We start from the raw sequence: 57,671 nt of genomic DNA, 5'->3' as shown, positions 1-57,671 counted from the left end.
ACCGAGACTGTCTCGGATATGTCATCGCCGCTTCACCCAGCCGTGCTCTGACCGAGGCGACACTTCAGCGTGCCGTCGACTTAATAGATTGGTCGATCACACCATTGCCGACCCTTGGCGAACAGGAACAATCCTTGGACCCGACCCTCTCTGCTCCAGCGTCGGCGGCGCCCGGTGAGAGATGATCGTTGTCAAGCTCGCTAGAGTTAGGAAACGGACAGCCCCCCGTGTCAAGTTCCCGATGCTTGCATAACCGTCAGGTCAGCGACGAGCATGCTTGCCCCTACCACGCGAAGGGCGTTGCAGCAGACCACGACATACACCCGAAGGAACTCAAGATCGTATTCGAGCCCGTGCGACCGGGACGAGGCTCGCCAGCTCGAGCTGAGTCAGCAGCGCATGCTCCCTGAAGCGAGCGCAGTCATGCAGGATAGGCGTTGGCGATCAGTTTGCGATAGAGACGCCCAAGTTGCGCCTTTTCGTCGACGTTACTGGTATGTTATGCTAACAGAATAACTACCACGCCGTGCAGCAGGCCAACATCTGGCTCAAGGCCGCTGCACAAGGTTGCTGTGTTGCGCGACCGCCCGGTTCCGGGAAGCGCGGTCTTCGGCGCGAATACACATGCTAGTCCGCGGGATTGCTTCGAGGACTGGAAACTCGCGAGAAGCAGTACGCGATCATCCGGCATTATGTCAGCTTTGTCGGGTCTGCGACGCAGGATTGTTTGGCCAATTTCTTATTTCGCCTCAAGCCAAATTGCTGAAACAGCCACGAAAAATGTCTCTTCGCCTCGATCGGCCCAATTGGCACGAGTTTTGACACCGTAGCTGCGAGACGGCAGCAGGAAGCGACCCGCGCGCCGCCGATGACCATCTGCCCTATACGGAGGAATTGGCATGAACACCCTCGATCAACGGACGGCACTGGAGCAAGCCGCGCGAGAGCGCATTAAGGATTCCCACGCTCTCGACGGCGACGTCGGTCGCTTGACCCACTTCTATCGCGAATGGGCCAGTTCCTACGAGTTGGATGTCGGCCGCGACGGGTACTGCGGGCCGATGATCGTGGCGGAATTGGCGGGCGCCGTGCAGACAGCCTATTTGGCCAGGCAGCGAGCGACCATCGCAATCCTGGACGCTGGCTGCGGAACAGGCCTCGTGGGCGTGGAACTGGAACGCCTCGGCTTCCGGTTGATCGACGGGATCGACCTCTCCGCGGAGATGGCCGAACAGGCACGGCAAACCCGCGTCTACCGCCATGTCCAAGGCAATGTCGATCTCAACGGGCCACTCTCCGACTATCCCAGCGCGAGCTATGACCTCACGGTCTGCTGCGGCGTCTTCACGCTCGGGCATGTCCGACCGGATGGGCTGCGCGAACTGGCTCGCGTCACGCGCCCGAACGGATTCATCATCGCAAGCACCCGCAAGAGCTATGCGGAGACCACATCCTTTGAAAACGAGGTGCGGCGGCTGCAGGATGCGGGCGTCCTTGTGCCGGCACTGCGTCTAAACGACGGCAGATACGTCGCCGAGGAGGACGCGCACTACTGGGTTTTCCAGGTGGCGGAGAAGGCCAACGCACCAACGGAGGAGCGGCCATGACGACGCTACCGCAAAACAAGCTGGCGAAGCTGGCAGCCGATCTAACGCGTGTTTGTACAAGGGAGTGTATTGCAGCATGATGGCACGATCGAGCGCAGAACTCCACGCGAGACGTGAGCGCGCGCTGCCGCGCGGCGTTGCATGTGCGTTTCCGGTATGCGCGGAGCGCGCCCAAGGCGCGGAGATTTGGGACACGGAGGGGCGCCGGTATATCGATTTCATCGGCGGCATGGGCGCGCTTGCGGTCGGACATTCGCATCCGCAGGTGGTTGATGCAGTCAGAACGCAGTTGCAGCGCTTCACCCATACCTTCTTCGGCAGCATTCCCTATGACGGCTACGTGCGTCTCGCGGAGCGCCTCAACGCGAAAGCTCCGTTCCCCACGCCGGCGAAAACCCTTCTTGTCACCACTGGCGCAGAAGCGGTGGAGAATGCGGTGAAGATCGCTCGCGTCCACTCGGGCCGAAGGGGTGTCGTAGTCTTCAGAGGAGGCTTTCACGGACGCACGTTACTGACCCTTGCGATGACTTCACAGCTCGATCCATACAAACGCGGTTTCGGCCCCTTCCCCACCGATATTTACCACGCGCCCTTTCCTTCGGCTTATCGAGGCCCGAGCGCAGACGAGGCCCTTCAAGCGCTTCGAGACCTGTTCGAGACGCAGATCGAGCCCGACCAAGTTGCAGCCATGGTGATCGAACCGGTCCAGGGTGAAGGTGGTTTCCTGCCGGCGCCGCCGGAGTTCATACGCGGTCTGCGCGCTTTGTGCGACGCCCACGGCATCGTCCTGATCGCGGATGAGGTCCAGTCCGGCTTCGCTCGCACCGGCCGGGTTTTCGCCATCGAGCATTCAGGAGTGGAGCCGGATCTTGTAGCGCTGGGAAAGAGTTTCGGCGGCGGGCTCCCAATCGCCGCTGTCATCGGCAAGGCGGTGATCATGGACGCCGTGCCGCCGGGCGGACTCGGAGGCACCTACGCGGGGAATCCCCTTGCATGCGCAGCGGCACTTGCCGCCCTGAACGTGCTTGAGGAGAAGAACCTGGCTGCCCGCAGCATGGAAATCGGCGAGCGCCTTACCTCCGGCTTCCGCTCCCTCAATCTGGGGACCAATTGCCCCATTATCGGCGAGGTGCGCGGTTTGGGCGCGATGATCGGCATTGAACTCGTCGATGATGCAATGTCACAGCGCCCGGCGACAGCGCTGACGGCGAGGCTCGTGGAAGACGCCGCGATGCATGGTCTTCTGCTCGCCTCGGCCGGACTTGCGCATAACGTCATACGCGTGCTTGCTCCGCTTACAGTATCGAACGAGATCATCGACGAAGCCTTGGCGATTTTCGAGGATTCGCTTGCGCGGGTGGCCACGCTTCCCACGCTTGATTCATATGATCCCGACGAGATGGCCATGCTGCGCTCAGAAACAGAGCCGCAGATCTGATGGGTGAGCTTTTCCCGCTCCGCATCCAGGCGATGGGGGGAGACGATGGACCGCGTGCACGCTATCTCATCGGCGGATTTGGACGGCATGAGGGCATGGAGCGCCGGCCGGCTGCTTTGCAGATGGCTCCCGTTTCAGGGTTGTCGTTTTGATTGGACTTGACGTGAGGCGTAGCGAAGTGCGGCTGATCAGTCACACTTCGTATTGAATGCTCACCGGCTCCGCAGCATTCGAGCGCGCGTCGTCATCCTCAATGATAGCCTCAGGGCCGCAAAAAGTAGCCTGCCAGGTTGTTTCGGCTGCTGCCGCCGCGGGCTGCATCTAGACTAAGGGAGGACAAACCAGCTCCACGCGGCCCGTGACTATCGCCCAGATTGACCTGTTCTGCGGCATGGATGTTGCCGCTAAATATACGAGAAGCAGCCGGTTGGCCCGTCCGCTTTATCGGAATTGTCGAGGACAAAGGCTTGAGTTGAGGTTGCAACGGCCCATGAGAGCGGGTTCGTGATTTCTTTTCGCAGCACGCGAAGTCGCCCTTCCGACTGCAGAAGACGCGTTGTCCGTGCAGTATCTCGATCATGGTCTGATCGATTCCTACGCATTGGCGTGCCCTGAACATTGCACCCGTCCGAAATCCGTCGAGACGCTTTATATCACAGCGCCGGTATCAAGACGGTTGCAACAGATCCTTCAAATAAGCTTGCAGAACTTTCACGTCTCCCAACCGCTAACTAGGGTACAACGTCCGAGGTAAGGCACGGCTTCAAGAGCTTAGCCTGATTTTACGCTTAGATCCCCCACAGCACGCAATCTCGGAGTTTACAATGGCAAGAAGAGCGCTAATCCTGCTTGAAGGCACAAGCGCGAATGGCCAGCTATACGTCCAAGCCGCCCAGCGTCTTGGTCTTCATCCAATTACCCTGTCCGCTAACCCAGCGCAGTACGACTATCTTGCGGCGGAAAGCATTGAGGCAGTCGCGATCGACACAACCAACCTCGGCGCGCTGATCCACGAATGTTCCCGGTTGAGTGCGACCTATGACATTGCAGGGATTACGAGCGCCGAGGAGGCGGTCTATGCAACAGTTGGCGAGCTCTGTCGGTATTTCGAGCTACCGGGACCGAACCCCACAGCGATTGCACAATGCTGCGACAAATTCACTCAACGTCAGCTCCTCGCGGAGGGCGGCGTTCCAATCCCAGCTTATCGCTTGGCAGCGAATGCCGCGGAGGTAAAGAGCGCTGCTGAGGAGATTGGGCTGCCGGTGGTTCTTAAGCCGGCCGTGGGCGCGGGCAGCAGCGGCGTCCGATTATGCCGCGACTTCGATGAGCTAGCCGAACACACGACCTATCTGTTGGGCGGGAAGCACTTCTGGCGGTCTTCGCCAAGGATACTTGTCGAAGAACTCGCGCAAGGCCCCCATTATTGGGCGCACATAATGGGAAATGAGGCTATTGGTATTGAGGCCGCTGAGTTCGGCTCCCCACCTCATTTCGTCTTTCGTGAAGGTATCTTTCCGGCCCCGCTGACTGATGACGAGTATAAACGTATAGCCGAACTTTCGCTGAGCTGCTTGCGAGCTCTCGACCTCGGCTGGGGGCCAACGAACATCGAATTCCGTTTGACGAAGCGTGGCCCAGTCATCATTGAAGTCAATCCGCGCCTCGCTGGTGGTCCTCAAGCGGTTCAGTTGGCTTACGGTGTCGATCTTATCACTGAGCACATCAAGCTTGTCATCGGCGAAGAATGGAATTTTCGCAGAAGGCATTCGTATATTGCGGGCTGGCAGTCCCTGCTTCCTGATCGCGATGGCATCCTCAATTGGATAGACGGCGACAGCCGGGCGGCTGCCCTGTCAGGTGTCGCGGAGGTCAAATTGTATGTTAAACCCAAGACACCGATCTTCAGGAAAGGCGATTACCGAGACTCTATGGGATGTGTCTTCGCTGTTTCGCCCAACCTTGCTCACACGAAAGCGATCCTTCAGCGTGCCGTTGGCTTGATCAAGTGGTCGATCACACCATTTCCGACCATTGGCGAATAGAAAAAAGTCTGAACCCCAACCCTTTTTGCTCCAGCGCCGGGGCGCCAGGTAACAAATGATGGGCCATTCGTCGCTCACGACGAATCGCCCTGAAAGGGCCAGACCATTTCGGGCCGCGACGATGGCAAGGTTTTTCGGCTTACGCTTGGCGACGGGGTTCCCTGGAGGAATGGGATTGTGCCGGGAAGCAACCAGAGCGCCCGTGAGGAGGGCGGCGCCCTGCCAGCGGAAATGTCGGTGATGCTAGGCACCTTCAACGCAGAGCAGCATGGGCGCGGCCGATCACCTTCCTAGCAACGGCCGCGTCGAACTCGCACACGTCGCCGATAGTGAGAACCAGTTCGTGCTCAGGAGGACGCAATGTTGTCGGGCCAGAAAGAGCCGGCCATGATCGGCGCCGGTAATGCCCCACAGAAGCTATGAATTTGAGATTAATTCACGCATTTGTTGGCGATCAGCTGATCAGCTTGGGGCAACCCTTAGCGCTATTTACATCCCCGGATCAGATTGTTTCCTTTTTCGATCTGCTCGACCAAAGGTGCGAGATTGCACGCGCCGGGATTCTGACACGGCATCAGGCCGACCAGCCGCGCGCAGCACATGCCGCGCGTCCACGAGCGCCCCGGGCTTCTCCCTCAACGCTTCGAAGTCGGATCCTTCCTGTCTGGTCGCAATGTGTCGCCCGGAAACGTCCGAAAAATGGCGTCTTGCGGACTTTCATCGCAGCGAGAGTCTCTCGCCTGCCTGCCGAACTTCTGTCATTTTCGGCGGTCCCGCCAAGGCATGGAGCGACGGCACTTAGCATTGATCGGATTTCTTCCTCATCCCGTCCTGGAATGCGGAGCGGCCACGAAGCTCCCATTGTAGATCGAGGATTCCGGAAGAATCCATGCCCAGTAAACGTCGTCCCGAACCCGTGATGCCGATCACCCCACCGCTATGCCTCCGGGCCATGCAAAGGTGCGCCGGCGCGAGTTCTAACCTCAAGCGTTCCGCTCTTCGGCCGAGATCTTCCGCAACCACTCGCGCAGCCGCTCGGCCCCCGGCGACAGGGTCCGGTTGTCGTTCCACGTCAGATAGTATCCTCCCGGGGCGTCCAGCTCGAGGTCGGTAATCCTGACGAGCTTGCCCTCTTCGACCGATGTTCGCACCAACCGGTGCCAGCCCACGGCAACGCCCTGATCAGCCTGGGCGGCTTGCAAAGCTACGAAGAACTTGCTGAACCTGCGGCCACGAAGCGGTCCGCGGGGAATCCTGGCGCGGCGCAGGACCTCGTCCCAGCCGGCCCACTCCGGCTCCATCCATTCGACGTGCAGGAGTGGCAGTTCGGGCAAGCACTTGGCGGTCGCATCCCTGTGCTCCTGGGCGAAGCCGGGACCGCAGACCGGGTAGATGACATCGCCAAACAACAGTTCCGATCTCTCTTCAGGCCATGAACCGAAGCCATAGCGGATGCGCAGCTCGACTTCAGCGCGCCGATAGTCGCGCGAACTGTCGGAAATCAGATGATCGACTGTGATATCACCATGCTGCGACCAAAAGCTCGGCATGCGCGGCATCAACCACATCGACGCGAACGCGTCGGTAGAGGCAATCGTGACATTCCGGGTACGATCGCCGCGTTTAATGGTCCTGACGACATCGGACGCCTTTGAAAGGGTGCTTGCCAGCACGCTGTAGAGGTCTTTGCCAGCCCTGGAAAGCATCACACCGGTTCCTGGCCTCACAAACAGCGGAACACCAAGCTCGTCCTCAATGGCTTTGATCTGCCGACTGATCTCTCCCGATGTCACGTTCAGCTCGGAAGCCGCAAGCTTGAACGAGAGATGGCGTGCCGACGCCTCGAATACCTCGAGAGCAGTCGGGGACGGGAGTTCATAATAACGATGAAGCATTGAAGGCTCCAATCAGATCGACAGTCGCTGTCTAAGTAGCCGCGATATCCATGTCGACCTCTGGTTCAAAGGAGCGCCGCCAGCTCACACGCTAAAGTTGAGATAGTGATAAATCACCATTGGCCTTCGTGACGCACTGCGGTCGCCCACGACGACCAAATCATCGATGCAAGTTGCGTGCCGATAGGCTCACCGTTATGAGTGCACCACACGTCCATACCGACGGACCGGCTCACTCGACCGTTCGTCGAGTTTCCGACATTTCTTGCCAGCATCAGACACAACGTTTGTGGATACACATGCGCGGGATCGTCACATTAACGAGGCGGGACCCGGCCACCGTATGAGGAGGTATAACGACCCCGTCACCCGCGCTATATCCGCGCCGTTTCCCTACCGAGGTGGTCAGCGCGAGAGGTCAGCCACGAAACGGTTCGCCGTTGCGAGAAGTTCGGATATCGGCTATCCGCGACCGCCATCGGTCTTGCCGCTTGCCAGGATCGGCACGGGGTGCCCGCACAATGCGGACGCTTGGCAGCAAGCACATGCGCCAGCGCGTGCACCGACTTCAGCACCACAGCACAGGCGCCGACCTGGTCCGCCAGCGTGGAGAGGCGCAGATCGATGCCCTCGCTCTGCCGGTTCAACGGCGAATGCTGGGCACACTTCTCAAACAAGATCATCGTTCGCCAGTCAGGCCGAACCGCAACACGAGCAGTTCGACGGGGCGGCAATGACGACGCGTTCGCGCGGCAGATGCTCGGGACACGGCTTCCTTGACGGTCGCTTGCGCTCGAAGGCTCTGAGCGTTGTCGACGACCGCCGTCGCCGCTGTGCCTGACAGTATTCCTTCACCCATGACGTTTTATCTGAAATCCATCCGCGGGGCGACTTGGAAAGCCCGCCTGTTTCGGACCGGTTCGCCAAGGACCTGTGGATGGTTGTAACTCTCCGGAATTAAGCGGGCAGGCAGTGTCACGTGAGTAAGTGCCTATCCGCTCTCATCAAACATTGGCCAAGTGAGCGTAACTTGCTGCGAAACGCCTGAATTTGTGCTCGCCGCACGTCACCGGCTTGTAGCGAAGCGGGTTGCTGTCGGTGACACATGAAGGCAATGGTTCGATGACCGCATTGAAATCAGCGTCGATAAAGAAGGGGATCGAGTATCGCTCGCGGCCCGAGGTATTCACCACGCGGTGCATGTTCGCCAAGTAGACATCATTGGTCAGCCGCTGAATCAGATCGCCAATGTTGATTACGAATGTGCCATGGATCGGAATGCCCTGGACCCAGTCGCCATCTCGGTTCATGACCTGCAGACCGCCCACGTCGTCCTGCGCCAGGATGGTCAGATTGCCGTAATCCGTGTGGGCGCCAATACCTATGATCTCTTCGTGAATATAGCCACTCTGCGGCGGATAATGAAGCAGGCGCTGAATGCTGATCGGGTTGCGCATGAAGTTCTCGAAATAGCTTTCCGACTGGTCCAGACTGAGCGCGATTCCCTTCAAGAGTATTTTCGCGAGGTCCACCATTTTTTGATGGTACCCGTACGTCAGTTCCCGAAACTCAGTCAGATTTGAGGGCCACTGGTTGGGGCCCAAAAACGGACCTTGCAACGTCGAGCGTTCAGGACCGATGTCAAAGCACTCCTTGAGGTCTCTCGTCTTGCCCGGATCGGTGTTCTCCCCGAACGGCTCAATGTATCCGCGCAGGGCCACATCGGATTTGCTTACATGCAATTCCATCTTCTGCGACATGGGCAGATCAAAGAACCGACGGCTCACATCGAATACCGAATCCACAAAATCCTGCGGAATACCGTGGTTCTTCACATATATGAACCCAGTGTTGGACAATGCCCAACGTATCTCCTTCGCCACCCTATGCTTATCGCTGCCATCGAGAAGCGGCGCGATGTCAACCACCGGGATCTTGTCGAAGCTTTCGCGTTTCGCGCGAAGCTTGTCGTCCAGTTTGGCAACGAGATCTTTGCGCATTGGTCACCTTTGTTGACGATTGAGCAGGAACATTGGTGTTTTTTGACTGGCAGTATAAAGAATCGTCGAGAAGGATGGCACCTTCGCGATGCGTTCTTTCGCGCCTCGAATAGGCTGCAAGTCCTCAACTATGTAGAAGAGCCCGACGTCCTGGCAGGGCAGGCCCTCGCGCTCTTCGTGTCGCATCGTCATGGCCGCTCCTCCGTTGGTGCGTTGGCCTTCTCCGCCACCTGGAAAACCCAGTAGTGCGCGTCCTCCTCGGCGACGTATCTGCCGTCGTTTAGACGCAGTGCCGGCACAAGGACGCCCGCATCCTGCAGCCGCCGCACCTCGTTTTCAAAGGATGTGGTCTCCGCATAGCTCTTGCGGGTGCTTGCGATGATGAATCCGTTCGGGCGCGTGACGCGAGCCAGTTCGCGCAGCCCATCCGGTCGGACATGCCCGAACGTGAAGACGCCGCAGCAGACCGTGAGGTCATAGCTCGCGCTGGGATAGTCGGAGAGTGGCCCGTTGAGATCGACATTGCCTTGTACGTGGCGGTAGACACGGGTTTGCCGAGCCTGTTCGGCCATCTCCGCGGAGAGGTCGATCCCGTCGATCAACCGGAAGCCGAGGCGTTCCAGTTCCACGCCCACGAGGCCTGTTCCGCAGCCAGCGTCCAGGATTGCGATGGTCGCTCGCTGCCTGGCCAAATAGGCTGTCTGCACGGCGCCCGCCAATTCCGCCACGATCATCGGCCCGCAGTACCCGTCGCGGCCGACATCCAACTCGTAGGAACTGGCCCATTCGCGATAGAAGTGGGTCAAGCGACCGACGTCGCCGTCGAGAGCGTGGGAATCCTTAATGCGCTCTCGCGCGGCTTGCTCCAGTGCCGTCCGTTGATCGAGGGTATTCATGCCAATCCCTCCGTATAGGGGCAGGCTCGATGCAGTAGAGTCCTCATCGGCGGCAATGGCCGCGGCTCAACCCATGAGCTGTTCGTCGTATATTGCTGAGCATGGCTGCCCCAGGCGCTTCCAGCGAAATGCACGCGAACTGCTGCCGCCGGACGGGGGATCTCAAACCTATTCCGGGAATCAATGGGGATGTTTCGTCTTGAACGGTCCGGCATTCCGGCCAAGGCGCCCTGTTCGCCTATCAACTTGTCGAAGACATCGCGTGGCAGTGGCAAGCAGGTGACGACAAATGCCGCAATCGCGGGCCGCGTCGCGGTGCGTCTTGTCACCGGGGGGTGTCCTTCGAGCAAGTCGTTCGCGGCCGCGGAATTGGGTTCTTGTTTGCCAAGACCGCCGGCGTCCAGGAGCTTGGCGAACGGTCGGCCTATCGCTCCCGGTAGCCATGCATCCGAATCATTGTGGAAACGAGTGGCGCGCACGGCGTCTTCTCCAGCCTCTACAGCAGACATAGGACTTCCTTTCACAACTCATTCGGTGCGGCTTTTAGCGAAGTTCAAGCATCGCAAATCGATATCACCGGTCTTTTAGCAGGAAAAATTCGGTTTTATTTTAAAAGTATATTTTATAATATGAACCTACATTGAGTTTTTGTTTAATGTTTGTGTCATAGGCGAAAAATATTCGTCAACATAATACGGTGATCTAGAGGAGATTTGCCCTGAGGGTGTGACGAAATCCTCTTCGACAGCCCGTGAGAGGTCGGGATCGGCCGCGGCCCATCCGACACCACCTGCTGGGGTGGTATCGCTGGAGACCTGGCTCAAGCTTGCCCGCCTCGCGCATGATCCGCTTTCCGGTCTGGCACCGCTAAGGCAGGGCCGGCGGCGCCGAGCGGGCATGATCAAGCGCATGGGTGCTTGGCGCTGGCGCCGAGATGACGCAAATACCAGCGCCATGACGACGTCGATGAAGTTAGTCGCCGTCCAGACGCTCTGTGCCACACCCCCGGGAAACCAAGCGTTGCAACAGGTCCTTCAACAAAATTTACAGAATCTTTGCGACCGCAAGCCGCTGGCGTTGATACGTTCAGTACGAATCTGAGATTCCGGCACCGCTAAAAAGCTGATGCCTTTTCACGCTCAGATCGCGGCACAGCACGCATCGGAGGGTCAACCCCAATGGTAAGTAAAGTTGTATGCGTCAAGTTCTGCAATTGGGCGGCCATGAGGCTGGTCATACGGCTTGGCGCGGCCAAGCCCGACCTCGCCGCATGGCTGTCCAAATGGTCGGCCCGCTATTCGCGGCTGACGCCGGCCGGCAAGGGCCAAACTGGAACGGGCTCTTGCCTGTGCTGGGCGACGGGCGTCTTCGGCTTTCCAGCACGACGGACAAGTGTCGCTAAGGGGATTTCCGAAGCATCTATCACCGGTATCAACGCCTACGCGCACCGCGTGAAGCGCGGGCAGGAAAAGCTTCCGCCCGAGTTCGAGAAGCTCGGCCGTCTGCCAACCGATTGTGCCGGTTACGTCGGCAGTCTGTCGGGCGAATTGAGAAACTGACCCCCTGACGAAATGAAGAACTGACCCCCTCGGTTATGAGAGGAGGCATGGATGACGGTTGGGATTTCGGCGATTCCTGCATTGTCGAGAACGATGCAGGGAGAGGAGATGCTTCAGCCTGAAGAGGTGGCAGCGATGCTGCGGCTGCATGAGCTTGGCTGGGGAGCGAAGCGGCTGGCGAAGGAATTCGGGTGCGCGCGCAACACGGTGCGTCGCTGGGTTACTCGCGTCGGCTGCATATCCGTCCCTCGCTTCGGGAGCGCCAGGCGGACTGGTTGGAGGGGATGGAAGGAGCCTTCCTTCGCTTCGGCGGGCTTCCAACGGAAGTGCTGTTCGATAATCCGAAGGCGCTGGTCGAACATCACGATGCGGCGACGCGGGAGGTGCGCTTCAATGTGCGGCTGCACGCCTTTGCCCGCTACTGGGGATTTACGCCACGGGCTTGTGCGCCCTACCGGGCGCGAACGAAGGGAAAGGACGAACGCGGGGTCGGCTACGTCAAGCACAATGCGATTGCCGGCCGCCGGTTCGAGAACTGGGCGGCGTTCGAGGCGCATCTGGACCGGTGGACGCGCGAGATTGCCGATCAGCGTGTGCATGGCACGACCGGCGTGGCTCCTGCGGAACGCTTTGCCGAAGAGGCCGTGGCGCTTCGCCCTCTGGGCGGACGGGCGCCGTTCGGGCAGCTGCGGGATCTCGTGCGCAAGGTCCAGGCAGATTGCGCAATCGACCTGGACACGAACAGTTACTCGGTTCCCTGCCGGCTGATCGGGGAGAGCGTCCAGGTCGTGGTGCTGGGCGGCCGCGTTATCGTGCGTCATGCGGGCGAGGTGGTGGCGGATCATGCCTTGTGCCGCGGACGTCGCCAACGGATTGTCGAGCGCGCATCTTGCCGGCGTGGTCGGCGCTGCTGCGCCGGTGCAATCGGCGCCGGCGGATATTGTTGCGCCTTCCGCTCTGTTGCGGCCGCTGGCCGAATATGAGGCACTGGTGGGAGGCAGCTGGCGATGACGACGGTCATCACCGAGATGCTGGTGGCTCAGCTCGACCGGCTGAAGCTGACCGCGATCCGGGACCAGCTCGATACGCTCCTGGACGAAGCGGCGCGTTCGCAAATGACCTTGCGCGAGGCTTTGGCCTTCCTCGTGACGCGCGAGATCGCGCGGCGCGACGAGCGGCGCATCTCCATGGCAGGCAAGATCGCGCAGTTCCCGTTTGTGCGCGAACTCGATGGCTTCGACTTCGACGCGCAGCCGTCGCTGGATCAGCGCCAAGTCCGGGAACTGGCGACCTGCCGCTGGATTGCCCATGGCGACACGGTCCTGTTTCTTGGACCTCCGGGTACGGGCAAGACACATCTGGCGGTGGCTCTCGGGCGCGAGGCGATCCGGCAAAACCATAGCGTCCAGTTCGTCACGGCGGCCACGCTCGTGGCGATGCTGGCCAAGGCCCATGACGACGGTTCACTCGAAAAGCAACTGACGACCCTCTCGCGGCCGAAACTGCTGATCATCGACGAGCTCGGCTATCTCCCGTTCGAAGCCAATGCCGCACATCTGTTCTTCCAGCTGGTGTCGCGGCGTTATGAGCGGGGATCGATCCTGATCACCTCAAACCGCTCGGTGGGCGAATGGGCAGCGTGTTTGGCGATCCCGTGGTGGCAACGGCGATCCTTGATCGCCTGCTTCATCATTCGACAGTGATAACCATCCGTGGCGACAGCTACCGGCTTCGCGAAAAGCGTCGTTCCGGCCTATTGCAGAAGGCCGGAACGACACTCAGCACCATCGAAACCGCGAAACAATGAGGGGGTCAAATCTTCAGTTCGCCCTGGGGGTCAAATCCTCACTTCGCTCGACAGGCAGTCCCAAGAACAAGTTGTCATTTGTCATTCTACGTTCTGTTCGGCCGTGTCCAGTTAAAGACACCTATGTTGGGGAGCCGACACACGGCTGCCGAAAATATTCCGCGAGCGCAGTGCGAAACGTATGATTTACCCCCTCTTGCTCACACAATCTCTTCGGTGGCACGCCGATTGCTTCTCTGTGCCTGCCAGTGGATGGCATGACGGACAACGTCACCGTGTCGCTATTTGCAGGTCCGTACGGGAGGTTGATTGATGCGGCATACTGGCTGGCGCTCTCATGCGGGCGCCACCTTCTCTTGTGAGAAACAACCGGCAACCGGTTCGTGTGGCATGGTGGTGACCAATCACCCGCTCGCTTCCACGGCGGGGGCGGAAATGCTCGCTGCCGGCGGAAACGCGATCGACGCTGCCGTCGCGGCCTTATTCACCCTTTCGGTCGTCGAGGCGATGATGGTGGGGGTGCTGGGTGGCGGCATAGCGCATATCCACCTCGCAAACGGCACGCATCACGTGCTCGACGGCATGAGCACCGCACCACTCGCGACCGGCGCAGCCGTCTACACGCCTGATCCGAAGGCCATGCCCGGCACGCTGGCCACTATCGGCCGCCGCAACGCCATTGGCCCCACCGCGGTCGCCGCCCCCGGCAATCTGCTGGGCTGGTGCGAGGCGCTGCGCCGGTTCGGCACGTTCTCTTTGGCCGACGTTACTGAGCCCGCGATCCGTCACGCCTCGCGTGGCTTTCGCGTGACTCCCTATCTACAGGAATGCGTCTCCAAGTCGGCGGCCGATCTCGCGCGCGATGCGGAAATCGCCAAATTGTATCTGCCCGGCGGCATGCCGATCCAGCCCGGGACCCCCCTGGTCACCGGCGATTATGCCGAGACGCTGCGATCAATCGCGCGCCAGGGGCCGGACATCCTGTATGGCGGCGAACTGGGACGTCACTATGCGGAGCACATGGCGCAGGAGGAGGGCTTTCTGACACTCGAGGACCTGACGAGCTATCGAACCGTCGATCACGAGCCGTTGCGAGGGCGTTATCGCGGCTATGAGGTTGTCGGCCCGCCGCCGCCGTCGTTCGGTCCACTGCACATCATTCAGATATTGAACATCGTGGAGGGTTACGACATCGGCGCGCTCGGTTTCGCAACGCCGGACACGCTACACCTGCTGGCCGAAGTGCTGAAGATCGCTTTCGCCGACCGGGCAGCGGCGTCCGCCGATCCGGCGTTTGTCCAGGAGCCGATCGGAAAGCTGCTGTCCAAGGACTATGCAGCGGAGCGCCGGGCTCGCATCACGATGGACCGCGCCCAGTCATGGAACGCAGGGGTGGCACCTAGCGAAGGTGCGCATACCACCCACCTGACAGTTGCGGACGGGTTCGGCAACGTCGTTGCCAGCACCCAGACGATCAACTCCCTTTTCGGCGCGGGCTACATCGTGCCGGGCACCGGCATGATCCCGAACAACTACATGTCCTCGTTCGATCCGCATCCGGGCCGCGCCAACTCGATCGCGCCTGGCAAGCGCGTGACGTCGTCGATGTCTCCGGTCATGGTGCTGCGCGACGACAGGCTACGCTACGCGATCGGGCTGCCTGGCGGGCTGCGCATGTTCCCCTCAGTTATGCAAGCGCTGTCGAACCTTATCGATCATGGCATGAGCTTGCAGGAGGCGGTGGAGGCGCCGCGGCTTTGGACGCGGGGCTATGGAGTGAAGGTCGAGGTTTCGGTGCCGGAAGGCGTGCTCGCGGCATTGCGCGACCGCGGCCACGATGTGGCGACGGTTAACAGCGTTGGCTGCGGCATGAGTGCGATTCAGTTTGATGCAGACGGCACGATGACTGGCGCCGCGTGCTGGCGTGCCGATGGCATGCCAATCGGGCTCGGCGGCGGGTTGGCGCGGCGCGGCGTATGGTTCACGCCGGACCAGGCGCAGAGCTGAGCGCAGCCGGCGTCTGGCTGCTCCGGCGCGCCGACGATCGGGTGATCTTCTTGCAAAGTGGCGACATCATCGAAGAGGCGCCTCCTGAACAGTTCTTCACGTCTGCGCAGAACGATCGCACGAAGCAGGCTTCGCACAGGCTCTGGGGCACTGACCCGTCATCGGATCCGCCATTGCCGTGCATCGATGGAAGGAATGAGCAACCTCACCACAGCGCTGGCCAACACACTTGGGCCGAAAGGCTGGCTGACCGGTGCGATCTGGACCCGTTCAAACGCGACTGGCTGGGACAGGGCGGCATGGCCGTCTTCAGGCAGTCGCGGCCAGATCACGGCTGCTGCCGTCAGGCTGGCGCATGGTCAGGTTACTTCGTCGCCACGGCGATTGCGCCCCCTGACAATGACCGTATGGCCGCAGCGGGGACGAAATTTGTAAAGTATGATCGCCTCACCCGACTGATAGTAGCCATTATGAAACTGCTTCGCCCACACCGGGCACGGTCATCAGACCAGATGCACTTGGAAAGCGCGGAGGTCTTCAAGGCCAAGCCGGTCCGGAGAGCGGCCGAACTGGCGGGAAAACTTCGCCACCGCGTGTACGTAGGATCGTTGCGTGGCCGGCGACAGATTGCGGATCGTCATGTCCTCGATCATGCGCCGGACGAAGTGGGCTCAACTCAAGCATCTCATTGCTCCTGTTCTCGAAATTGCGCTTCAACAGCCGCAACCCTTCAAAACAGCAGGGTCTCCCGCCAACCGATCGCCAAATGCCGCGTTAGCGGCTTCGTTCAATCCTGAATCCCTTAAAACGCGACACGCATTTGGTGTTAACCGCGAAGAGAACCACAGAGCCGGCAGGGAACATGGATACGCCGGAAAGGAGCTTGCAATCAGCTCAGCGGACAGAAAACCCCATCTAAACAGCTAGGTCGATCCAGCCTCGTCGTTTCTTCGTCAACGGCCTCGTCAAAGACCGAGCGGCCGTGAGCGCAGCGATTATATCTCCCCGGTCCAATAGCCAAACCGAGGGGCAGATTACCAAACCGGAGCACTCACGGCGCCAAGATGGTTTCGACGAGTTTCACCCACCAACCGATGCCGTAAGGCAATGCCTCGTCGTCAAAATCAAAAGCTGGGTTGTGACATACAGCGGTCGGTCCGTTGCCAACAAAGATGTAGGCTCCTGGCCGCTCCTGGAGCATATACGCGAAGTCCTCCGCGCCCATGTTTATTCTTGTTGCAGCGTCTACGGAGGACGCGCCGACGAGATCTCGTGCCGCCTTGATGGCCAGCGTGGTCTCCTCCGAGTTGTTGGATGTAGCCGGCACAGAACGCATGTACTTGAATTCTATATCCCCGCCGAACGCCTGAGCGATGCCCCGGGCGACGGCCGGAATCTCTCGCTCGGCGAAGTCTCGCAGGGTGGACGCCAGAGCCCTGACCGTTCCGGAGATGGCAACTTGGTCGGGAATGACATTGTAGGCCTGGGCGGCACTCAGCTTGGTGACGGATATCACCAGCGACTCCAAAGGGTCGGTCCTGCGCGAAACCAAAACTTGCAGACCCAGAATGATCTGAGCTGCGATAACAACGGGATCCACGGTTCGATGTGGGTTGGCCGCATGGCCGCCAGTGCCCTTAACGAGGATATCGAAGTCATCCTGCGAGCCCATGATTGGACCAGGGCGGATGCCGAACTTGCCGATGTCAATGCCCGGCATAATGTGCATGCCATAAACCTGAGATATGCCAAAGCGATCCATGATCCCTTCTTCAACCATCCGCAGGGCGCCCGACGGGAGTTCCACTTCTTCGGCCGGTTGAAAGATTAAGGCGACAGTGCCTTTGAAGTTGCGGCTTTTGGCCAGGTGTTTCGCTGCACCCAAAAGCATGGCCGTGTGACCGTCGTGGCCGCACGCATGCATAATGCCCGGTATTTTCGACGACCAGGGTTTGTTTGAAGTTTCAATGATCGGAAGAGCATCCATATCCGCCCTCAGTCCGATCGTCGGCCCGTCTCCACCCTCGCCTTGAATCAACGCGACGATGCCAGTTTCAGCAATACCCATCTCGATGTGATTGATGCCGAACGAAGCCAGTTTTTCCGCCACAAACTTCGCTGTGTACTCCAACCGATAATCCAACTCCGGATTTTCATGTAGATAGCGGCGCCACTCGGTCGCCTCGCGCTGTAGTTCCCGGAAAGTTTCAATGCTTGTCATGCCGCATTAGCCTTTTGAATGAATTCTGCCGACCCACTTGCCAGCAACGTCCTGTCGGGAAATGGATGGCCGATATTTGTCCTTCTTGAGCGCGGTATGGCAATCCCGCTCAATAGGATGAGAATGTGCCCGAGAAGATTGGAGCAAAAGCGCGTCGGTTTGGTGCCAAACTGCACCGATTGCCGAAACAATACGCCAGAAAGCGTTACGTTTTGAAATGAACGCCAGCTTTTCAGTTAGCTCCGCAAGTGAGGCAATGGGAGGTGGTCGGCTTGAAAGCAAGAACTGCCGTGGAGGACCGCAAGGCTTAATGGCTTGAGGCACCTCTCCTGCGCTGCGTAAAGCGCACTCGCGATGATCATGTTGCAGCCGCGAGATTGAATGCACTCATGTAGCCCCGCAGCACGTTCGCAAACGGTCCTTCTTCAGCTGCAGCCGCCTGGCATGCAGCACCGGCTCGCTGTAGCCGTTGGGCAGGACTGTGCCCTTGAACACCAGGTCGCAGGCGGCCTGAATGGCGATCGACTTGTCGAAATCCGGCCATCGGCCGGTAGAGCGGATCGCCGACGTTCTGGCGGTCGCCGATCGCCGCCATGCGCTGTAGCGACTCCCTGACCTGGATTTCCGAGCACACCTTGTGGCGCAGCCAGTTGGCGATGTGCTGCGAGGAGATGCGCAAGGTGGCGCGGTCCTCCATCAGGCCGACATCGTTGATCGGGCACTTTCGAGCAGCCGACACCCTGGTCGATCCGGCGCACGACATAGCCGAGAATGCCTTGCGCGTTGTTGTCGAGTTCGCGCTGGATCTCGTCCGGCGTCCAGTTCGGCCGCTTGGCCACCGGCACTGACAATATGTCGTCGAGCTTTTGTTGGATGTCGTCGCGGATGGCGAGCAGCTCGCAGTTGCGGGGCGCGAGATCGCGTACGATCGAGGAGAACGAAGCCAAAGGCCGAGTTGCTGATGCTCGTGCCCGCAAGGCTTCGTCGCGGATGAAGGTTGTGCAATTCCCGCGCGATCTTCAGTCCCGCAATCTCAACCCACGTCGCATGGACAGCTTCACGGCTCATTGCTCCGGCCCTCCTACGCTGCCAACCGATCGACGGGAAGCTCCGCCGCAACGGCCTGGACCAGAATGGCGGAGGTCGCAGCCGACAGGGTCCAGCCGAGGTGGCCGTGGCCGGTATTGTAGAACACACCCGGCGCACGTCCCTTCCCGACGCGGGGCATCATGTTCGGCATCATCGGGCGCAACCCGGCCCAGGGCACGACCCGGTTGGTCGTGACACCGGGGAAGAGTGTCCGAGTCCACTCGATCAGCGGCCTGACCCTGTCATCCCGAATGTCTCGGTTGAGGCCATTGAACTCAGCGGTGCCCGCCACCCTGAAGCGTCCAGCGCCAAGGCGGCTAGTCACGATTTTTGCTCGGTCATCCAGGATGCTCACCCAGGGCGCGGCCGCCTGTGCCGAGGCATCATTGAGGTCGACAGTGATCGAGTATCCTTTAACCGGATAGATGTTAAGACGATCGCCGAGCATGGCCGCAATGTCACGGCTGTGCGAACCTGCACACACTACGATTGCATCAGCTTCTATGGCCAGTTCGGCGCTTTGTCCGCCCGCGCAAGGGGCTGAATAGGTCAGTCGGAATCGATCACGCTGCTCGATTCGGGTGACCTTCGCGTCGTAGAGGAAGGCGCCGCCACGCCTTGTGCAGGCTTGGGCCAGCCTCGTGGTATACTTGTGGATGTCACCGGTCGAGTCGGATGGCGTGTAGAAGCCACCATGGAAGTTACCGTTCAGGGCCGGTTCGATTGCAGCGATCTCGGCCGCGGTCACTGGTCGCCGGTCCAGCCCGCCTTCAACCAACATATCGTTCACCTTTGTGGCGTGGTCGAAACCCGTCTTGTCCCAGCAGACATGAAGGATGCCGCGGCAGACATGATCAAAATCGATATGCTCCCGCTCCGCAATCTCGAACATGTACTTGCGAGCAGCGATCGCCAGCCGTGTGGTCGCAACTGTGTTCTCGCGATACCGGGAGATGTTAGACACGAACTCCGCGAGCCAGCTATACTTGTGCCACGAGGGCGCCGGGTTCATTAGCAGCGGCGCGTCGCGCCTGAGCATCCATTTGACCCCCTTAAGGATAGTGGACCAATGGTTCCAGACTTCGGCATTGCTGGCCGAGAGCTGGCCGCCGTTGGCGAATGAGGTCTCCATCGCGGCATAGCGCTGCTGCTCAAGCACGGTCACATCGTAGCCATGCTCCAAAAGGGCATACGCCGTCGACACGCCGATGATACCGGCACCAATCACAGCAATCGTGGGCAATTCACTCTCCAGACAGAATAGCGGTTGCAGGGCGGTTGCCCGCGGCTTATCCTCAAATCTGTCTCTGTACCTGAGAGCTTAACCGGACAGCGGCCCGGCTTTCCCCTTCGGTGGACGCTAGGGCGCCGCTCTCCAGAGCGTTCCGCGGCACGGTCATTTCTGCCTGAGAGTTTCCTTGGGGGGTTGGTCCGTCGGCGTCAGCACTTGCTGATCTCTCCCGTCTCGCGCGTTGAACGGCACCTTTATAGGATGACCCGCTGCACTTGCGCAGCCAATCAGTTTGTTCCAGTGAAACGTTTGAGCCAATCTCAGCGCGTCTCTGCAACAGGCCAAGCAGGATCACTTCGAGCCAAGCTCCTCGAGGATGACAGCGACCGTCTGCGCCTAGCGACTTGCCCGCGATGCGCCCTACTCGCACACCCTTCATCTCATCCAGCGCCACCCGCTGTCGATATCGCACCCTTGTTGCCGTCCTATCAGCTGATTCTGCCGTGCTGACAACCATACCGGACCGGAGCGGCCGGATCGGGACCTTCGGCCATGGCTTCGCCGCGCCGATAGCCGCCCGATGGGCCCGTCTTATTCGGAGCGTCTGAATCGTCGTATTCACTCGCGCACGGGTGAGCGGATGCGGAAAGCTGGTTTTAGTCGGCGTGCAGCGGCGTAGACGCTGGCCGACTGAGAGATTTTGGATCCTTTCGGCAGTTGGCGTCAACCGAGCGACGGGCGCCGATGTGGCGATGCGCGACCTAGCTAGAGCACGTCCTGTTTAATCCGATCATATCCTGCGGCTTTGAAGCAGTTTGTCAATGACCGTGGAATCCGGACCCCGCATTTTCGAGTAAAAGGTGGACGAAAAGCACCCCTCAAATGGAGTGCGCCCCTCGTGGATCCATGGGCCGGCGCGGCAATCGCTACGATAATGCGAAAGCGGAAAGCTTCATGAAGACGATGAAGGTCGAAGCCGTCTATCCGATGGCCTACGAAACCTTCGCCGACGTCGCTGAGGACCTTCCCCGCTTGATTGATGAGGTTTACAACACCCGCCGATTGCACTCAGCGCTCGGCTATCTCAGCCCGCAACAGTTCGAGGACCAACACGCCCGGCAGATGGTCAAAACTGCGGCTTGACCCTGTCCGGTCCGAGGGGCGCACTCCACAACGGGGTCCTCATTCCATGAAAAATCACACCGAACAATACATGCTCGGTTCGATCCGCGCCCGGGCCGCGCCAGCTCGGTCGCATCCGGCAAACGCCTTGCCCGTCGATGTCCGCGACGGCAGGTTACGCTAGGCGATCGGCCTGCCTAGCTGACTGCATATCTTCCCGCGGTGACGCTGTCGAACCTGATCGATCATGCCATGAGCGTGCCGCAGGTGGTGCAGGCGCCGCGCCTTTGGACGCGGGGCCATGCGGTGAAGGTCAAGGCTTCGGTGCTGGAAGGCGCTCTCGCGACATTGCGCGACCGCGGTCACGGTTGGTCGGGAGGTCGAGGGACTGTTCCATGAGTGTGTCATAACCCTTAATGTGATGGCTGGTGCCTGTCAGTGAGCTGACCTGCACTTCGCCGGGTCCGAGGCATTAAGGTCGGCACCGTTATGACGATGCGCGAATACCATTATACCCGTCTCGCATCCGGCAATTAAATCACTTAGTCGGGCGACATCGACCGCACACCAGCTTGCCGCAGGGCGCATGGCTATTCGGGTCAGGTTCGAGTTTTCCGAGAGAGCGGCTGTCCAGCTATTCGTCCGAGGGATATGCGGACCACGAGCGCTAATCGCCTACGTACTGGTACTTACCGATAGTTGCCCTGGCAAAGAGACTCCGCGGTAATTTTGTCGCCAGCCAGTTCAGCCTTAGCGAAACCGTACGACGACAGCTTCTCCCAGACTGTGCCGTCGGACTTTCTGGCGGCAAGGCTTTCGTTGAATAGGTCACGGAAATCCGCGTCCTCTGGCCGGAAAGCAATTGCCGAATAGCCGAGCTCTTCTTGGCCATCTTCCATGATGCGTCCAGTGAACGGAGCCGCGCGCTCGATGCCCTTAACGTTGGGGTCGTTGAGAATGCCAAGAGCCGTGCCGCTGGTCATCAGGATCGCATCGACCCGATCCGCCAGAAGCGCAGAGACCAGTTCGTTGTAATCTTGGAAGAGTTCGATCTGATCTCGCGACACACCCGAGGCGATCGCGCTCTCCGTCGTGGATGCACCGCGCGCATCACCTATGCGAACTTCAGAGTTCTTTGCCATGTCGGCATAGTTGTGAATGTTCAGAGGGTTTCCCGCTTTCACGATTGCAGCATCGCCTGTGGCCATGAAGGGCTCGGAGAAACTGACCTGTTTGCAGCGTTCCGGAGTGATGTTCATACCAGAGGCGACTGCGTCTATCCGGCGGGACATGAGGCTGGGGATCAGCGCACCCCATTCCATCACAACGAAATCGACTTCCTTAACGCCGAGCGGCTCGACCACCGCCTTCAGAACGTCGGGATGGACGCCCGAGACGGTGCCTTCCTCATTCTTGACGCCCCAAGGCCAACGGTTGTGAATTCCAATAGTCAGTTTTCCTTCCTTTGCAATCTTCTCCGTGAGCGTTTCCGCTTTGATCGCCTCCGACGAGACACTGACCAGGAGAAGTGCTGCCGTAATTAGCATAGCGGCTCTGCGAATGACGCCGAGGATTCTCACCTGAAGCCCCCGTTGAAGAGTTTCTAACTGTGTAGCACCGTATATTGGGTATACCTGCTCTGTCAACATGATGGAGGCTCATAAAGGAGACGCCGACGGAGACCAAATGGTTGCCCTTGCCTCGCGGGAGGTGGGCCATCCCGTTCAAGCTGGTTCCGTCGAATAACGCGGGTGGTACCGTCCATCAGGGCGTTGATCGTTTCGGTGCGGATCGCGCGGTGACGCGCTGCGCAGAAGAACAACGAAGGGCCGGAGTTCTTACATCTTGACGTAAAATTATACCCGGTATACAAGCCGTTGCGTTGCTCATTCAAGGGTACATTATGTACGATAACCTACTGGTGCGTGCGGACGAGTATCGGGAGCGTATCGACACCCTCCGCAGGTGCATGGCAGAACAATCTGTCGATGCGTTTCTGATCTCGGATCAGGATAATTTTGAATACTTCAGCGGCTACAAGTCCTTGTTCTGGGCTTCCAAAGCCCGGCCCTTTTTTTTAGTCGTCCCAAAAGACAGCGACGCGGTGGTCGTGGCCGCCGCTGCCGAAGCGAGGACGTTCTATCAAACCTCGGAACTGCCTCCCGGTCTGGCATACCAGCAGTATTCCGGCTTCATCGAGGGTGCGGTCGACAAAGTCATCGAGGTTCTCGGACAGTCCGACCGTCGCACTATTGCGCTTGATTATGGATTCGAGAGTTTTGGCGTGGGTTCATTCAGTCTGATCGACAAGCTGAAGACCCGATTCCCTGCAGCACAGCTTGTTGAAGGTGCAGATTCCATTTGGCCCATCCGAATGATCAAGACGCCGGTCGAGATCGCCCAGAAGCGGCGTGCCCTCGAGATCGCGCACGACTCGTTCCACCACTGCCTGAAGAACTTGGCACTGGGGACGACGGAAAAACAGTTTGCCAAGGCATTGACGCTGGACCTGATCGAGCGTGGCGCTGAATCGGTTCCCTGGTTGCCGGTGCGCTTCGGACGCAAGGATTTCGCCTATAGTCTGCCGCCGACCGATCGGGCGCTGGCAAAGAATGATTTCATTTGGGTCGATGTCGGCTGCCGGTTGTTTGGTTCAATTTCCGACGTTAACCGGATCGCCAAGTCAGGGCGCGTCACCAACGAAGAACAAAGCATCTACACGCAGGTCCGAAACGTGACGATCGCGACGTTGTCTGCAATTAAGCCTGGCATGACCGGTGCCGATGTCTATGGCACGTTCGAAGTGTATGCCCAGGAGACGGAGTTGGGGCTTCCGAGTGCAACCGCATCGCGGATCGGCCATGGATCTGGTCGCAACCTGACGGAGCCGCCTTCGATCGCGGCGACCTCAAAGGAAATACTTCAGGAGGGAATGATCATTCACGTCGAGCCGAAATACGAACTGGAGATTGGTGTGTTCCAGTTGGAAGAGGTGGCGGTGGTGACGAAGGACGGCGCCGAACTCATCACCAAGCTTTCCGAAGAAAAATTCCCTGAAGCGCTGGGCTAGTTTCTCAGAATTTGCCTAGGCCATAGCCTGCGTCCCTCCCCTCAGCGGATCATGGATGTTGCCGGGGCGGATCGATCTCGCCCCGGCTTCGTAACGACGAGGTGCCGGGAAACCGGGATTCGGTTACTTGTCGAACCGCGGCTGGCGACATCTCGTAAGCAGAATAGAGGACGACATCCGCGGCCGATCGGCCGATGAACGCCATGCGATTCGTCAGGAAATAGCCGCGCTATTGTGGCCGATCTCGAACCCTGGCTGCGCGAGAAGCTCGGCCTGGATTAGCCAGAAGACAAAGCTCGCCGAGGCGATCCGCTACACGCTCTCGCGCTGGCAAGACCTCTCGCGCTTCCTTGACGACGGCCGCATCGAGATCGACAGGCAACACCGTCGAGCGCTCAATCCTTCCAATCGCCATCTCGGGGTCATTCTGCCCATGTTGGGCAGGAGGTCGAGGTCCATTACCGTTGGCACCCGTATTTCGGACGTCGGCTTCGCTGCGAGAACAGCGAAGCCGACGTCCGGATCATTCATCTCGTCATCGCGCCCGGGCATGTCATTACCGCTCCGGCCTGGATGATCGATCCCGTGGCTTGCGCGGCGATGGACCTAGGCCCCCCGGCACGTATCGCTTGCCGCGCTGCTTGAGCTGCACAAGCTCTTGATCGAACGCCGTTTCCGGCGAGGCTCTTCGGATGGTTTCACCATCGCGGAGGCGCAACATGAGAACCCTGCCACCCCCGACACGATCTCTCGTGGTCGTTCGCCAACTCAGCTTGCCGCTCGACTCGGAGAAGCTGAACGGGCTTAGTTCAGCGCAACGGACCATAGTGACGTGGTCCGTAGGCCGGAGCCTCGAGCCCGCGCGCTATGTATTTGCGCACCGTCTTGCGGCGATCTCGGCGGCGTTTCCACCTATTTGCGTATTCCGATTAAGCCGGCCACCGACTCCGATTTGAAGCCGGCCAGTCATTAGGTGTCGTAGAGCTTAGCGATTGGGTCAGGGGGAAGACATGTTCGTCCCGATCGTTGCCCAGCAGTGCAGCGGGAACCGTCTCGACGCACAGCATCAAGATCGAGCGCACCTTGCCCATTCTTCGTAACCGCTGTTCTCAGGCCACGGCCTTGAGCGGCGCGGGGGCATAGGCCCAGGGCAGCAGGTCGTCGAGCTGGCTTTGCGGATGGCCTGCGACGATGCGGGCGATGACGTCGGCGAGCTAGGCGTACGGGTCGACGCCGTTGAGTTTCGCGGTTTCTACGAGCGAGGCGATGGTCGCCCAGTGCTCGCCACCGCCGTCGGAACCGGCGAAGAGCGCATTCTTCCGATTGAGGGCGATTGGCCTGATCGAGCGTTCGACGACGTTGGAGTCGATCTCGACGCGGCCGTCGTCGAGGAAGCGACCAAGTCCGGCCCAGCGCGAGAGCGGGTAGCGGATTGCTTCTGCGAGCTTGCTCTTCTGGCTGACCAAGGTGAGCTTCTCGCGCAGCCATGGCTGGAGGGTATCGATGACGGGGCGGCTCTCTCCTGGCGGGCGGTTCGCCGCTCTTCGGGCGAGCGTCCCCGTATCTCGCTCTCAATCCTGTAGAGCTCGGCGATGCGCTGGAGCGCCTCGGCGCGGGTCCGGACTGGGCCAGTTCGTAGAACCGGCGACGGACATGCGCCCAGCAGAACGCTAGGCTCACGGCATTGCGCTCGGCCAACGCCCGGTATCCGGCGTAGCCGCCGACTTGCAGGATTCCGACGAAGCCCTGAAGGTGCCGGAGTGACTGTTCGGCCTTGCGGTCGGGCGCATAGAGATAGGCGACACCGGGCGGATCGATCCCGCCCCAGGGGCGATCGTCGCGCGCATAGGCGAACAGCTGGCCCGTCTTGGTGCGGCCGCGCCCGGGATCGAGCACCGGCGCCGTGGTCTCGTCGGCGAAGAGCTTGCCGGACGCCTTCAGCCGCTCGAACAGCCGCTCGTGGATCGGCTGTAGCAGGAAGGCTGCCTTGCCGACCCAGTCGGCGAGCGTGGACCGATCCAGGTTCACGCCCTGCCGGGCATAGATCTGCGCCTGGCGATACAGGGGAAGATGGTCGGCATACTTCGACACCAGCACGTGGGCGACGGTCGCTTCGGTCGGGATGCCCCCCTCGACGAGGCGCTCCGCTGCGGGCGCCTGCACCACGACCTCCTCGCAGCTCCGGCAGGCATACTTCGGTCGGCGCGTGACGATGACACGGAATTGGGCCGGCACGATGTCGAGGCGCTCGGAGCGATCCTCGCCCATGACGTGCAGCATTCCCTTGCAGCACGGGCAGATCTTGTCGGGAATGTCGATGACCTGCTCGATACGCAGCAGGTGCGCGGGCAGTGCACCGCGGTTGGTGCGGCGCTTGCTGGCGCGAGCCTCGCGCTTGGCAGGGTCGGCGGTGTCCTCTGCGGCGAAGCCCTCCGCCTCGACCTGCTCGGCCTCTTCCAGGCCCAGCAGCAGCTGGTCGACTGGCAGGCTCTCTGCCCTGCGGCCGAAGCGGTGGCGCTGCAGTTCCTTGATGATCTGGCGCAGCCGCTCGTTCTCGGCGCGCTCCGCCGCGAGCATCGCCTGAAGCGCGATCGGATCGTTGGTCTGAGGCTCGGCCGGATTGCTCACAAGGCCGATTCAATCATGCATTCCAATGCTTTGCCAGCGTCTCTGGCCTACCATGGAATCAACTTGCCGCGACCGGCGCGCGCGTCTCGCGGGTGTCATGCACGCGCCGCCAATCCAACCCTTCCAGGAGCGCCTGCAATTGCGCCGCCGACAACCTCACCACGCCATCGGTGATGGCAGGCCAGCAGAACTTCCCGTCCTTCAGACGCTTCGCCAGCAGGCACACGCCGGTGCCGTCGAAGTACACCAGCTTGACCCGGTCGGCGCGCTTGGCCCTGAAGACGTAGACCGCGCCGGAGAACGGATCGGCGCCCATCGTCTCACGCACCAGCGCCGCCAGGCCCTCGGCCCCCTTGCGGAAGTCCACCGGCTTCGTCGCGACCATCACCTTGACCATACCCGTCGGCCCGATCACGACGGCGTCTTCAGCGCACGGATCACCGCCGCCACCGTCCTGGCGTCGGCGCCACGACCGACCCGCATGGCGACGCCGTCAATCTCCAGCTCGATCACGCCGGCTTCTCGCGCGGCCTTCCGCTTCCGTGTCGATCTCGCGCGCTTCCCCGCCGGTTCGGGTTCCTGTGCCGCGACCACTGCTGGAACAAACAACGGCTCCGGTGCCGGCGCATTCGCCAACGGCACCCGCGCGGACCGGCGCCAGGCGAACAGCTGCTGCCGGGACAATGCATGTCGCCGAGCCACCGCGCTCACGGTCTCGCCAGCATCGTAGCTTTCCGCCACGATCCGCGCCTTCTCCTCCGGCAACCATTCGCGCCGCCGTCCAGAACCCGTGAATATCTCAAGCCGTCGAACCGGCTCCTCGTCCCTGGAATTAAGCGTAAGCTCTGAAATCGTCATCTGTCGAAGCCCTCAAAGGCTCCGAGCATCGTGGCTCACGACCACGCGCGAAAGGTGGCGCCGGGACAGCGCTCACCCATTATCGGCCCTGCAGACCCGATTGCTTCTCGAGGCAACCGGATGCTGCCCTCCCGAGGACATCGGCGGTCCGTGGAGCTATCCGGAGTTCCGTGAGGCTTGCGTCGATCCGACCCACGAGGGGCATGCCGAGCTCATCGAATGGTGGGGCAGCAAAATTACGATCCGTAACAGGCCAACTTCGCCGAGCTCAACAAAGCTGTCGACGACCTGGCCGCAAAGTGAGCTCGCAAATCACGCCGAAATCCGAAAGTATATTCGTTATCGATCACTCACCGCATGATCTCTTGTCGGACCTTTTCGTGCAGCGCACCAACAACTGGTCCTCAGCATAGAGCACGCTCCCAGAAGGTATAGGAAGCGCGACCTTAAGGCGTGCTCATCGTGACAACCCGACTTTATATTCAAGAATGTTCTGAGGGCCAATTGGGCCGCAGAAAGTAACGCCTGTGTCCCAAAAACCCGACTTCAGATAAGTTTCTCTGGCTGTCACATTGCGTACGTTGACGCCTAACATGAGACGGGTGACGTATGGACGGTTTGTTAATATCCATCCAGCAGCACGTCTAATTGCCGTCTTGCCATATCCATTGCCCTGGTATGCTTGGCCCACGCGAAAGCTGTGCAAGGTAATTGCATCAGGCGGTGACCATTCCGGCACCGCCGCCTTTTCACGCAGGACAAAAAAGCCAACTACATGATGACGGACGATGATCGAGAACGGGTGCTCCAGTTCGCGGCGCGAGCTATTCTGAAGCTCAGAGAACACTAAATCTAACGGGTCCACAAACTGTTCTTGCTCTGGCTCAAGGTTTAAATGGGCGACCTTGGCGTGGTCAACGTGAGACAAAGCTTCCAGCATCGCGCCACATCCCTGCTTAATAGGCTCGACAGTCTCAAGGTGTCCCAGCGCATGGGGTTGAAGAGAATTTGGATTGGGGGCGGGGCTCATAAACAGTCCATTGTCCCGGTGCAACTGACGAGTTGCATCAAATGCAGGGGTGAGCCAATCAACCTTGTCGAAGTGTGGGTGGTTGATATTCGAGTGAAGGAGATTACCTCCCAGCTTGCTAAGGCTTGGACTGCAACATGCTTGCCCAAACAGACTGGACTTTACGCTATCGACGCCAACGGCATCCAATTCGGGGAACACTATCCCTACGTATTTGGAAGTGCCGCACATGGAGCCCCCTGATCCCACCATGCCAAACAGGCAGTCGATCTTTCCCGCCTTCTTGATAAGCAGCTCAGCCAATTTTGCGCAGGCGAGCGGATTATCCGCATTGGAGTACAGCGAGTGCCAATAGCTGTCGGCTATCCCTTTCAGATATCCGGCCAGCCTGTCCAATCGCGCGTGCTGATAGCCGCCATTGGATGCGGGCTTGTCGACAATCTCCACGTGTGCGCCAAGCTCAAGAAGGCGCATATGAAGGTGTCGAATCATCGCGACAGTCCCATAGGCGATCTCCGTGATCAGTGTGTCTCTGGAACAAGATAGGGGTCTGCGGTATAGACCTCCGGGAGATCCGAGTACATTTCGCAAGCATGCTCTCCCAAAACGGACGCAATTATGACAAACGTTACGTCAGATTTGTTTCTGACGAGAATAATATTCCTTCTTGATCAATAGCTTCATGTTCTACCGATCACGTTGTGGTGCGGCAGTTCTGAAGTTTTTCCAAGCATGCGTGATCAAAGTGCGCTTCCAACAGCACCTCACGGATTGTATCCAGCCTGGCGGGGCATCGGATCGCTTCCAGTAACATCTCGATATTTGCGTCGACCCCATTTGAATCGACACCATTCCTCCGATACCGTTTCTAATGAAACGATATCCCTTGGCCCTCCCCAATCCCGAATGAGGTCTTTGCTCCAGTTGTTCAACCATCCGGGATTAAATATCGTCTCCGCATAACGGACGCCATGATCCGGTAGAATGGTGAGAACGTTCTGCAAGGGGGCCCGAGTTGCACGCCACTCCGCAACAGCCAGAGCTGCACCGCTCGATGGCCCGACGAGCATTCCGGTACGTCGATGAAAGTCGTGGACTTTCTGAATCATCTTCGGTACCGGCACCCAATGGACTTCGTCGCAGATCTCGAAATTTACGTTGCCCATGGGAATTCCTGCGCCCATCGCCAAAATTTGTTCGAACGTTTCCCTGCACATCTTGCTGATCCGCTTGGCTCGGGCGCCAAAAATCACGCTTCTATTGTGATCGACTGCGATCACCTCTAGGGCTGTGTTCTCGCGCTGCAAAACAGACGCAATTCCAAACAGCGAGCCCCCGCTGCCAACTGCACCAACGATCGCATCAATCTTTGGCTGTGCCATGAGGGCTCGCTCGGCAACCGGCCGGTAAGACGAACGATTCAGTGGGTTTGAGTATTGTTGCGGCCAAAAGCTATCAGGAACTGAGGAGCATAACTCGGCCAGCACGTTAAGGCGCGCCTGCTGAATTCCACCTTCGCAGTTGTTACTGGCGTGGACCGTATGCAGGACTGCGCCCAAATTCTCCAGTCGCCAGCGCACGATTTCAGAGGTTGGACCCGTGACCAGCGTAAGGTGCAGGTCATATAATGAACACAGGATAGCTAAGGCTAAGGCGAACGTGCCAGAACTGCTTTCAATCACATGTCCCCCGGCCCGCAATTGACCGCTTGCCAGTGCGGCGTCGAGAATGTGCTTTGCCGGAGTAAACTTCATTAGGTCGAATTTCGCGGCGACGAGATTGTGCGAGACCTGTACGAAGGTCGGGAAGGAAAGCGCCTCGGTGACATTTGCGCCGAACGGTTTTGGAAGTGCATCCATGCTTCTACTCACCCTCGCTATCGTGAAAGCGCCAAGCGGTTGAGGTCCTGCTCGCGAGCTAGCTAGTTCGTTTAACTCCACTTGGAGGCTTACGGTTTTTCAGTTGCCCAAGAACGCAATCTGGCAGATCTGACATGTTGCGTGCTCCCTTGTCTCGATTCGATTGCGGTTAGCCACGACTTGAATGTCAGCGGAAAGCTCCTTCCGACCCGCGACAAGGAAACTTCAAAAGTTGTGCCAATTGGCGGTCGAACTGAAGAAAAATTTTGTGGTTTCACTTCAGACATTTACCCTGAAGCGTGACAAGAGATTGGCCAAGTCAGGCTGTGTCGCTCGCCCGACAAACCCGACAGGAGGTGTCGGATAGCAGCTGCGCCGCCTATACGGCGAAGTCGCCGAGTGGCCTGCTGCCGGTTGAGTGGACAGGCACCAACGTCCTATTCCTGGAAATCAACTGAGCTGAGATAGCCCAGCGTGCGTCGAGTGGCGCCGCTTGGGATTGTAGAAGCGCTCGTAGTCGAACACATCCGCCCCGGCTGCGTCCGTCGTCTGTAGACTTTGCGAGCCGTGCTCTCGGTTTTGAGCGACGAGAAGAAGCTCTCCACGCTAGGCCGCGAAAGACGGCTCGGCCGGAGAACGCCAGTGCCGTTGCCCCTTTGGCTTAATCCGGTTTGAAGTTCGCTCTGGTCCAACGCGAGGACCAGAGAATGAAGCGCAGCCGTTTCAGTGAAGAGCAGATCATCGGGATTTGGAGCAGCACGAGGCCGGAGTTTCGGTGGCCGATCTGTGCCGCAAGCACAAGGTCAGCGACGCCAGCATCTACAAATGGAAGGCGAAGTATGGCGGCATGGACGTGTCGGAAGCGAAGCGGCTGAAGACGCTGGAAGATGAGAACGCTCGTCAGAAGCGGCTCCTGGCGGACGCCATGCTCGACAATGCCGCTTTGAAAGATCTTCTCGGAAAAAATGTATGGTCCGCCCCGTCCGTGCAAGGTGTCGCGACATCACGAATGACGATTTCAGTTGCATAAATGTATCCGGCCTCTCGCGAGTGAACTGCTGTTGCAGCCAGGCCATGATGAGATCCGCACATGCCGTTCCGAATAAACGGTTCGGGCACGAAGCCCGCTTTTTTGCACAGGGCTTACGGCATGCTGATCCACCACGGGGCGGACCATCCCATTAATGTTGACGCCCCCGGCCAAGCGGAAAGCTGTCGCTCGCCTGAAGGAAGGCTTCGGGATGAGCGAACGGCGGGCGTGTAAGGCCATCGGCTGTTGCCCGCATGACGGTTCGCTACGAGACCAGCAGGCCGGACGACCGCGAGCTTCGTGAGCGGATGAAGGCGATCGCGCATGAGCGCCGGCGCTTCAGCTATCGCCGCCTGCACGTGCTATGTGGTCAATCACAAGCGTCTGTTCCGGCTCTATCGCGAGCAGAAGCTTGCCGTTCGGCGCCGTGGCGGCCGCAAGCCGGCGATTGGAACGCGGGCACCGATGATGGTCCCCGTTGCATCCAACGACCGTTGGTCACTGGACTTCGTGTCGGATCAGCTGACCGATGGGCCGTCGCTTCCGGAATTTGACCATCGTCGACGACTGCACGCGCGAGTGTCTGGGGTTGGTCGCGGATACGTCTCTGTCCGGCGTGAAGGTTGCCCGCGAACTCGATCGGCTCATGATCGGACGCGGCAAGCCGAAGATGGTGGTTAGTGACAATGGCAGCGAACTGACCAGCAATGCGATCCTTGTCTGGGCCGATGCAAGCCGCGTGGACTGGCATTTTATCGCGCCGGGCAAGCCAATGCAGACGGATGTTATAGAATAGCCCCTTCTTTTCTCATTTGGCAGCTTTTTCCACAGCATTCTGCCTCTTCGGCCTCGTTCGCCATCGGGAAGTCGCTGCTGCGTAGGCAGCTTCCGCCTTCTCGACCCGGGATCGTTCTTCGGCGCGCTTGGCCGGGATGTTGTAGTCGAAGGCGGTGCAGCGTCTGGCATGGCTGGTCGGAAGGCCGGCACGCAGCTCGACCGATCTGAACTTGCGGCCGAGCAAGGCCGGCCGGGCCCAGATGTAGTCGGTATCCTTGCTCAGCATGTGTCAGATGATCATTGCAAGCTTGCGCGCAGTGGCGACGGCCGCGATGTGCTTCCCGCGGTGCGAGGCGATCCGCTTGTGGAAGGCGCGAAGAGGTCCTGGCGGTCGCTCAGCCGCCCATGCCGCCTCGACCAGCATCCCCCGCGCATGGCCGCGGCCCTGCTTCGTGATGCGCCCGTGATAGGCTGGCCCCTCACCGGACTGCCGCACGCTCGGATTGAGGCCAAGATAGGCAACGAGCTTCTGTGATCGCTGAAGCGCCGTATGTCGCCGATTGCCGCGGCAACGCTCGCAGCCACGGTGACGTCGAGGCCGGGCAACGTCATCAGGCGGCGGATTGTCGGGTCCTGGAGGGCATGGACGGCGATATCCGCCTCGACCACCGTCAACGCCTCGTTATCTGGTTAATCAAGCCGAGGTTGCGCTCGATGGCGGCGCGCTCATCCGCAGGCAATATTTGCCTCGTCAGCCATTTGCGCCCGCTGATCCGACGAGGTTCCCATGCGGGCACGGCGGGATCAGGTGGGCGTGGAGGATTGACTGGATCAGGTTCTTCAGCCGCGAACGCTGGCGAACCAGCTGTGTCCGCCTGGTGACCTGTCTTCGGAGGGCAAGGGTCCCCGGATCCGGAACCCAGACCTCCGGCAGAAAGCCCGAGGCGTAGAGCTTCGCAAGGACAGTGGCGTCGATCGTGTCAGTCTTCACCTTCGCGTGCGCGATCATGTGCACCTGCTTGGGATTGGCGATCACGATCCGATCGACGTAGGGCGACAGCACTTCAGCGACGGCAGCAGCATTGCCCGTGGCCTCGATCCAGATGATCATCGTGGGTGAGTTCCTTCCTGGCGAACTCCTCGAGCTTGTTGCGCAGCATTTGAAGCGGCCGAGCTTGACGATCTCGCCATCAAGCAACGACACGACCTCGGCGGCTACGCCGTGTATGTCCATGCCGATAATACGCAACGGTTCCCTCCATCGTTGGTCACGAACAGGGAGCGAGCGGTCAACACGACTAATACGGATCCGCGCTCGCAGCGCATCCGGGCCAGTCGTAGGGGCGGCCAGATAATGTGCTCGAACTCGCAGTTCATCTCATACGACGGCCTGCCCGCACTTGCGTGCTCCCGGTGCCCCGTGGCCCGGATGCGCCAAGCTTAACGAACCTGACGTACCGAACAAACGATGGCACCAAGAACATCATGCCGGATAATGGCTTCATCGAGAGCTTCAACGGCCGACTACGCGATGAACTGCTCAACGAGACGCTGTTTACTTCGCTGGCTCAGGCACGCGTCGCCATCGCCCTGTGGCGCCGACTACAACACCGCCCGGCCGCAATCCCAAATCGCCTGGCAGACACCGGCCGAGTTCGCCACCACCTTCAATCTGCGACGGGCGCTGCGCGATGCCAAAGGCTCCGCGCCAAGCGCCCGTCCACCCGCCCAGTAGGGCACAACCCACGCCGGAAACGAACTCAAAACTGGATAGAATGGGGGCAACGTCAAGTGCACTCGCCGGAACGAAACAAATCGGGCGAAAACCTATGACCTGATGGGATGGACGGCACTCCCTCATGTGACTTGCGACAGCCACACTATGGCACCTCGATGCCGGGAGCGGAGGCCGTCCATCCCATCAGGTCACGTAGGCTACAACTACGAAGCCGGCACAGCCGATGTGGCCGACATTCTAGTCTAATTGCCTGGCTCGAAACTCGTTTACGTGCGAGGTGGAGCTGCGGCGGCGGAGCATGAGGCGGATGGAGGCGATGCACATCCATGCCTCGGCGCTGACTATAGTCGCCTCGAGCGAGCCGGCGACAACGTCCGAGCCAGGCGAAAGTTCACTCGACGACCCATCGTCGCGGCAGGACCTAGAGCCCTTGGCCGCGTCGGAGCGCTTGATGATTTCGATGATCCATGTGCCCACGTCGAGCCTGCGACGGTATTTCTCCGGCATAGCGGCCGTCGGCGAATAGATTGCGTGTTTCAGATGATATGGGCGAGCGGCTAGGTGTGACATCGCGCTTAAAGATCACCCGTCAGAAGGAGCGCCCCCATGTCACATCTTTGACGCAAGCCAGTCTCTTACCGCGAACAGGACAAAACGATCATGGCCGTCATCGAAATGAGCAAGGCGAAGTGGCTGCTCGCCGCCTTGGTTCCGGGCTTCAAGCGTCAGCCGCTCAAGAAGCTTGATGCCGATGCGCCAGCCCTGTTGAACTGCTGCAGCGCTGGCGCGATTCGGGCCGCGTCACCGAGTTGACGAGCGAGGGCTTCGGAAATGCGCATTCTGGTGACGGCAAGCAAGCCGAAGAATGTCGTACATCAGCGGCCTGATCGAGGTTGATGGCTTGAGGCAGCCGCCGCACGCGTCCGACGGCTCGAAATGAGAACGGCGCCAAAGTATCGTGGGTCATGACGGGTGTGGCTCGCGAGATTTGGTGGAAGGGTTAGCCTCGCAACCGAATCCTACGCCAAATCAATCGCTTAAGCTACATCTGCCAGCCTCTCCAGCACGCTGTATCTTAAGGCGGGCTAGGCAGACCATCCTGGAGGACGAAGACGGATCACCTCATAGGCCGGCGGGTCAAATCGTCGATACGGTCAAGCTAAACAAGAATCGCAGCAAGCATTTCAGCGTGAGTTGATTTATGCGGCCCGCATTTCAGTAGCAGCCGCATTTTGGTGCGGGACTTCATCCCCGACGTACTAACTTCTCACATTAAAGAGCTAGGTGATCGGAGCGTGCTCCGCCGCAGATAGGTCGTGGTCGAGCTAAACCGAACAACGATTCACAAACAAAGTTATTGACGTGATTCTCTAATATCATCAAGCAGGAGTATATATGATACATCGTCATATCAAAACGGAAATCATGCACCGGGTAGTAGAATACAACGGGGTCCTTTACTTTGGAGGCCTCGTCGCCGGGGACTGCTCGCAGGACATGAAGGGGCAGACCGAGCAAATCTGTAAAAACATCGACAACATTCTCGCGCATTTCGGGTCTTCCAAGGATAAACTTATCACTGCCATGATCTACATCTCCGACTTTTCGCAGAAAAGTGCCATGAACGATGGCTGGCTCAGATGGCTGCACGCAGAGCATCTGCCCACCCGGGCGACTATTGGGGTCGCGAATCTAGGTGAGAATGTATTGGTTGAAGTCGTCATTTCCGCCGCGAAATGACAACTTACGCTGGCGCACCCGCCTAGTCCCTTCACCGTCTGGCCCGTCGGTGTGCTTCTCGTAAATCGCGCACGAGGCGTCGCCAGCGGGTCATACATACAAAGTTGCGCTCGGCCCCCCGCGGGCAGGACCTGGAAGCCTTTCTGGTCCTCGCTGCGGCGGAGGACATCGGTTACGAAGTCAAGGTATGCGGCGTAGAGCTTCGTAGCTCATAGTCGCCGTCGGCGAATCGGTGCGTTACCCAGGCCGAGCGCTTACGAATCGCGTCCAGGATCGCCTGCGCGCCTGCTCTCGGAGTGTGCGCCGGCGTGAGGTTGACCCTTGAGCAGCTGCCCGTCGGTATCGAGGGCGTTATGGCGCTTGCGGCCGACGGGCCTTCTTGCCGGCGTCGTGCCCCTTAATTCAACGCGCTTCTCTATTCGGCGCTTTGAAGTCAAGCGCCTTCTAGCTCTTTTCGCTTCGCCGACATTGGACGTCTTTCGCGGGGCCTTGCTTCTCTCCGGGATCGGCGCTCTGGTCCTGCGCTCTATGGGATTCAGAAGAATGGGGGGAACAATCTGTCGAGCGTCTTGATTGCCGATGATGGGCAATCCAGCCAAGCCAATCTACGAACTCACCTCATCCTCGTCCCGCGAAGAACAGCTTTTCCACCCGTAGGTGGAACTGGTCGTCCCCGTCTGTCGGAGAGCGATGTTATCAATTTTTCAGCCGGCGACCGGCATGATTTCCGTACTGGTCCAACGGAACTGTGTGCCGCCGCTCCAGATGAGATGCATGATCACCGCCAGCCGGCGGGCGAGCGCAAGGATAGGTTTCCGCTAGCCGCGCCGCCTGGCGACGTCCATCGCCCTGGCATTTCAGCCAGGACCATTTCGTCAGCAGGGTCTGCGCGGCCTCGTAGAGTAACATTCGGATCATGCCGTCGCTGCATAACGAGATCCCGCCCATCCGGCGGCTTTCGCCCGATTCATGGAGCTCCGGCGTCAGGCCCAAAATCGGACCGACCGCCTTGGAGTTGCGGAAGCGGGCTGGGATAGCGATCGTCGCGGTCTAGGCCAACGACGCGACGGCGCCTATACCGGGGGTCGACATAAGCCGGCGGCAAACCTCATCATCCCGGACGATCGCCAGAAGCTTGCGGTGTACGGCGGCAAAATTCTGGCGCTGCTTGCGGCGCGCGTCGTGCAGCTGTTCGACGATCTCGGCCTGATCGGGCATTGACTTCGGTGAGCTCGCGAATCCGCTCCTCAAACTTGACCGCACCGACCTTGCCCACCTTGAGCCCGAAGTCGCGCAACAGCCCGCGGATGTCGTTCTCGACGGCAATCGCCTTTCCTTTAAGAGCTGGCGCCCGGCGCTTCTGGCTCGTCAGGGTCTTGACATGCACCCGGCGGAACAGTTGACCCGCATCATCTGCGCGATCCGCGCGCATCATTGCGATCGGTCTTGTTCGGCTGGCCTTCAGGAAGGCGTTGACGTGGCGCGTCTCAATGCAAACCACTGGCAAGCCGGCTTTGGCAAGCCCCTCGAACGGCCATTGCGACAAAGGTCGGGCTTCAAGCCCGACGTATTCCAACCGCCGGGCGGGATCCTTGAGCACCGGCGCAAGATCCTCGGGATGGGTCGGCACCTTCACGTCGCGGCACATCGTGCCTATCGTCGAGGATGCAAATTGTGGTCTCTTTCACCGAGACGTCCAATCCTACATAATGTTTTATGCTGCGCCTCTCTGTCCTGATGACTTGTGGCTGTTCCAGGGAACCGACCACGTTTTATCATCAGCTCGAAGCGCAGCAACTTGATGGCATCTCCGCCAAAAGATGAGGCTCAAGCCCATTACATGGCGTGATCGCGGAGCATCCAGCACTCAGCTAAACTGCTGACGTTTGATCTCGCCATGTGGAGAAATTGGAATGATGAAGCACTTTGTTGGTCTGGATGTTTCCCTCGACCTGACATCGGTGTGCGTTTTTGACGAAGAGGGCGCCGTGGTGTGGCGTGGCAAGGTTGCCTCAACACCTGAAGCCTTGACTGAACTCATTCGCAAGCATGCACCATGAGTTGTGAAGATTGGCCTGGAAACAGGGACCGTTGTGCACGTGGCATTGGCACGCCCTCCGGGAGAACGGCCTTCCTGTCGTCTGCCTTGATGCCAGGCATGCGAAGGCGGCATTGTCGGTTCAACTGAACAAGACTGATGACAATGCGCCTATGGCTTAGCTCAGATTATTCGGAGCGGCTGGTATAAAGAAGTGGCGGTCAAGAGCCTCGACAGCCATCGCGTGCGGACCTTGCTTTCCTCCCGTGCCCAGATGGTCAACATGCGCCGCGATCTCGGTACAAAGATACGTGGGCTTTTGAAGACATTCGGCAGGATTGTAGGGAAAGTCAGTGGAAGGAAATATGAGGAGTTCTGCGCGGGTGCCTGGACTTGAAGAGGCTGTTTCAGCGTTGCTGGCTGTCCGCGCACGCATTGAGCAAGAAATCAGAACGTTGGAGGAGCACCTTCTCGGGTTCGCCAAACATAGCGATCCTTGCCGCAGGTTGATGACGGTGCCTGGCATTGGTGTCTTGACGGCCGTCAGCTTCGTCACGGCGGTGGATGATCCTGCGCGCTTTGTCCGCTCATTTGGTGTTGGTGCCGACTTCGATTTGACGCCGAGATGGTATCAATCGGGAGAAGTCGATCTTGACGGGTCTGTGTCAAATGCGGTGATGCCCTCCCACCCAGCTACCTCTTCGAGGCTGGAGGCACTCCCTTGGCTCGGTCGGCAGATGGTCTGCGCTCAAACGTGGGGTGCGCGCCTGGCGCGGCGGATAGGCAGCAAGAAGCCCGTGTGGCCGTCGCCCGCAAACTGGCAGTGATAATGCATCGGATCTGGATCGACGGCAGTGAATTCCACTGGTCGAAGGAGGGGCGACCGCGTGATCACCAGCTAAGCCCATAGCAACATCCGCCCTTTTTGGCGGTGTTATGTCCCTGCCGGGACGATGGCGTTGGTGACCTCGCAGCCCTGATAAGGTACTGCGTCGATTACATCGAGGCACCCACGTCCCGAACGCTGACATGCGGCGACCCAGTGTTAACCGGGAAGAGAACCACAGAGCCGGCAGGGAACATGGATACGCCGAGAAGGAGCTTGCAATCAGCTCCACAGAGAACCCCATCTGTTGATCACCACCGCAGAGGGGCCGCGCCCAAGGGTCCAGCATCAGCGGCACGTAGTGGAATACATAAACCGCCGCGCCATCTCCGGTCCAGCCGTAGACCATATGGCTATTCGTGCGGCTCAACTGCGGTTGGCGGGTGCTGCCAGCCACTCAGGCGCCTGGCACACCGCATTAACCTGTGCGGTGGCGGAGTTGGCGATGCATTTCAAACCAACCCACTTTTTGCTGCTCGCATTTCAGCACTTCGGCATTTTGAGGCAGGCTCTCCTCTGACCGGTGCTAGCCTTCCTGGACTGCCTACCAGCCTTATGAGAAACAGTAGGCGAATCTTTGGGATAGACAAGGCCGAACGCGCGCGGGTAACTGTGCCAGGGCTCACAAAAAGGGAAGTTGACGACTACTCGACGCAATCTACTCAATGCGTGCATCGCCGCCGGAACGATAGCGAATCTGGTGGGGTATGTGCCCGAGGTTCTGGTGGGCAACAATTTCTGCCGCCGGCAGCCGCAAGGCGCTCACAGGTCTCATGGGGGGTGCCGTCTGCGGCGGGCGGCGTGGCAGAGCAACATGGTTCGGTCCTCAGGCATCGGAAAACGCAAGCACGATGAATTTGAATTTGGCGCCATGCAACTGAGGGATCATATGGAAAGAGATCTACGTGAAAATAGCACTCATATGGCTATTCAGGACGATGGTTTTGATGAAGTTGGATCCATCGCTACGAATATCGCTGATGGATTCACAGTGGCGGCAGTTGGCGATCTTCTTTACGGACGGCCTGTAACAAAAGGCTATTACCCAGGTCTGGAAGAAGTCCTCAAGATTTTACATGGCAACGACGTGGTTTTCGGAAACCTTGAGACCAATATCTTGGCCGTTCACTCTAAAGGTTGCCCTCAGGCAGAGTATGGCGGAGCATATCTGATCAGTGTAGCGGAAGTGGGGCCTGATCTGAGCGCGATGGGCTTCAACATCGTCAGCCGCGCGAATAATCATACACTGGACTGGGGAGTTGAAGGTTTGCGCGAGACAAGTCGCGCGTTAGATGAAAGCAGGATCGTCCATGCGGGCGCTGGTGAAAACCTGGCTCAAGCCGGCGCCGCCCGATACTTGGAAACTCCACGTGGTAGAGCGGCGTTGGTCTCCTTTGCGGCCACGTTCGAGCCTATGGCTCGCGCGTGTAATCCTGCCGGCGAGGCACCAGGCAGACCAGGTCTTAATGCCCTTCGTTTGGCGAAAAGTGTCGTGGTCTCGAAAGATATGCTGGAGAACCTAAGGCAGGTGCGAGAAGCGCTCCCCTGGTATGCACCTCCCCCGAAAGACGCGTCGCGTGTGGCCATTGAAGGGGTAATATTCAAAGCTGGCGAAAAGCCGGGATATAGCTTTGAACCAAATCCACGAGACGTCGACAATATTCTGCGCAACGTGCGTCAGGGAAAGCAGTTCGGGGATTTTTGCATAGCAACAAACCACGGACACGAGCCTGGGGGGTTTAGCCGTGAACCGGCTGACTACGAACAAGCATTTGCACGCAAACTGATCGATGCTGGAGCAGACGTATACATAAACCACGGACCGCATCATGTCAGGGGCATCGAAATCTACAAAGCCCGACCAATCTTTTACGCTTTGGGGAATTTCTTCAATCAGGACCTAAGGTCCCCGGTCGGTGCTGACATGTTCGACGCACACGGTAAGGACCCTCGGACTGATACCGATGCCGAAGTAAGCGTGCATGAGATGGCAGTAGGATATCCAACGGCAGAGGGGTTTATACCGCTGCGCGACGCAGAGTTTTATGAAAGCGTCGTCAGCGTGAGCTGTTTCGAGGATAACCAGTTGGCCGAAATAAGGCTCTATCCGATTGAGCTCGGTCGTTTGAATAGGTTTGCCAACCGCGGGGTGCCACGCTTAGCTCCTGCGGCGCAAGGGCACGCCATTTTGAACAGAATTCAGGAACTCTCCGAGACGTTTGGCACTAAAATCGAGATCGATAACGGCGTCGGGGTAATCCGACTGCGTTCCCAGCGGCTCGGAGCAGACGACTAAGCGGACTTTAAACAGATTGTCTTCAATTAGCCTGTCAATCGGTGACTGTGGCGACGGCTCACGGTGCAAGGGTTCCGCGGCAGCGTTCGGGTCGTCACCGAGTGAACCACGCGCCGTCGGAAGGCGGCAAACAGCGAGGAGAAATGCCAACTGGCGACTTCAGGCACCGGACTGTGGTACCGCCCCGGCAGCAAAATCGTGCCGTTGAGACGGGTTCTCGTCCGTGATCCGAGTGGCCAGCGTCCGGTGCAGGCCTTCTTCAGCAGGGGTTGCGATCTCTTGCTGTAGGACATCCTTGCCTTCTTTGTCCGACGCTAGCAGGTCGAGGTCACCTTTGCCGAAGTGCGCGCCATCGCGGGGTGAAGACCAGCCTCAATGGTCCGACTTGGCATCGAGCCACCCCTGCATCGCTCAGCCTCAATTCCCTCGTCACGACTTGGGCCGACAACCTGCTCAGCTATGACGCTGTACCCAATGCCGCGGCATAGGGTACACCAAACCGCTTCACATTCAGCGACGCCATCGCAGCCGTCCGCCTGCAATTGTGGACCGCAGACATTTATCCGGGCAATGTCTGACGATGTCGGACATGCGACATAGTGGTATGAGCGCCATCAGGTTGTTTCAACACGTCTTCTCCTTTGGCACGGCGCATGCAAGCAACGTATCACGGACCGAGAATCTAGTCGGAGGTCAGAATGCCTGATGCCTATTTACCTCGGCCCGCCGCACAGCACGCAACGGAGGTCAACGCCAATGACAAAAAGGGCGCTCATCCTGGTTGAAGGCCACAGTGGTATTGGTTTGCTATACGTGAAAGCGGCCCGGCGTCTTGGTCTGCATCCAATTACTCTGTCGGCTAATCCAACTCAGTACGACTATCTTATGGCGGAAGGAATTGAGGCAATCCGTGTCGATACAGACAATCTCGATGCGCTAATCCACGAATGTGCCCGGGTACGTGCGACCTTTGATATTTCGGGCATTACCGGCTTTTCGGGCGCCGACGAGTTGGCCTGTGTGATGGCTTCCGAACTCTGCCGGCGTTTCGATCTACCGGGACCGAACCCCGCATCGATTGAACGATGCTGCAACAAATTCACTCAACGTCAGCTTCTCGCCAAGGCCGGGGTTCCAGTACCTGCTTATCGCTTGGCGAGGAATGCGACGGATGTAGAACGCGCCGCCGAGGAGATCGGCTTGCCAGTAGTTCTTAAGCCAGTCGTGGGCAGCGGCAGCAGCGGTGTCCAATTGTGCCGCAACGCCGACGAGTTGGCTGAACATACGGCCTATCTCTTGGGCGGCGATCACATATGGCGGTCTTCGCCGAGCTTACTGGTCGAGGAATTCGCACAAGGCCCGCATTATGGCGCTCAGATGATGGGAACTGCGGTTATCGGAATTTCCGCCACAGGCTTTGGCCCCCCACCGCAGTTCGTCTATCGTGAGTCGATCTTCCCGGTCGCGCTTACTGATGAAGAGTATGAACGTCTCGCCGATGTTTCGCTGAGCTGTTTGCGAGCTCTGGACCTTGGCTGGGGACCCTCGAATGTTGAACTCCGGTGGACGAAGCTGGGCCCAATCGTCATTGAAGTCAATCCGCGTGTTGGCGGCGCGCCCACTCCTCGGTTGGTTCAGGTGGCTTACGGTGTCGATCTCGTCACCGAGCACATCAAGGCCGTGATAGGCGACGAATGGGATTTGCGCAGAAGGCATTCGTACACTGCGGCCGCGCGGCTTCTAATTGCTGATCGCGATGGCACCCTCGAGTGGATAAGTGGCGACAGTCAGGCGGCTGCTGTAGAAGGCATAATCGAGGCCAAATTCTATGTTGAACCCAAGATGCCGATCGTCAGAAAAGGCGACTACCGAGACTGGATCGGACATCTCATCGCCGTTTCACCCAGCTTTGCTCAGACCACGACGATACTTCAGGATGCCATAGACTTAATCGATTGGTCCATCGCACCATTTCCGACTCCGTCCGATTAAGAACAATCCGGCCCCTACCTGGCAGGCCATTGAAGAGAAAGTGGTTCACGCAAGAGCAGATCATCGCAGCATTGCGCGGGCATAAGGCGGGATCAGGCGTCCGCATGGGTGACATAGCGACGACGAAATGAAGAAGTGGTCAGGTTTGCCTCAGATATCCGCGTTCCGAGCGGCGGTTGCATCCAGGGAGTTACCATTTCAGCTTTCAGCTTTCTTCAAACCGAGCCCCTTGGTGCGCCCGTATGAGGCGGATCAGACCGCACGGCGTTCAGAAGCGAACGCCCCCGAGTGCAGATCACGATCAGCTGCCATCGGCAGAAGAATGGTGAGCGCTGTCCCGGCGCCACCTTTCGCGCGTGGTCGTGAGCCACGATGCTCGGAGCCTTTGAGGGCTTCGACAGATGACGATTTCAGAGCTTACGCTTAATTCCAGGGACGAGGAGCCGGTTCGACGGCTTGAGATATTCACGGGTTCTGGACGGCGGCGCGAATGGTTGCCGGAGGAGAAGGCGCGGATCGTGGCGGAAAGCTACGATGCTGGCGAGACCGTGAGCGCGGTGGCTCGGCGACATGCATTGTCCCGGCAGCAGCTGTTCGCCTGGCGCCGGTCCGCGCGGGTGCCGTTGGCGAATGCGCCGGCACCGGAGCCGTTGTTTGTTCCAGCAGTGGTCGCGGCACAGGAACCCGAACCGGCGGGGAAGCGCGCGAGATCGACACGGAAGCGGAAGGCCGCGCGAGAAGCCGGCGTGATCGAGCTGGAGATTGACGGCGTCGCCATGCGGGTCGGTCGTGGCGCCGACGCCAGGACGGTGGCGGCGGTGATCCGTGCGCTGAAGACGCCGTCGTGATCGGGCCGACGGGTATGGTCAAGGTGATGGTCGCGACGAAGCCGGTGGACTTCCGCAAGGGGGCCGAGGGCCTGGCGGCGCTGGTGCGTGAGACGATGGGCGCCGATCCGTTCTCCGGCGCGGTCTACGTCTTCAGGGCCAAGCGCGCCGACCGGGTCAAGCTGGTGTACTTCGACGGCACCGGCGTGTGCCTGCTGGCGAAGCGTCTGAAGGACGGGAAGTTCTGCTGGCCTGCCATCACCGATGGCGTGGTGAGGTTGTCGGCGGCGCAATTGCAGGCGCTCCTGGAAGGGTTGGATTGGCGGCGCGTGCATGACACCCGCGAGACGCGCGCGCCGGTCGCGGCAAGTTGATTCCATGGTAGGCCAGAGACGCTGGCAAAGCATTGGAATGCATGATTGAATCGGCCTTGTGAGCAATCCGGCCGAGCCTCAGACCAACGATCCGATCGCGCTTCAGGCGATGCTCGCGGCGGAGCGCGCCGAGAACGAGCGGCTGCGCCAGATCATCAAGGAACTGCAGCGCCACCGCTTCGGCCGCAGGGCAGAGAGCCTGCCAGTCGACCAGCTGCTGCTGGGCCTGGAAGAGGCCGAGCAGGTCGAGGCGGAGGGCTTCGCCGCAGAGGACACCGCCGACCCTGCCAAGCGCGAGGCTCGCGCCAGCAAGCGCCGCACCAACCGCGGTGCACTGCCCGCGCACCTGCTGCGTATCGAGCAGGTCATCGACATTCCCGACAAGATCTGCCCGTGCTGCAAGGGAATGCTGCACGTCATGGGCGAGGATCGCTCCGAGCGCCTCGACATCGTGCCGGCCCAATTCCGTGTCATCGTCACGCGCCGACCGAAGTATGCCTGCCGGAGCTGCGAGGAGGTCGTGGTGCAGGCGCCCGCAGCGGAGCGCCTCGTCGAGGGGGGCATCCCGACCGAAGCGACCGTCGCCCACGTGCTGGTGTCGAAGTATGCCGACCATCTTCCCCTGTATCGCCAGGCGCAGATCTATGCCCGGCAGGGCGTGAACCTGGATCGGTCCACGCTCGCCGACTGGGTCGGCAAGGCAGCCTTCCTGCTACGGCCGATCCACGAGCGGCTGTTCGAGCGGCTGAAGGCGTCCGGCAAGCTCTTCGCCGACGAGACCACGGCGCCGGTGCTCGATCCCGGGCGCGGCCGCACCAAGACGGGCCAGCTGTTCGCCTATGCGCGCGACGATCGCCCCTGGGGCGGGATCGATCCGCCCGGTGTCGCCTATCTCTATGCGCCCGACCGCAAGGCCGAACAGCCACTCCGGCACCTTCAGGGCTTCGTCGGAATCCTGCAAGTCGGCGGCTACGCCGGATACCGGGCGTTGGCCGAGCGCAATGCCGTGAGCCTAGCGTTCTGCTGGGCGCATGTCCGTCGCCGGTTCTACGAACTGGCCCAGTCCGGACCCGCGCCGAGGCGCTCCAGCGCATCGCCGAGCTCTACAGGATTGAGAGCGAGATACGGGGACGCTCGCCCGAAGAGCGGCGAACCGCCCGCCAGGAGAGAGCCGCCCCGTCATCGATACCCTCCAGCCATGGCTGCGCGAGAAGCTCACCTTGGTCAGCCAGAAGAGCAAGCTCGCAGAAGCAATCCGCTACCCGCTCTCGCGCTGGGCCGGACTTGGTCGCTTCCTCGACGACGGCCGCGTCGAGATCGACTCCAACGTCGTCGAACGCTCGATCAGGCCAATCGCCCTCAATCGGAAGAATGCGCTCTTCGCCGGTTCCGACGGCGGTGGCGAGCACTGGGCGACCATCGCCTCGCTCGTAGAAACCGCGAAACTCAACGGCGTCGACCCGTACGCCTAGCTCGCCGACGTCATCGCCCGCATCGTCGCAGGCCATCCGCAAAGCCAGCTCGACGACCTGCTGCCCTGGGCCTATGCCCCCGCGCCGCTCAAGGCCGTGGCCTGAGAACAGCGGTTACGAAGAATGGACGTGACGCGATACTGCTCGGTGTCGGGTTCCTGACCGCAACAATCGCGACGGCGAAAGTCTGAACGTGGAGAATCTTGCGTAGCTAAGCCCTTCCGGCCCTCACTTCACAAACTCGGACAGTTGGGCCTTTCGCGGCACGGAAGGGAAATTGAACACGCAACCCAGCCTGTCGAACGGGGATTCCGTGATGCCATATAGGGTCATTTCTGGTTTATCCGTGGTGATGTGATAAAGCCGCCGAAGCATGGGGTATCCGCTGGGGATCCCAAAAACCTCGGCGGGTTCTCCCGAAGCCGGCGCCGCATCAATAATTATTCTGATATTTGTAATATTGATATTATGCCGATTAAGCACGCTTGTTACGAAACCGGCGCCGAACTCATCAACAATATGGCCATCGACATCTGACGACAGGTAAGCCGCATCGTACATGATGGGAGAATTATCCCCAGAGAAGACAATCTTGCGGACGCACAGCATCGCAGCTTCCGGCGGCTCGAATGTCTGCATCGCAGGTTCCGCAATCTTCTCTCGGGCGACCGACAAGAGGCGCAGTTTGGCATTCACAAGCCAGGACATCGAGGCATCTAGCTCAAGAAGAAAGCGCTTGTTGTGCTTTACGAACGTCCCCTTTCCGGTAATAGACGTCAGCATACCCAAGGACTGCAAATCACGCAGCGCCCGCTTTACGGTAATGGCGCTGACGCCGAATTCTTTGCTCAACATTGTCGTGGACGGGATGAGCGAACCAGCCCGATAGGCCCCACCCTTTATTCGCTCCAGAAGTTTTTCCCGGATCGCCTCGTGAAGTGACGTCGCGCTTCCCAACAGAGAAATGCTCACAGGCCCCACATACCGTTGTTCCGACTTCCCACCAAACCGAACATTGCCAAGATTCGTGCGGACCTCAAGATAGACGCTCCGAGCGGTATACCTAGTATAAACCAGAAGTCAACCGGGTGCGCGCAACTCGCGGCGGGTTGACCACCAAACCATGGCGCTCCTCGATGCCCTCGGCCAACTCGTCCGCTTCCTCCTTCCGCCTGCCAGCGTCATGACGGCATCGGGGTCGAGCCGCTCATCACGGGTCCCAATCTTGAGGCCCTCATCGGCAACAAAGCCTTCGACGACAAATGGCTGCGCGCCAATCTGAACGAGCACGGCGGCGTCGCAGTTGTCCCCTCCAAAGCCGACCGCGCCGGACGCATCCCTCACGAAGCCGAAATGTACAAGTGGCGCCATTTCGTCGAGAAGCTCAAGGCGTTCCGACGCATCGCAACGGGCCTACGAAAAGACGGACGCCTGCTTGCAGGTCGCATCAACCTCGTTTCAGCATTGCTATGGACGTTCTGATTGTAAACGGCCCTTAATGCAATATCTGCTCAAGGAACACCCGGATGCGTTCATTGGAGGGATTGCTGAAGAATTCCTCTGGCTCGCTTTGCTCGACGATTTTTGCCTGCATCCATGAAGACCACTCGATCCGCGATGTTGCGCGCAAAACCCATTTCATGGGTCACACAAACCATCGTCATCCCGTCATTCGCCAATAGCTTCAGGACATCGAGAACTTCCTTGATCATCTCAGGATCAAGTGCGGAGGTCGGTTCATCAAAAAGCAGCACCTTAGGCTTCATGCAAAGCGCGCGGGCAATCGCCACGCGCTGTTGCTGCCCGCCCGACAATTGGCTTGGATACTTATGTGCCTGTTCCGCGATACGCACTCGCGCGAGATTTTCGAGTGCTGTGGCTTCTGCCTCTGCCTTGGTGATTTTTGGTACACGGCGCAAGGCAAGCGTACAGTTCTTGAGCACGGTCAGATGCGGAAACAGATTGAACTGTTGAAACACCATTCCGACATTGCTCCGCACCTCGGCTAGCCCTTTCACTCCGGGCGGAGCTCTTCTCCATTCACGACTACACGGCCCTTCTGATGCACCTCCAACTGATTGATGCACCGGATGAGTGTCGATTTGCCGGAACCCGAGGGGCCGCAAATGACTATGCGTTCGCCATGTGCGACCTCGAGATAGATGTCAGTCAACACTGGGAAATCGCTGTACCATTTGGACAGGTTCTCGATCCGAATGGCCACATCCGCTTGGGCTGCTTGACCGCTACGAATCAGCATGTCTTGACGATTGATCGCGATCATGATGCACCTCGTTACCTGTGCTGTTGTAGGTCAACCCGAGTCGACGTTCCAACTGACTGACCAGCGCAACGGCGATCAGAGCCAGAGCGAGAAACAGTACCCCGGCGACAGCCATTGGCTCGGCGTAGCGATAAGTTGCTGAGGACACATCGAATGCACTTCCCAACATTTCAGGGACCGCAATGACCGCAAGGTACGGCGTCGCCTTTAGAACCGACACGGAGTACGCGCCTAGGGGCGCCGCCACATTTCGCAGCATCTGCGGTGCAATGACGAAAATTAACCCGTCGAACCAACTCAATCCGAGACTGAAAGCGGCTTCGCTCTGCCCCGCCGGAACGGCGTCGATCCCCGCCTTGAACACCTCGGACAGATATCCGGAGTAGTAGATGCTCAGCCCCAGAACCCCGGTAAAGAAAGCAGGCAGGGTGATCCCGTAATAGGGCAGAACGAAATAGATAAAATAGAGCTGGACCAGAACAGGTGTGGAGCGGATTGCATCAATTAGCAGCTGCGCCAAAGGACGGACTATCCAGTGAGACCGGCGAAGCGTCTCCAGGATGATTCCCCCAAACGACGCGCCGATGAAGCTCAGTATCGCCACAAGGATCGTGTTGCCGATTCCCTTCAGTACCAGCGGAATGATCTCGATCGCAAAATCTAGGTCAAAACTCATTGATACGCGTCCGACCTTTGCTGAGTTTTTTCTCTAGATAACGGCCGAGGATCGTCACCGGGTAGCAGACGATGAAATAAGCCAAAAGCAATCCAGAGTAGATGCGCACCGGATTGTAGCTGAGTTGCGAGATTTCCTTCGCGCGAAACGTCATGTCGGTGAGCGACAGCAGCGAAACTAGAGCAGTGCCCTTGATAAGCTGGATTGCCAAATTGATGAATGTCGGCATCATTGCGGCGATCGCCTGTGGCAGCTCGATGAGCCGCAACACATCCAACCGACTTAGCCCGAGAGCCAGTCCCGCCTCTTTCTGCCCCCGATCGAGCGCCTGTAGCGCCGCACGGACTGATTGGCTGCCATACCCGCCAATGTTGAGCCCCAAAACCAGTGCCCCCACGGCGATTCCCGACAGGTAGATCTCGAAAGCCGGCAACGAGTAATAGAAGGCATACAGCAGCACGATAACGGGCGAACTGCGCCAGAATTCGATAATAGCAGTAATTCCGAGGTATGCCCAACCACGCAGAAAATGCTGCAGAACTCCGGCAACCAAGGCAAAGGGGATCGCATAGCACAAACCCAGTCCGGTGATGACTGCGGTGATATTGAAGCCCTCGAATATCCCTCGCATGATGCTGATGAAACTCATTGGCTCTCGCTATTTTCGCGTCATGGCTTCGGGCGGATTGTTCTGCACTAGATCCCATTTTCCGGAAACTTTTCTTCGGAGAGCCCGCTGATCGGGTCGGCGCCATCCTTCGTCACGACGGCGACCTCCTCGATCTGAAACACCCCACCATCCAGTTCGTATTTCGGTTTGACGTGAATAATCATTGCTTTCTGAAGCACCTCCTTCGAGGTGGCCGCGATCGACGGCGGGTCCGTCAGGTTACGACCGGAGCCATGGCCGATTCGGGATGCAGTTACACTTGAACCCGAACTCCCACTCCGTCGCGAAAGCCCTCGAACACCCCATACACATCGACCCCGGCATACCGGGCTTGATTGCGGACAAGGTCGCAATCGTCATGTCTCGAACCTGGCGATGTCTTGCTCTTCATTGGTGACGCGGCCCGCCTTGGCGATCGGGTTGACTTGGGCAATCAAGGCCGAAAAACGGCACCAATATCAACGCCGATGAAATCGTCCTCTGCCAGCGCGGATCGGTCGGCGGTAGACTGTAAGTCATATCCTTGCGTCCGAACCGCACTGTAAGCCGGGGAACCGATTCAGCGCCGCGCTCAATGAGGTTCAGCGTAAGCGCCTTGGCGAACTGCCTCTCCGTCATTCCCAGGATCAGACAGCCAATGGTGAAATGCGTCATGCGCGATCTCAAGCGCAAGTCGTTCTGGGCGATCTCTGCCGGCGTTTTGATCATCGATAGGCCAAATGAAATCTGCACTCTGTAGGCTGCGCAGCAGGAAACCGGCTCTCAAGCTTGTCTATCAGGCTGAAGGAGCCGATGCCGAACACTCGAACCCGTACGCATTCCACGAACGTCGGTCGGCTCTAGAACGTCGACCACCTGCTCAATCGGCGACTGCATAGTAAGGCCGACCGGACATCTGGCGACTTGCCGCCGTTTGACGAAACGAGTATACCTATTATACGTTGCGGGCAAGCGAATTCCCCAGGTGACTTGTATGGCACAGCTCAAGACCTTCCCGACCAAACGCAGATGGACAGATCTAGATTTTGAGCTGGACGCGGGCTTTGGTTCGCGTGCTCATATCGGAATGGTGGTCATTTCAAATGATCAGACATTGTCCCGCGAGGCGCGCGCCATGCTCGATCTGCCCGGCGTCGCCCTCTATGAAAGCCGTGTGCTAGCGGCCCGGCAGAAAAATAAGGCGGTCACTATGGAGGTTCTTCGCAAACAAGCCGATGATATCGATCTAGCAGTGCGACAGATCAACAACCTGCGGCCTTCCGACGTGGTTGCCCTCGGATGCACCTCTGCCGCAATGATCATCGGCCCCGACGAGCTGCGCCGCCACATCCAGAACGTTCATCCAAACGCATTGGTGACTGACCCATTCACCGGCATTGTGGCCGCTCTTCGCGCACTTGGCTCGCAACGCATCGCATATGTCTCGCCCTACCCGCGTGATATCGCCGAGAGGATGATCACGGGCATTGAAGCAACCGGTGGTGAGGTCGTGGTGGCAGGAGCCTTTCACAACGCCAACGGCAATATCGGAGACGAAGCTCCTTTCATCTCACCCGCAAGTATCGAACTTGCGGCTACGCGCGTGATCAACGGAGCGGACGTCGACACCCTGGTAATCGCCTGTACGCAAATGCGCGCCGCCTCGGTGATCGACAGTATCGAGAAACAGACGGCCAAGCACCTCATCACGTCTAATCAGGCGCTGTGCTGGCACGCCCTGCGTCTTGCGGGATGCAGCGATGCCGTGCCCGGCTGGGGACAGCTGTTCCAAACCGGCCTCGCGCCATAGGTTGGCTGAACAATGCGGGGTCTATCGGCAATATATTCAAGATGGCCACTTTGCGAACCCAGCGTTTTGCCAAGCGTTCTTGCCGCCAGGGATCGGCGTGCGTCCTGCAGCTTCTGCCGGAAAGCTAATGCCAATCAGGCACGGCGGCAAGGATGCAAGAATATGGGCAAGGGACACTCAGCACTCAGCGAGGGTCTTGGTCCCAGGTCTTGAAAGTTTGCGACGAGGGAATGTCGACGCGGCAGGCGACGGCGCGGTCCGGGGGTCGGAGTATCGAGTGCGATTCGCTGCTTCGCGCGCGCAGATCGGCGAGCGAACGCCTCGACCGCAGGGTTGGCGGCTGGGTTTAAAACTGTTCGTGCGTCGGGCTGGTCGCGCCCCTACTCTGGGTAGCGACCACACACGTTGGGCAGAAAAGTCTCATTCTCCCCCGGTCGAGCAGTCAAAGTACCGCAGCTAATGAAGAGCGTTCATTCACAGACAAATAGGAACTGCAACTCGTGCAAATCTGGTCCGGCTTCGAGCATTGATGACTGCCGGACGCCATTTTTCTCATGGAAGAACACAGCCTTCGGTTGTACTCACTCTCAATTCTCCAGCGGTGAACGGAATGCTCCATTGCCTGTCTGCGCGCATGATCTAAGGAACGAGCCCGCATCTAAGATGCTGGGTGTCAGCCCGGCGAGCACGAGTGCATGCCAAACGGTGACTTGATTGGCGGTGATGACCGGCCGTCCCGAAATCTTCTCAAAAGCTTCCACGCGTTTCAAGGAGCTGATTGCAGTACAGGGAATTAGAATTGGATCCGTGGAAAATGGCCTTGACGACACAAACTTCGCCAGTTCAGCTTCGCAGTCTATTTCAAAAAAACCTCCGCTCGTGGGAGCCTCCATGTGCCACACGCGTCCAACGCCGATATCGACCTCAGAGAGGAATGAGACCATCATTTTCGCAATTTCAGGTGAATAGGGCAACACGACATCAACCCTCTTTGCTCTGAGAGCGTCGAGCGCTGCCAAAAACGCCATTGACGTATTGGTAGCCGGCGCCGCGGCACTTTCTGAGAGCAGTTGTATCTGTCGGCGTGCATACTGCACTCCTCTAAAGAAACTAGCAGATGTGCAAGCCCACACGACTGAATCGCACCCCTTCTTCCTCGCCTCGAATGCAGCCGCCGACAGTACGTCTTCATTCGCCAGCCGCTCGCAATAGTCAAAGCCACCAGTTGCCGCTTCATGCTCGTCGGGCGTGTGAAATGAGATATAATCCACACCCGCCAACTTTTGCTCAGCCAGCCAATTAGAGATAAACCTGTCATCAATTATCTCAAACGGGATTTTTTTATTTCTGGCGATCGGCACAATCGTGCCGATCATTTTTGTTTTCTTGCGAGCGCGTGGCGCCATTATCTTACTTCCTATTTTTGCTTCAGCCGCTCACAAAGAGAGGGATTTTAGCGTCGTGAGCGAAACAGTAGCTTGGTTAGACTCATTTTCCCGCCTTAGTCGAGGAGTCCCCATGAAACTTGATACATTGTCCTCAAACTGTTGTTGGTGCAGGCTGGCTGCATATTGTTGATCAAGTATCCCGATTTGCGACTATTGGAGGGAGCAAACCCGGGGAACCCGGCTCGATACGACTTGTTCCGCTCGACAATCAGATCCGGGTTAAAGCTCATCCGCGTCGCGGCGTGCCGACGCGAACTTTCGCGTGATGCGTTGCGGCAACGAAGGAACCGATAGCCTTGAACGGGATGGCGTCGCCTTCGTTGGAATGGAGGTCATCATATATGTACTTCGTCAGGTGGCTTGATGCTTGTCAATGAGTTCTTTAATCCTCTGTTTGCGGTGCATCTCGGCGCGCGCCCAGTGTTCCCGTATGCCCGTGCATTTCAGCTGCGCGTCCCGAAAGAGCATCTTTGCCATAGAAAGCTGGGCATCGGTCGATGCTTTGCCGGGCCCGCCACCGAAGCGCAGAGCATCTCTGCACTCCTCAAGGCTTGCCGGCAATACATCACCCAGCTCGCTGGCCAGCTCGCTCCGGCGCTTGTCGGCGCAGCTCACCTGCGAGAGGCGCGTCGCGATCTCGCCAATTTGTGTGTGGGCGTTCCTGAAAGGAATGCCTCGCGACGCCATTCGTTCGGCGGCAACGGTCGTCATGGCCAAGCCGTCTTCCAGATGTTCCCGCATCGATGTCGCGTTGAACGACATGAACTTAACGATGATCGATGTAAGCGTTATGGCCCGAGTAAGTGCGTCTACCGCAAGCCGCAGGGGAGAGCAGCCGTAGTTGCTCGATTCGATCGAGTTGCTGAACGGCGATTTGCAGGTTGCCGTGGCCGCAGACACATATGCGCCTATCACGGTGCTTGCCGCGCCCTTGATGTGTTCTAGAAGATATGGGTTCTTCTTTTGTGGCAGCATGGAAGAGCCCCCCGCAAGATTGCGAGGAACTTCGATGAGCGCGAACTCGCGCGTCGTCCAAACCTGCAGATCCTGGGCCACACGACTGAGCAAAATCGAGACACCGGTAAAGAGTGAAAGCCCATGTAGATGGAAGTCTCGGCTTGCGACTGCGTCAAGGGAGTTTAACGACGGCTGTTCAAATCCCAGGAGGCTCGCAGTTTTCGAGGGGTCTATCGGCATGCTGGTCCCGCCGCCGGCACCGGCCCCCATGGGACAACTCCTGACGTCTTCCAGCAGGGAATGAAGCCGCTGGCGCTCGCGTCCGAGGGCGAAGAAAACGCCGAGCAGGTAGTGTCCCGGCGACCCTGGAAGCGCGATTTGGTACTGACTGTAAAGTGGGGCTAGAAGGCTCGATGCCTGTTCCGCTCGTTCAAGAAGGGCATCTTGCGCAATTCCTATCTCTAGCGAGGTCGAGCACACGGCTTCGCGGAGAGCCAGAAGAGAAATCGTCGCGTTCAAGTCGTTGCGGGACCTTGCCAGGTGGAGCCAACCGGCCCTTTCCGGACCTGCTCTTGCGGCAAGCTCGGCCTCATAAGCCAAATAAATGCCACGCGGAGCATCACGACCGTTCAAAGATCGGAAGCCTTCGCCCTGGAGGTCCGAAATGTGCGTGAGCAGGTCTGCAGCTGTAGCTTGGCTGACTAAGGCTTGGTCGGCGAGCATCACCAGATGTGCTTCGTCTATAGCAGCTTGGAATTGCAGGAGGCGACCGTCCCGCGGGATGTCGATGGGCGGAGCGAGCAGCTTCATCGCTTCGGGATGCAAGGACCACCCGTCTTCCCCCGGCTCGGCAACGCGCTTGCTTTCCGACCTACCAGGCGTCGCCTCGATTTCAATGGAAATCGAATCGATCGTCCGTTCAGCTGCTTCGACAGCGGCGTCGAGTTCATCAGCGACGCCAACTGCATAGGCCACGCGATCCCTGAAGTCGCCCATGATCTGTATTTGCTGGCCCTCAAATTTCAGAAGACCCGCTTCGGGCACGGCTGGCTCAGGATTCCGAGAAAAGGCCAGGCTTTTGAGCTTCCCGGACTTGTCAGCAAGTCGGAAACGGATCGCTCCCGCCCGCTTGCTCGAATGTGGAGGTGCGAATTCTTCACCCGCATAGAGCTTGATCACCATGTCGAGGATCGACGTGCCCAAGACGTGCGAGAGCATGACCGGGATCATCCCGCCGGCCATCCGGGGATTGACCTCAATGACGACTGGGCCGGATTCCGCCATGACGAATTCCACATGAGCCGGCCCGAACTCCAGACCCAAAGCCGATACTGCGCCTGCTGCGAAGGAAGCCAGTTCCTCTAGCGATGGCTCCGGAAGCGGGGCTGGGAAGTCGTGTCCAACCTCGACGAAGCAGGGACGCGGCCCCTTGTGCTTGGCGATAATTCCGAGGCAATGCGGCACACCGTTGGATGCAATGATCTCAGCAGAGTATTCCTTACCCCGAATGTATTCCTGGACCAGAATCTCGGGACTGCGCAAGTCGACTTGGTCGAGCAGCGCGTCCTTTGCATCCTCAAAAGCCTTGACGGCCGCTGCGGCGTCTTCGCAAAGCCGTACTCCGCTACTGCCACTCCCAGAGACCGGCTTCACGACCACCGGGAAAATAGATTGGGCAAGAACTCTCTTTAGCTCTTCGACGGAAGCGACCAGCCGAGTCTCAGGCACCGAGACCGATTGTCGCTGCAATTGGCCCACCTGCATCCATTTGTTCCGGCACGTCGCGATGGCTTCCGGACTGGCCGCTGGTAGCCCGATCCCCTTCGCGGCCCTTGACGCTGCTTCGACAAAATAATCCGACGACGAATATATTCCCGCCAGCCTTGGTAACTTGGCGGCGGTCACTATGAGTTCATCCGGATTACGCGTTTCAGCTTCGATCACTTGAGCGACGGACGCCCTAAGAAACGGATAGCGGGCAGGATTACGGGTAACGAGGTAAGGCTCAAAGCCTAGGACTCGGGCCCGCTTCAGCAGTACCTCGCCAGTACCTGTCGTGTTGCTTTCCACGAAAAGAAAACTACCGCGGTTCATCAAAGTCCTCCAACGCATTTAGGACTGCTTCCCGGCTTTTCCGCTTCCAACGATATCGGTTCCACGGCGGAAGAGCAGTCGAGGGATGCTCTTCGCTAACCGGAGCGTCCAGAAGGACACCTTCATGTAGACATCCGTTTTGCTTGAGCCAATCGTGGTCGTAAACAGCTTCGACGTAGCGGTGGCCTTCATCAGGACCTATGACGACTACGGTCTCTCTTGGATACTGACGAGCGCGCCAACGCCCAACGATGTAGCTCGCTCCGGAGGTTGGACCAGCGAAAATGGCGTGCCACTCGTGGAGGGCACGCGTTGCAGCAAACGCAAGCGGAGCCGATGTGAAATGCACTTCGTCATACAGTTCGTGCTTCACGTTCTTCGGGACAAGACTGTTCCCCAGTCCCCGCAGTTTCCGCTCGCCGTCCGGTTGACCAAAAATGACGCTATTGAAAGTGTCCACTCCAATCAGGCGGGCACTAGGGGACTTTTGGCGGAGGCGCTCTGTTGTTCCGCAGGTAGAGCCGCCTGATCCAACCGAGCCCACCAATGTGACGTCGGGACCAAGAATCTCCGAGATCTGGTCGGCGAAACACTTATAGGCTGCAGGGTTGTCGGGTGTTTCATATTGTCGGGGCCAGAAACAGGATTGGTCCAATTGTCTCATTCTAGCGTGCAACGCGTCCAGGCGGCTTCTTTGATAGCCGCCCTGCTTCGCGCTTTCAGTTACTACGAAAACTTTCGCACCTAGTGACCTCAACCTGTTTTCCAGTCCCTTATCCATCACTGGGTCTGTGAAAATTTCGAGAGGGAACCCAAATTCCCGGCAGACTACAGCCAATCCCAGCGCGAAGGTTCCGCTCGACGTCTCCAAAACTTTCATGTTACGCGTCAAAGTCCCTCGAGCCAAGGCTTTCTCGATGATGTACTTCGCCGGGAGAAGCTTCATGAATGCAAACTGTGCGAGAAAAAGATTTGTCCCGCATCTAATAATGCGCGGCAGCGCATACGCAGCGGAATAGCCGGAGAATGGCAGGTGTTCGTGAACGGTGTTCATATGACTATGAGTATCAGTTCATGGAAACATAGATTTTTGGTGAGTTGTCGAATGGCGATACATGGTCGACCACCGACCGAAGCTTCGGTAGGAAGTCAGGCGCCCTTCGATCAAGCAGAATTCCAGTCATCGTGCCGCTGTGCGCGATTATGATTCCGAGCGCGCCCGTCTCCTGGGATGCTTTCAACGTCGCGTTCAGATGTCCCTTCGGCGCCCGCTCCTGATGCAGGAGTGCACTGGCTGTAGTTATTTTGCCTATAGTGACCGTGTCGCCCTGCGGAATTGCTACTCGCGCGCGGTCGAGCAGTCTCTGATATTGTGCTCTGTCATTGGCCGAGATTTCACCTCGTTGCTGATCATAGTCAACGGTTTCGACCGTCCCTCCTTCATCGATACCGACAATAGCAAGGGGCGGCATTTGCCCGAGGAAAGAGAGCAGCCTACAGGATCGCTGTTGATATGCGACTACGCCGGGGTACATCACCCCGTCGGACGGCTCGATCCCCGCCATGAGATTCTCGATTAACGATGTCTGGACCCTACGATTGAAGCAGCACGCAATTGACCGTGCAGTCGCAACAAGATCCGCAGACGAACTAGCCAGCCCTTTGCCTTCGGGGAGTTCAGATTGCAAAAGGAGGGTTCCTCCTGAGACGCCGAGCGCATTAACGAGGTTCTCAGCCAGTCGTTTTGCTTTGACTTTATGTGGCGGATAAACGGTTACGTATCGGTCGCCTGCGGTCGGCATGAAGTGGGCCCGAGAAAAGAGCGCGATGGGCATCGTGATCAGGAAATGGGAGTCGCGAGAATGGGAATTGATTGGCAACTGGCCTTGTAGTAACTCGCCGAAGGTGCCGCAACAAAGAGCTTTACCGTCGCCAGAATGATTCCCAGGCTGCTGCCCACCCTCGGCGATAGCCTCAGCCTCAGCTTCGCCATCGAACGTCTGGTGCTGCATGTATGGCTTCCAGACTTCATCGGCGGCTGCTTTGACAATTTCTGCAGTCGTGATGCTCGACCTGCTTCCTACAGGGCCGATGGAATGGGTGCGATTCTGGATTGACATATCACTTCCCGTCAGGCTCTTTCACATGTGATTTGCTGTTGGGGAGGAGACCCATCCGCTCGCGATGGTGGTGGTGATAGAGTCCGCGCTCGCACCCTCCA

The 57,671-nt window shown here is 58.9% G+C and carries 42 protein-coding genes, 16 pseudogenes and 1 riboswitch (1 of these 59 running past the window's edge); of the genes and pseudogenes, 25 read left to right on the top strand and 33 right to left on the bottom strand.

Annotated features, from left to right (window positions below):
• The 4 genes from ACYHH6_RS09785 to ACYHH6_RS09770 form a co-directional block, all read left to right on the top strand.
• Positions 1-185 carry the 3' portion of an ATP-grasp domain-containing protein gene (locus ACYHH6_RS09785; RefSeq protein WP_488481989.1) on the top strand. Its footprint begins 1,105 nt before the window's first position, so the window shows 185 of its 1,290 coding nt (coding positions 1,106-1,290); its start codon lies off the left edge, out of view; the stop codon is at positions 183-185.
• A 714-nt stretch (positions 186-899) separates the two neighbouring features.
• On the top strand, positions 900-1,607 hold the full coding sequence (locus tag ACYHH6_RS09780) for a class I SAM-dependent DNA methyltransferase (RefSeq protein WP_352593536.1): 708 nt from the start codon (positions 900-902) through the stop codon (positions 1,605-1,607).
• Between the two features lie 76 nt (positions 1,608-1,683).
• Positions 1,684-3,045, top strand: coding sequence for a 4-aminobutyrate--2-oxoglutarate transaminase (gabT, locus tag ACYHH6_RS09775; protein WP_352522311.1), 1,362 nt, complete (start codon positions 1,684-1,686; stop codon positions 3,043-3,045).
• Between the two features lie 824 nt (positions 3,046-3,869).
• Positions 3,870-5,090, top strand: coding sequence for an ATP-grasp domain-containing protein (locus ACYHH6_RS09770; RefSeq protein WP_352522310.1), 1,221 nt, complete (start codon positions 3,870-3,872; stop codon positions 5,088-5,090).
• Positions 5,091-6,073: 983 nt separating this feature from the next.
• Here the strand turns inward: ACYHH6_RS09770 and ACYHH6_RS09765 are convergent.
• The 5 genes and pseudogenes from ACYHH6_RS09765 to ACYHH6_RS09745 all read right to left on the bottom strand — a co-directional run bounded on the left by ACYHH6_RS09765 (position 6,074) and on the right by ACYHH6_RS09745 (position 9,881).
• Positions 6,074-6,985, bottom strand: coding sequence for a LysR substrate-binding domain-containing protein (locus tag ACYHH6_RS09765; protein ID WP_352593533.1), 912 nt, complete (start codon positions 6,983-6,985; stop codon positions 6,074-6,076).
• 468 nt (positions 6,986-7,453) lie between these two features.
• Positions 7,454-7,822, bottom strand: a pseudogene (locus ACYHH6_RS09760) (IS66 family transposase); the annotation flags it as partial.
• A 167-nt stretch (positions 7,823-7,989) separates the two neighbouring features.
• On the bottom strand, positions 7,990-8,985 hold the full coding sequence (locus tag ACYHH6_RS09755) for an isopenicillin N synthase family dioxygenase (protein ID WP_352522308.1): 996 nt from the start codon (positions 8,983-8,985) through the stop codon (positions 7,990-7,992).
• A gap of 3 nt (positions 8,986-8,988) precedes the next feature.
• Positions 8,989-9,177: a hypothetical protein gene (locus ACYHH6_RS09750; protein WP_352593529.1), complete on the bottom strand. Its 189-nt coding sequence runs from the start codon at positions 9,175-9,177 to the stop codon at positions 8,989-8,991.
• The gene (locus tag ACYHH6_RS09745; RefSeq protein ID WP_352593527.1) at positions 9,174-9,881 is read right to left on the bottom strand and encodes a class I SAM-dependent DNA methyltransferase; all 708 of its coding nucleotides are present in this window, start codon (positions 9,879-9,881) and stop codon (positions 9,174-9,176) included. The genes ACYHH6_RS09750 and ACYHH6_RS09745 overlap by 4 nt, the downstream gene beginning before the upstream one ends.
• 1,223 nt (positions 9,882-11,104) lie before the next feature.
• On the opposite strand from ACYHH6_RS09745, the gene ACYHH6_RS09740 reads away from it, so the two are divergent.
• From ACYHH6_RS09740 to ggt, 4 genes and pseudogenes are all read left to right on the top strand, one after another.
• The gene (locus ACYHH6_RS09740; RefSeq protein ID WP_352593524.1) at positions 11,105-11,440 is read left to right on the top strand and encodes a hypothetical protein; all 336 of its coding nucleotides are present in this window, start codon (positions 11,105-11,107) and stop codon (positions 11,438-11,440) included.
• Positions 11,441-11,491: 51 nt separating this feature from the next.
• Positions 11,492-12,451 (top strand): annotated as a pseudogene (locus tag ACYHH6_RS09735) (Mu transposase domain-containing protein).
• A pseudogene (gene istB, locus ACYHH6_RS09730) lies at positions 12,448-13,247 on the top strand (IS21-like element helper ATPase IstB). The pseudogenes ACYHH6_RS09735 and istB overlap by 4 nt, the downstream one beginning before the upstream one ends.
• Positions 13,248-13,559: 312 nt before the next feature.
• The gene (ggt, locus tag ACYHH6_RS09725; protein WP_352593654.1) at positions 13,560-15,254 is read left to right on the top strand and encodes a gamma-glutamyltransferase; all 1,695 of its coding nucleotides are present in this window, start codon (positions 13,560-13,562) and stop codon (positions 15,252-15,254) included.
• 506 nt (positions 15,255-15,760) lie between these two features.
• Here ggt and ACYHH6_RS09720 read toward each other — a convergent pair.
• The 5 genes and pseudogenes from ACYHH6_RS09720 to ACYHH6_RS09700 all read right to left on the bottom strand — a co-directional run.
• Positions 15,761-15,938 (bottom strand): annotated as a pseudogene (locus ACYHH6_RS09720) (phage integrase N-terminal SAM-like domain-containing protein); the annotation flags it as partial.
• Between the two features lie 367 nt (positions 15,939-16,305).
• A complete protein-coding gene (locus tag ACYHH6_RS09715; RefSeq protein ID WP_352593668.1) occupies positions 16,306-17,475 on the bottom strand; it encodes a M20 aminoacylase family protein in 1,170 nt (389 codons plus the stop codon).
• Positions 17,476-17,862: 387 nt separating this feature from the next.
• Positions 17,863-18,344: pseudogene (locus tag ACYHH6_RS09710) on the bottom strand (malate synthase G); the annotation flags it as partial.
• Between the two features lie 27 nt (positions 18,345-18,371).
• A pseudogene (locus ACYHH6_RS09705) lies at positions 18,372-18,422 on the bottom strand (hypothetical protein); the annotation flags it as partial.
• A 134-nt stretch (positions 18,423-18,556) separates the two neighbouring features.
• Positions 18,557-19,807, bottom strand: a complete 1,251-nt coding sequence (locus ACYHH6_RS09700) for a D-amino acid dehydrogenase (RefSeq protein ID WP_352593626.1) — start codon at positions 19,805-19,807, stop codon at positions 18,557-18,559.
• A 48-nt stretch (positions 19,808-19,855) separates the two neighbouring features.
• Positions 19,856-19,953, bottom strand: a riboswitch (glycine riboswitch).
• Between the two features lie 745 nt (positions 19,954-20,698).
• Between ACYHH6_RS09700 and ACYHH6_RS09695 the strand changes: the two are divergent.
• Positions 20,699-20,938, top strand: a pseudogene (locus tag ACYHH6_RS09695) (integrase core domain-containing protein); the annotation flags it as partial.
• A 668-nt stretch (positions 20,939-21,606) separates the two neighbouring features.
• On the opposite strand, the gene ehuB reads toward ACYHH6_RS09695, so the two are convergent.
• Entirely contained in the window at positions 21,607-22,464 is an 858-nt protein-coding gene (ehuB, locus tag ACYHH6_RS09690; RefSeq protein WP_488500426.1) for an ectoine/hydroxyectoine ABC transporter substrate-binding protein EhuB, read from the bottom strand.
• A gap of 356 nt (positions 22,465-22,820) precedes the next feature.
• On the opposite strand from ehuB, the gene ACYHH6_RS09685 reads away from it, so the two are divergent.
• Together ACYHH6_RS09685 and ACYHH6_RS09680 are read left to right on the top strand one after the other, a co-directional pair.
• Positions 22,821-23,987: a M24 family metallopeptidase gene (locus ACYHH6_RS09685; RefSeq protein ID WP_352593632.1), complete on the top strand. Its 1,167-nt coding sequence runs from the start codon at positions 22,821-22,823 to the stop codon at positions 23,985-23,987.
• A 127-nt stretch (positions 23,988-24,114) separates the two neighbouring features.
• On the top strand, positions 24,115-24,564 hold the full coding sequence (locus tag ACYHH6_RS09680) for an IS66 family transposase (protein ID WP_488376742.1): 450 nt from the start codon (positions 24,115-24,117) through the stop codon (positions 24,562-24,564).
• A 392-nt stretch (positions 24,565-24,956) separates the two neighbouring features.
• On the opposite strand, the gene tnpC (ACYHH6_RS09675) is transcribed toward ACYHH6_RS09680, so the two are convergent.
• The 3 genes from tnpC (ACYHH6_RS09675) to tnpA (ACYHH6_RS09665) are packed head-to-tail and all read right to left on the bottom strand — an operon-like array spanning position 24,957 to position 27,473.
• Entirely contained in the window at positions 24,957-26,615 is a 1,659-nt protein-coding gene (gene tnpC, locus ACYHH6_RS09675) for an IS66 family transposase (protein ID WP_488481988.1), read from the bottom strand.
• 58 nt (positions 26,616-26,673) lie between these two features.
• Positions 26,674-27,012 (bottom strand): IS66 family insertion sequence element accessory protein TnpB, encoded by a 339-nt coding sequence (tnpB, locus tag ACYHH6_RS09670; protein ID WP_435053502.1) that lies wholly within the window; start codon positions 27,010-27,012, stop codon positions 26,674-26,676.
• A 14-nt stretch (positions 27,013-27,026) separates the two neighbouring features.
• Positions 27,027-27,473: an IS66-like element accessory protein TnpA gene (tnpA, locus tag ACYHH6_RS09665; protein WP_352593672.1), complete on the bottom strand. Its 447-nt coding sequence runs from the start codon at positions 27,471-27,473 to the stop codon at positions 27,027-27,029.
• On the opposite strand from tnpA (ACYHH6_RS09665), the gene ACYHH6_RS09660 reads away from it, so the two are divergent.
• Complete coding sequence (locus tag ACYHH6_RS09660; protein ID WP_488481987.1) at positions 27,406-27,834, top strand: IS1096 element passenger TnpR family protein; 429 nt, start codon at positions 27,406-27,408, stop codon at positions 27,832-27,834. The genes tnpA (ACYHH6_RS09665) and ACYHH6_RS09660 overlap by 68 nt on opposite strands.
• 96 nt (positions 27,835-27,930) lie before the next feature.
• Here ACYHH6_RS09660 and ACYHH6_RS09655 read toward each other — a convergent pair whose 3' ends face one another.
• The 3 genes and pseudogenes from ACYHH6_RS09655 to ACYHH6_RS09645 all read right to left on the bottom strand — a co-directional run.
• The gene (locus ACYHH6_RS09655; protein WP_352593604.1) at positions 27,931-28,977 is read right to left on the bottom strand and encodes a GNAT family N-acetyltransferase; all 1,047 of its coding nucleotides are present in this window, start codon (positions 28,975-28,977) and stop codon (positions 27,931-27,933) included.
• A gap of 290 nt (positions 28,978-29,267) precedes the next feature.
• Complete coding sequence (locus ACYHH6_RS09650; RefSeq protein WP_352522322.1) at positions 29,268-30,362, bottom strand: pyridoxal-phosphate dependent enzyme; 1,095 nt, start codon at positions 30,360-30,362, stop codon at positions 29,268-29,270.
• Positions 30,363-30,799: 437 nt separating this feature from the next.
• Positions 30,800-30,970, bottom strand: a pseudogene (locus ACYHH6_RS09645) (IS3 family transposase); the annotation flags it as partial.
• A gap of 99 nt (positions 30,971-31,069) precedes the next feature.
• On the opposite strand from ACYHH6_RS09645, the pseudogene ACYHH6_RS09640 reads away from it, so the two are divergent.
• Both ACYHH6_RS09640 and ACYHH6_RS09635 read left to right on the top strand, forming a co-directional pair.
• Positions 31,070-31,328: pseudogene (locus tag ACYHH6_RS09640) on the top strand (transposase); the annotation flags it as partial.
• Between the two features lie 218 nt (positions 31,329-31,546).
• Positions 31,547-32,185: pseudogene (locus ACYHH6_RS09635) on the top strand (DDE-type integrase/transposase/recombinase); the annotation flags it as partial.
• Positions 32,186-32,200: 15 nt separating this feature from the next.
• Here ACYHH6_RS09635 and ACYHH6_RS09630 read toward each other — a convergent pair.
• From ACYHH6_RS09630 to ACYHH6_RS09620, 3 genes and pseudogenes are all read right to left on the bottom strand, one after another.
• Positions 32,201-32,455, bottom strand: a complete 255-nt coding sequence (locus ACYHH6_RS09630) for a hypothetical protein (protein ID WP_352522321.1) — start codon at positions 32,453-32,455, stop codon at positions 32,201-32,203.
• Positions 32,456-32,458: 3 nt separating this feature from the next.
• A pseudogene (locus ACYHH6_RS09625) lies at positions 32,459-32,781 on the bottom strand (transposase).
• A 139-nt stretch (positions 32,782-32,920) separates the two neighbouring features.
• Positions 32,921-33,418, bottom strand: a complete 498-nt coding sequence (locus ACYHH6_RS09620) for an IS110 family transposase (RefSeq protein WP_352593600.1) — start codon at positions 33,416-33,418, stop codon at positions 32,921-32,923.
• A gap of 245 nt (positions 33,419-33,663) precedes the next feature.
• On the opposite strand from ACYHH6_RS09620, the pseudogene ACYHH6_RS09615 reads away from it, so the two are divergent.
• A pseudogene (locus ACYHH6_RS09615) lies at positions 33,664-33,904 on the top strand (integrase core domain-containing protein); the annotation flags it as partial.
• A 240-nt stretch (positions 33,905-34,144) separates the two neighbouring features.
• Here ACYHH6_RS09615 and ACYHH6_RS09610 read toward each other — a convergent pair.
• Positions 34,145-34,439: pseudogene (locus ACYHH6_RS09610) on the bottom strand (transposase); the annotation flags it as partial.
• 128 nt (positions 34,440-34,567) lie between these two features.
• Here ACYHH6_RS09610 and ACYHH6_RS09605 point away from each other — a divergent pair.
• Both ACYHH6_RS09605 and ACYHH6_RS09600 read left to right on the top strand, forming a co-directional pair.
• A complete protein-coding gene (locus ACYHH6_RS09605; protein ID WP_352522319.1) occupies positions 34,568-34,720 on the top strand; it encodes a hypothetical protein in 153 nt (50 codons plus the stop codon).
• A 582-nt stretch (positions 34,721-35,302) separates the two neighbouring features.
• Positions 35,303-35,647, top strand: coding sequence for a RidA family protein (locus ACYHH6_RS09600; protein ID WP_352522318.1), 345 nt, complete (start codon positions 35,303-35,305; stop codon positions 35,645-35,647).
• Between the two features lie 64 nt (positions 35,648-35,711).
• Here ACYHH6_RS09600 and ACYHH6_RS09595 read toward each other — a convergent pair.
• Both ACYHH6_RS09595 and ACYHH6_RS09590 read right to left on the bottom strand, forming a co-directional pair.
• A pseudogene (locus ACYHH6_RS09595) lies at positions 35,712-36,046 on the bottom strand (transposase); the annotation flags it as partial.
• A gap of 305 nt (positions 36,047-36,351) precedes the next feature.
• Positions 36,352-37,365: pseudogene (locus ACYHH6_RS09590) on the bottom strand (IS110 family RNA-guided transposase).
• 195 nt (positions 37,366-37,560) lie between these two features.
• On the opposite strand from ACYHH6_RS09590, the gene ACYHH6_RS09585 reads away from it, so the two are divergent.
• From ACYHH6_RS09585 to tnpC (ACYHH6_RS09555), 7 genes are all read left to right on the top strand, one after another.
• Positions 37,561-37,707 carry a hypothetical protein gene (locus ACYHH6_RS09585; RefSeq protein ID WP_352593690.1) on the top strand — a complete coding sequence of 49 codons (147 nt, stop codon included), beginning with the start codon at positions 37,561-37,563 and terminating at the stop codon, positions 37,705-37,707.
• A 343-nt stretch (positions 37,708-38,050) separates the two neighbouring features.
• The gene (locus ACYHH6_RS09580) at positions 38,051-38,512 is read left to right on the top strand and encodes a transposase (protein ID WP_352557373.1); all 462 of its coding nucleotides are present in this window, start codon (positions 38,051-38,053) and stop codon (positions 38,510-38,512) included.
• A 948-nt stretch (positions 38,513-39,460) separates the two neighbouring features.
• A complete protein-coding gene (locus ACYHH6_RS09575; protein ID WP_352522336.1) occupies positions 39,461-40,867 on the top strand; it encodes a CapA family protein in 1,407 nt (468 codons plus the stop codon).
• A 756-nt stretch (positions 40,868-41,623) separates the two neighbouring features.
• Positions 41,624-42,859, top strand: coding sequence for an ATP-grasp domain-containing protein (locus ACYHH6_RS09570; RefSeq protein ID WP_488500425.1), 1,236 nt, complete (start codon positions 41,624-41,626; stop codon positions 42,857-42,859).
• Between the two features lie 401 nt (positions 42,860-43,260).
• Positions 43,261-43,707 (top strand): IS66-like element accessory protein TnpA, encoded by a 447-nt coding sequence (gene tnpA / locus ACYHH6_RS09565; protein WP_352593672.1) that lies wholly within the window; start codon positions 43,261-43,263, stop codon positions 43,705-43,707.
• Positions 43,708-43,721: 14 nt separating this feature from the next.
• The gene (gene tnpB, locus ACYHH6_RS09560; protein WP_435053502.1) at positions 43,722-44,060 is read left to right on the top strand and encodes an IS66 family insertion sequence element accessory protein TnpB; all 339 of its coding nucleotides are present in this window, start codon (positions 43,722-43,724) and stop codon (positions 44,058-44,060) included.
• 58 nt (positions 44,061-44,118) lie between these two features.
• Positions 44,119-45,723, top strand: coding sequence for an IS66 family transposase (gene tnpC / locus ACYHH6_RS09555; protein ID WP_488376746.1), 1,605 nt, complete (start codon positions 44,119-44,121; stop codon positions 45,721-45,723).
• A gap of 37 nt (positions 45,724-45,760) precedes the next feature.
• On the opposite strand, the gene ACYHH6_RS09550 is transcribed toward tnpC (ACYHH6_RS09555), so the two are convergent.
• From ACYHH6_RS09550 to ACYHH6_RS09525, 6 genes and pseudogenes are all read right to left on the bottom strand, one after another.
• The gene (locus ACYHH6_RS09550) at positions 45,761-46,504 is read right to left on the bottom strand and encodes a GntR family transcriptional regulator (RefSeq protein ID WP_352522230.1); all 744 of its coding nucleotides are present in this window, start codon (positions 46,502-46,504) and stop codon (positions 45,761-45,763) included.
• Between the two features lie 523 nt (positions 46,505-47,027).
• A pseudogene (locus ACYHH6_RS09545) lies at positions 47,028-47,792 on the bottom strand (amino acid ABC transporter ATP-binding protein).
• Positions 47,779-48,492: an amino acid ABC transporter permease gene (locus tag ACYHH6_RS09540; RefSeq protein ID WP_352522231.1), complete on the bottom strand. Its 714-nt coding sequence runs from the start codon at positions 48,490-48,492 to the stop codon at positions 47,779-47,781. The pseudogene ACYHH6_RS09545 and the gene ACYHH6_RS09540 overlap by 14 nt, the downstream one beginning before the upstream one ends.
• Positions 48,482-49,141, bottom strand: a complete 660-nt coding sequence (locus ACYHH6_RS09535) for an amino acid ABC transporter permease (RefSeq protein ID WP_352593259.1) — start codon at positions 49,139-49,141, stop codon at positions 48,482-48,484. Before ACYHH6_RS09535 ends, ACYHH6_RS09540 begins: the two co-directional genes overlap by 11 nt.
• A 47-nt stretch (positions 49,142-49,188) precedes the next feature.
• Complete coding sequence (locus tag ACYHH6_RS09530) at positions 49,189-49,515, bottom strand: M24 family metallopeptidase (protein ID WP_352522233.1); 327 nt, start codon at positions 49,513-49,515, stop codon at positions 49,189-49,191.
• Between the two features lie 34 nt (positions 49,516-49,549).
• Entirely contained in the window at positions 49,550-49,816 is a 267-nt protein-coding gene (locus tag ACYHH6_RS09525; RefSeq protein ID WP_352522234.1) for a hypothetical protein, read from the bottom strand.
• Positions 49,817-50,135: 319 nt separating this feature from the next.
• Between ACYHH6_RS09525 and ACYHH6_RS09520 the strand changes: the two genes are divergently transcribed.
• Positions 50,136-50,951, top strand: coding sequence for a maleate cis-trans isomerase family protein (locus ACYHH6_RS09520; protein ID WP_352522235.1), 816 nt, complete (start codon positions 50,136-50,138; stop codon positions 50,949-50,951).
• A gap of 587 nt (positions 50,952-51,538) precedes the next feature.
• Here ACYHH6_RS09520 and ACYHH6_RS09515 read toward each other — a convergent pair.
• The 4 genes from ACYHH6_RS09515 to ACYHH6_RS09500 all read right to left on the bottom strand — a co-directional run bounded on the left by ACYHH6_RS09515 (position 51,539) and on the right by ACYHH6_RS09500 (position 57,570).
• Positions 51,539-52,357, bottom strand: coding sequence for a maleate cis-trans isomerase family protein (locus ACYHH6_RS09515; RefSeq protein WP_352522236.1), 819 nt, complete (start codon positions 52,355-52,357; stop codon positions 51,539-51,541).
• A gap of 393 nt (positions 52,358-52,750) precedes the next feature.
• On the bottom strand, positions 52,751-55,468 hold the full coding sequence (locus ACYHH6_RS09510; protein ID WP_352522237.1) for a lyase family protein: 2,718 nt from the start codon (positions 55,466-55,468) through the stop codon (positions 52,751-52,753).
• Entirely contained in the window at positions 55,437-56,504 is a 1,068-nt protein-coding gene (locus tag ACYHH6_RS09505) for a cysteine synthase family protein (RefSeq protein WP_352522238.1), read from the bottom strand. The genes ACYHH6_RS09510 and ACYHH6_RS09505 overlap by 32 nt, the downstream gene beginning before the upstream one ends.
• 13 nt (positions 56,505-56,517) lie before the next feature.
• Positions 56,518-57,570, bottom strand: a complete 1,053-nt coding sequence (locus ACYHH6_RS09500; RefSeq protein ID WP_352593265.1) for a GHMP family kinase ATP-binding protein — start codon at positions 57,568-57,570, stop codon at positions 56,518-56,520.
• Positions 57,571-57,671 lie beyond the last annotated feature (101 nt).

It is taken from the genome of Mesorhizobium sp. P171375 (genome assembly GCF_057786075.1).
This window is presented reverse-complemented; position numbering and strand designations above follow the sequence as displayed.

Excerpts from the sequence above, each read along its gene's own strand:
- ACYHH6_RS09510 (WP_352522237.1), bottom strand. The coding sequence starts at position 55,468 with ATGCGTTGGAGGACTTTGATGAACCGCGGTAGTTTTCTTTTCGTGGAA.
- ACYHH6_RS09715 (WP_352593668.1), bottom strand. The coding sequence starts at position 17,475 with ATGACAAGCATTGAAACTTTCCGGGAACTACAGCGCGAGGCGACCGAG.
- ACYHH6_RS09755 (WP_352522308.1), bottom strand. The coding sequence starts at position 8,985 with ATGCGCAAAGATCTCGTTGCCAAACTGGACGACAAGCTTCGCGCGAAA.
- ACYHH6_RS09580 (WP_352557373.1), top strand. The coding sequence starts at position 38,051 with ATGAGGAGTTCTGCGCGGGTGCCTGGACTTGAAGAGGCTGTTTCAGCG.
- ACYHH6_RS09575 (WP_352522336.1), top strand. The coding sequence starts at position 39,461 with ATGGAAAGAGATCTACGTGAAAATAGCACTCATATGGCTATTCAGGAC.
- ACYHH6_RS09740 (WP_352593524.1), top strand. The coding sequence starts at position 11,105 with ATGAGGCTGGTCATACGGCTTGGCGCGGCCAAGCCCGACCTCGCCGCA.
- gabT (WP_352522311.1), top strand. The coding sequence starts at position 1,684 with ATGATGGCACGATCGAGCGCAGAACTCCACGCGAGACGTGAGCGCGCG.
- ACYHH6_RS09605 (WP_352522319.1), top strand. The coding sequence starts at position 34,568 with ATGGCCGTCATCGAAATGAGCAAGGCGAAGTGGCTGCTCGCCGCCTTG.
- ACYHH6_RS09515 (WP_352522236.1), bottom strand. The coding sequence starts at position 52,357 with ATGGCGCCACGCGCTCGCAAGAAAACAAAAATGATCGGCACGATTGTG.
- ACYHH6_RS09525 (WP_352522234.1), bottom strand. The coding sequence starts at position 49,816 with ATGACGCATTTCACCATTGGCTGTCTGATCCTGGGAATGACGGAGAGG.
- tnpB (WP_435053502.1), top strand. The coding sequence starts at position 43,722 with ATGGTCAAGGTGATGGTCGCGACGAAGCCGGTGGACTTCCGCAAGGGG.
- ACYHH6_RS09500 (WP_352593265.1), bottom strand. The coding sequence starts at position 57,570 with ATGTCAATCCAGAATCGCACCCATTCCATCGGCCCTGTAGGAAGCAGG.
- ACYHH6_RS09745 (WP_352593527.1), bottom strand. The coding sequence starts at position 9,881 with ATGAATACCCTCGATCAACGGACGGCACTGGAGCAAGCCGCGCGAGAG.
- tnpB (WP_435053502.1), bottom strand. The coding sequence starts at position 27,012 with ATGGTCAAGGTGATGGTCGCGACGAAGCCGGTGGACTTCCGCAAGGGG.
- ACYHH6_RS09540 (WP_352522231.1), bottom strand. The coding sequence starts at position 48,492 with ATGAGTTTTGACCTAGATTTTGCGATCGAGATCATTCCGCTGGTACTG.
- tnpA (WP_352593672.1), bottom strand. The coding sequence starts at position 27,473 with ATGACGATTTCAGAGCTTACGCTTAATTCCAGGGACGAGGAGCCGGTT.
- ACYHH6_RS09585 (WP_352593690.1), top strand. The coding sequence starts at position 37,561 with ATGATGAAGCACTTTGTTGGTCTGGATGTTTCCCTCGACCTGACATCG.
- ACYHH6_RS09770 (WP_352522310.1), top strand. The coding sequence starts at position 3,870 with ATGGCAAGAAGAGCGCTAATCCTGCTTGAAGGCACAAGCGCGAATGGC.
- ACYHH6_RS09505 (WP_352522238.1), bottom strand. The coding sequence starts at position 56,504 with ATGAACACCGTTCACGAACACCTGCCATTCTCCGGCTATTCCGCTGCG.
- tnpA (WP_352593672.1), top strand. The coding sequence starts at position 43,261 with ATGACGATTTCAGAGCTTACGCTTAATTCCAGGGACGAGGAGCCGGTT.
- ACYHH6_RS09535 (WP_352593259.1), bottom strand. The coding sequence starts at position 49,141 with ATGAGTTTCATCAGCATCATGCGAGGGATATTCGAGGGCTTCAATATC.
- ACYHH6_RS09600 (WP_352522318.1), top strand. The coding sequence starts at position 35,303 with ATGATACATCGTCATATCAAAACGGAAATCATGCACCGGGTAGTAGAA.
- ACYHH6_RS09780 (WP_352593536.1), top strand. The coding sequence starts at position 900 with ATGAACACCCTCGATCAACGGACGGCACTGGAGCAAGCCGCGCGAGAG.
- ACYHH6_RS09655 (WP_352593604.1), bottom strand. The coding sequence starts at position 28,977 with ATGCGCCTTCTTGAGCTTGGCGCACACGTGGAGATTGTCGACAAGCCC.
- ACYHH6_RS09750 (WP_352593529.1), bottom strand. The coding sequence starts at position 9,177 with ATGACGATGCGACACGAAGAGCGCGAGGGCCTGCCCTGCCAGGACGTC.
- ACYHH6_RS09570 (WP_488500425.1), top strand. The coding sequence starts at position 41,624 with ATGACAAAAAGGGCGCTCATCCTGGTTGAAGGCCACAGTGGTATTGGT.
- ACYHH6_RS09520 (WP_352522235.1), top strand. The coding sequence starts at position 50,136 with ATGGCACAGCTCAAGACCTTCCCGACCAAACGCAGATGGACAGATCTA.
- ACYHH6_RS09650 (WP_352522322.1), bottom strand. The coding sequence starts at position 30,362 with ATGGATGCACTTCCAAAACCGTTCGGCGCAAATGTCACCGAGGCGCTT.
- ggt (WP_352593654.1), top strand. The coding sequence starts at position 13,560 with ATGCGGCATACTGGCTGGCGCTCTCATGCGGGCGCCACCTTCTCTTGT.
- ACYHH6_RS09685 (WP_352593632.1), top strand. The coding sequence starts at position 22,821 with ATGTACGATAACCTACTGGTGCGTGCGGACGAGTATCGGGAGCGTATC.
- ehuB (WP_488500426.1), bottom strand. The coding sequence starts at position 22,464 with ATGCTAATTACGGCAGCACTTCTCCTGGTCAGTGTCTCGTCGGAGGCG.
- ACYHH6_RS09765 (WP_352593533.1), bottom strand. The coding sequence starts at position 6,985 with ATGCTTCATCGTTATTATGAACTCCCGTCCCCGACTGCTCTCGAGGTA.
- ACYHH6_RS09630 (WP_352522321.1), bottom strand. The coding sequence starts at position 32,455 with ATGCTGAGCAAGGATACCGACTACATCTGGGCCCGGCCGGCCTTGCTC.